This window comes from Streptomyces radicis, from assembly GCF_003626575.1.
Taxonomy (GTDB): Bacteria; Actinomycetota; Actinomycetes; order Streptomycetales; family Streptomycetaceae; genus Streptomyces; species Streptomyces radicis.
In genome coordinates, this window is sequence record NZ_RBDY01000043.1 from 1 (window position 1) to 50,504 (window position 50,504).

At 73.7% G+C, this 50,504-nt stretch carries 44 protein-coding genes and 2 pseudogenes; 20 read left to right on the forward strand and 26 right to left on the reverse strand.

Annotation, left to right across the window (positions count from 1 at the left end):
* Positions 1–211: pseudogene (locus D7318_RS33155) on the forward strand (hypothetical protein); the annotation flags it as partial.
* A 95-nt stretch (positions 212–306) separates the two neighbouring features.
* Complete coding sequence (locus D7318_RS30305) at positions 307–1,146, forward strand: universal stress protein (RefSeq protein ID WP_120700457.1); 840 nt, start codon at positions 307–309, stop codon at positions 1,144–1,146.
* Positions 1,147–1,160: 14 nt separating this feature from the next.
* Here D7318_RS30305 and D7318_RS30310 read toward each other — a convergent pair whose 3' ends face one another.
* Both D7318_RS30310 and D7318_RS30315 read right to left on the reverse strand, forming a co-directional pair.
* The gene (locus tag D7318_RS30310; RefSeq protein ID WP_230424251.1) at positions 1,161–1,799 is read right to left on the reverse strand and encodes a hypothetical protein; all 639 of its coding nucleotides are present in this window, start codon (positions 1,797–1,799) and stop codon (positions 1,161–1,163) included.
* Positions 1,800–1,807: 8 nt separating this feature from the next.
* On the reverse strand, positions 1,808–2,209 hold the full coding sequence (locus tag D7318_RS30315) for a hypothetical protein (protein WP_147437884.1): 402 nt from the start codon (positions 2,207–2,209) through the stop codon (positions 1,808–1,810).
* A 327-nt stretch (positions 2,210–2,536) separates the two neighbouring features.
* Between D7318_RS30315 and D7318_RS30325 the strand changes: the two genes are divergently transcribed.
* From D7318_RS30325 to D7318_RS30335, 3 genes are read left to right on the forward strand one after another with little or no spacing between them, the layout of a single operon-like run.
* Positions 2,537–3,370 carry a helix-turn-helix domain-containing protein gene (locus tag D7318_RS30325; protein WP_120700460.1) on the forward strand — a complete coding sequence of 278 codons (834 nt, stop codon included), beginning with the start codon at positions 2,537–2,539 and terminating at the stop codon, positions 3,368–3,370.
* Positions 3,357–3,554: a DUF397 domain-containing protein gene (locus D7318_RS30330; RefSeq protein ID WP_120700461.1), complete on the forward strand. Its 198-nt coding sequence runs from the start codon at positions 3,357–3,359 to the stop codon at positions 3,552–3,554. The genes D7318_RS30325 and D7318_RS30330 overlap by 14 nt, the downstream gene beginning before the upstream one ends.
* Positions 3,551–3,730, forward strand: coding sequence for a DUF397 domain-containing protein (locus D7318_RS30335; RefSeq protein ID WP_120700462.1), 180 nt, complete (start codon positions 3,551–3,553; stop codon positions 3,728–3,730). Before D7318_RS30330 ends, D7318_RS30335 begins: the two co-directional genes overlap by 4 nt.
* Before the next feature lie 429 nt (positions 3,731–4,159).
* Here D7318_RS30335 and D7318_RS30345 read toward each other — a convergent pair whose 3' ends face one another.
* From D7318_RS30345 to D7318_RS30360, 4 genes are read right to left on the reverse strand one after another with little or no spacing between them, the layout of a single operon-like run.
* The gene (locus D7318_RS30345) at positions 4,160–5,323 is read right to left on the reverse strand and encodes a cysteine desulfurase family protein (protein ID WP_120700464.1); all 1,164 of its coding nucleotides are present in this window, start codon (positions 5,321–5,323) and stop codon (positions 4,160–4,162) included.
* Entirely contained in the window at positions 5,320–6,264 is a 945-nt protein-coding gene (locus tag D7318_RS30350) for a hypothetical protein (RefSeq protein WP_120700465.1), read from the reverse strand. The genes D7318_RS30345 and D7318_RS30350 overlap by 4 nt, the downstream gene beginning before the upstream one ends.
* 24 nt (positions 6,265–6,288) lie before the next feature.
* On the reverse strand, positions 6,289–6,909 hold the full coding sequence (locus tag D7318_RS30355) for a hypothetical protein (protein ID WP_230424252.1): 621 nt from the start codon (positions 6,907–6,909) through the stop codon (positions 6,289–6,291).
* 5 nt (positions 6,910–6,914) lie between these two features.
* Positions 6,915–7,472 carry a dCTP deaminase gene (locus tag D7318_RS30360; protein ID WP_120700467.1) on the reverse strand — a complete coding sequence of 186 codons (558 nt, stop codon included), beginning with the start codon at positions 7,470–7,472 and terminating at the stop codon, positions 6,915–6,917.
* A 208-nt stretch (positions 7,473–7,680) separates the two neighbouring features.
* On the opposite strand from D7318_RS30360, the gene D7318_RS30365 reads away from it, so the two are divergent.
* Positions 7,681–8,751, forward strand: coding sequence for a LysR family transcriptional regulator (locus D7318_RS30365; RefSeq protein ID WP_230424253.1), 1,071 nt, complete (start codon positions 7,681–7,683; stop codon positions 8,749–8,751).
* A 15-nt stretch (positions 8,752–8,766) separates the two neighbouring features.
* The gene (locus D7318_RS30370; RefSeq protein WP_120700468.1) at positions 8,767–10,104 is read left to right on the forward strand and encodes a methyltransferase domain-containing protein; all 1,338 of its coding nucleotides are present in this window, start codon (positions 8,767–8,769) and stop codon (positions 10,102–10,104) included.
* A gap of 132 nt (positions 10,105–10,236) precedes the next feature.
* On the opposite strand, the gene D7318_RS30375 is transcribed toward D7318_RS30370, so the two are convergent.
* Positions 10,237–10,563, reverse strand: coding sequence for a nucleoside triphosphate pyrophosphohydrolase (locus D7318_RS30375; RefSeq protein WP_120700469.1), 327 nt, complete (start codon positions 10,561–10,563; stop codon positions 10,237–10,239).
* 210 nt (positions 10,564–10,773) lie between these two features.
* Between D7318_RS30375 and D7318_RS33160 the strand changes: the two genes are divergently transcribed.
* Complete coding sequence (locus D7318_RS33160; RefSeq protein WP_183091674.1) at positions 10,774–11,223, forward strand: hypothetical protein; 450 nt, start codon at positions 10,774–10,776, stop codon at positions 11,221–11,223.
* A complete protein-coding gene (gene amcA / locus D7318_RS30390; RefSeq protein WP_120745069.1) occupies positions 11,220–12,062 on the forward strand; it encodes a multiple cyclophane-containing RiPP AmcA in 843 nt (280 codons plus the stop codon). The genes D7318_RS33160 and amcA overlap by 4 nt, the downstream gene beginning before the upstream one ends.
* A gap of 99 nt (positions 12,063–12,161) precedes the next feature.
* Here amcA and D7318_RS30395 read toward each other — a convergent pair whose 3' ends face one another.
* The gene (locus D7318_RS30395) at positions 12,162–12,485 is read right to left on the reverse strand and encodes a DUF4333 domain-containing protein (RefSeq protein WP_120700472.1); all 324 of its coding nucleotides are present in this window, start codon (positions 12,483–12,485) and stop codon (positions 12,162–12,164) included.
* 437 nt (positions 12,486–12,922) lie between these two features.
* On the opposite strand from D7318_RS30395, the gene D7318_RS30400 reads away from it, so the two are divergent.
* From D7318_RS30400 to D7318_RS30410, 3 genes are all read left to right on the forward strand, one after another.
* A complete protein-coding gene (locus tag D7318_RS30400) occupies positions 12,923–14,242 on the forward strand; it encodes a hypothetical protein (RefSeq protein ID WP_220729883.1) in 1,320 nt (439 codons plus the stop codon).
* A 103-nt stretch (positions 14,243–14,345) separates the two neighbouring features.
* A complete protein-coding gene (locus tag D7318_RS30405) occupies positions 14,346–16,505 on the forward strand; it encodes a tetratricopeptide repeat protein (RefSeq protein WP_120700473.1) in 2,160 nt (719 codons plus the stop codon).
* 2 nt (positions 16,506–16,507) lie between these two features.
* Positions 16,508–17,005 (forward strand): flavin reductase family protein, encoded by a 498-nt coding sequence (locus D7318_RS30410; protein WP_120700474.1) that lies wholly within the window; start codon positions 16,508–16,510, stop codon positions 17,003–17,005.
* A 162-nt stretch (positions 17,006–17,167) separates the two neighbouring features.
* On the opposite strand, the gene D7318_RS30420 is transcribed toward D7318_RS30410, so the two are convergent.
* Positions 17,168–17,977, reverse strand: coding sequence for an AfsR/SARP family transcriptional regulator (locus tag D7318_RS30420; protein WP_183091673.1), 810 nt, complete (start codon positions 17,975–17,977; stop codon positions 17,168–17,170).
* Between the two features lie 997 nt (positions 17,978–18,974).
* On the reverse strand, positions 18,975–19,544 hold the full coding sequence (locus D7318_RS30425; RefSeq protein ID WP_120700476.1) for a TetR/AcrR family transcriptional regulator: 570 nt from the start codon (positions 19,542–19,544) through the stop codon (positions 18,975–18,977).
* 72 nt (positions 19,545–19,616) lie between these two features.
* Here D7318_RS30425 and D7318_RS30430 point away from each other — a divergent pair, with 72 nt between their 5' ends.
* Complete coding sequence (locus tag D7318_RS30430; protein WP_120700495.1) at positions 19,617–22,052, forward strand: PEP/pyruvate-binding domain-containing protein; 2,436 nt, start codon at positions 19,617–19,619, stop codon at positions 22,050–22,052.
* Between the two features lie 270 nt (positions 22,053–22,322).
* Complete coding sequence (locus tag D7318_RS30435) at positions 22,323–23,123, forward strand: SGNH/GDSL hydrolase family protein (RefSeq protein ID WP_230424255.1); 801 nt, start codon at positions 22,323–22,325, stop codon at positions 23,121–23,123.
* 70 nt (positions 23,124–23,193) lie between these two features.
* Here the strand turns inward: D7318_RS30435 and D7318_RS30440 are convergent, their stop codons facing one another.
* From D7318_RS30440 to D7318_RS30470, 7 genes are all read right to left on the reverse strand, one after another.
* Positions 23,194–25,077, reverse strand: coding sequence for an ABC transporter ATP-binding protein (locus tag D7318_RS30440; protein ID WP_120700477.1), 1,884 nt, complete (start codon positions 25,075–25,077; stop codon positions 23,194–23,196).
* Positions 25,078–25,150: 73 nt separating this feature from the next.
* Positions 25,151–26,338, reverse strand: a complete 1,188-nt coding sequence (locus D7318_RS30445) for a glycosyltransferase (protein WP_120700478.1) — start codon at positions 26,336–26,338, stop codon at positions 25,151–25,153.
* Positions 26,335–27,144 carry an alpha/beta fold hydrolase gene (locus D7318_RS30450; RefSeq protein WP_120700479.1) on the reverse strand — a complete coding sequence of 270 codons (810 nt, stop codon included), beginning with the start codon at positions 27,142–27,144 and terminating at the stop codon, positions 26,335–26,337. The genes D7318_RS30445 and D7318_RS30450 overlap by 4 nt, the downstream gene beginning before the upstream one ends.
* Before the next feature lie 5 nt (positions 27,145–27,149).
* Complete coding sequence (locus D7318_RS30455; protein WP_120700480.1) at positions 27,150–27,479, reverse strand: acyl carrier protein; 330 nt, start codon at positions 27,477–27,479, stop codon at positions 27,150–27,152.
* Positions 27,476–32,053, reverse strand: a complete 4,578-nt coding sequence (locus tag D7318_RS30460) for a type I polyketide synthase (protein WP_120700497.1) — start codon at positions 32,051–32,053, stop codon at positions 27,476–27,478. The genes D7318_RS30455 and D7318_RS30460 overlap by 4 nt, the downstream gene beginning before the upstream one ends.
* A 5-nt stretch (positions 32,054–32,058) precedes the next feature.
* Positions 32,059–39,234 (reverse strand): type I polyketide synthase, encoded by a 7,176-nt coding sequence (locus tag D7318_RS30465; RefSeq protein WP_120700481.1) that lies wholly within the window; start codon positions 39,232–39,234, stop codon positions 32,059–32,061.
* Between the two features lie 321 nt (positions 39,235–39,555).
* Positions 39,556–39,972, reverse strand: coding sequence for a DUF4395 domain-containing protein (locus tag D7318_RS30470; protein ID WP_120700482.1), 417 nt, complete (start codon positions 39,970–39,972; stop codon positions 39,556–39,558).
* A gap of 82 nt (positions 39,973–40,054) precedes the next feature.
* Between D7318_RS30470 and D7318_RS30475 the strand changes: the two genes are divergently transcribed.
* The gene (locus D7318_RS30475) at positions 40,055–40,468 is read left to right on the forward strand and encodes a TlpA family protein disulfide reductase (protein WP_120700498.1); all 414 of its coding nucleotides are present in this window, start codon (positions 40,055–40,057) and stop codon (positions 40,466–40,468) included.
* A gap of 32 nt (positions 40,469–40,500) precedes the next feature.
* Here the strand turns inward: D7318_RS30475 and D7318_RS34380 are convergent, their stop codons facing one another.
* Genes D7318_RS34380 through D7318_RS30490 form a run of 3 tightly spaced genes read right to left on the reverse strand, consistent with a single transcriptional unit; the run spans position 40,501 to position 42,951 of the window.
* Complete coding sequence (locus D7318_RS34380; RefSeq protein ID WP_120700483.1) at positions 40,501–41,238, reverse strand: Atu4866 domain-containing protein; 738 nt, start codon at positions 41,236–41,238, stop codon at positions 40,501–40,503.
* Positions 41,239–41,266: 28 nt separating this feature from the next.
* Positions 41,267–42,634 carry an amidohydrolase family protein gene (locus D7318_RS30485; RefSeq protein WP_329604657.1) on the reverse strand — a complete coding sequence of 456 codons (1,368 nt, stop codon included), beginning with the start codon at positions 42,632–42,634 and terminating at the stop codon, positions 41,267–41,269.
* 20 nt (positions 42,635–42,654) lie between these two features.
* Entirely contained in the window at positions 42,655–42,951 is a 297-nt protein-coding gene (locus tag D7318_RS30490) for an Atu4866 domain-containing protein (protein ID WP_120700484.1), read from the reverse strand.
* A 128-nt stretch (positions 42,952–43,079) separates the two neighbouring features.
* On the opposite strand from D7318_RS30490, the gene D7318_RS30495 reads away from it, so the two are divergent.
* Complete coding sequence (locus D7318_RS30495; protein WP_183091672.1) at positions 43,080–43,880, forward strand: helix-turn-helix domain-containing protein; 801 nt, start codon at positions 43,080–43,082, stop codon at positions 43,878–43,880.
* 33 nt (positions 43,881–43,913) lie between these two features.
* On the opposite strand, the gene D7318_RS30500 is transcribed toward D7318_RS30495, so the two are convergent.
* From D7318_RS30500 to D7318_RS30515, 4 genes are all read right to left on the reverse strand, one after another.
* The gene (locus D7318_RS30500) at positions 43,914–44,327 is read right to left on the reverse strand and encodes a (R)-mandelonitrile lyase (protein WP_120700485.1); all 414 of its coding nucleotides are present in this window, start codon (positions 44,325–44,327) and stop codon (positions 43,914–43,916) included.
* A 51-nt stretch (positions 44,328–44,378) separates the two neighbouring features.
* The gene (locus D7318_RS30505; protein WP_120700486.1) at positions 44,379–45,146 is read right to left on the reverse strand and encodes a glucose 1-dehydrogenase; all 768 of its coding nucleotides are present in this window, start codon (positions 45,144–45,146) and stop codon (positions 44,379–44,381) included.
* Between the two features lie 25 nt (positions 45,147–45,171).
* The gene (locus D7318_RS30510; protein ID WP_120700487.1) at positions 45,172–45,519 is read right to left on the reverse strand and encodes a cyclophilin-like fold protein; all 348 of its coding nucleotides are present in this window, start codon (positions 45,517–45,519) and stop codon (positions 45,172–45,174) included.
* 96 nt (positions 45,520–45,615) lie between these two features.
* Positions 45,616–46,632 (reverse strand): zinc-dependent alcohol dehydrogenase family protein, encoded by a 1,017-nt coding sequence (locus tag D7318_RS30515; RefSeq protein ID WP_120700488.1) that lies wholly within the window; start codon positions 46,630–46,632, stop codon positions 45,616–45,618.
* 175 nt (positions 46,633–46,807) lie between these two features.
* Between D7318_RS30515 and D7318_RS30520 the strand changes: the two genes are divergently transcribed.
* The 4 genes from D7318_RS30520 to D7318_RS30535 all read left to right on the forward strand — a co-directional run bounded on the left by D7318_RS30520 (position 46,808) and on the right by D7318_RS30535 (position 49,618).
* The gene (locus D7318_RS30520) at positions 46,808–47,713 is read left to right on the forward strand and encodes a helix-turn-helix transcriptional regulator (protein ID WP_120700489.1); all 906 of its coding nucleotides are present in this window, start codon (positions 46,808–46,810) and stop codon (positions 47,711–47,713) included.
* A 98-nt stretch (positions 47,714–47,811) separates the two neighbouring features.
* Positions 47,812–48,591 (forward strand): type I methionyl aminopeptidase, encoded by a 780-nt coding sequence (gene map / locus D7318_RS30525; RefSeq protein WP_120700490.1) that lies wholly within the window; start codon positions 47,812–47,814, stop codon positions 48,589–48,591.
* A 67-nt stretch (positions 48,592–48,658) separates the two neighbouring features.
* A complete protein-coding gene (locus D7318_RS30530; protein WP_120700491.1) occupies positions 48,659–49,171 on the forward strand; it encodes a glutathione peroxidase in 513 nt (170 codons plus the stop codon).
* Positions 49,172–49,459: 288 nt separating this feature from the next.
* Positions 49,460–49,618, forward strand: coding sequence for a hypothetical protein (locus tag D7318_RS30535; protein WP_220729887.1), 159 nt, complete (start codon positions 49,460–49,462; stop codon positions 49,616–49,618).
* Positions 49,619–49,646: 28 nt separating this feature from the next.
* Here the strand turns inward: D7318_RS30535 and D7318_RS30540 are convergent, their stop codons facing one another.
* Positions 49,647–49,925 (reverse strand): hypothetical protein, encoded by a 279-nt coding sequence (locus D7318_RS30540; RefSeq protein WP_120700501.1) that lies wholly within the window; start codon positions 49,923–49,925, stop codon positions 49,647–49,649.
* Between the two features lie 334 nt (positions 49,926–50,259).
* A pseudogene (locus tag D7318_RS34385) lies at positions 50,260–50,376 on the reverse strand (short-chain dehydrogenase); the annotation flags it as partial.
* Positions 50,377–50,504 lie beyond the last annotated feature (128 nt).

Consider the following 50,504-nt stretch of genomic DNA (forward strand, 5'->3'; position numbering starts at 1 on the left):
GATGGCCCTCATGTGGGCCGCCGAATGGCCCCTCGCCCAGCACCTCTCCGACGGCACACCCAGCATGTCCGCCAACCCCTTCATGGACTCCCACCTCGTCTACGCCCTCGCCCTCATCACCCTCGCCGCCCTCCACGCCGACCGCACCTGGGGCCTGGCCCACCTCTGGCAACGCCTCCCCCTCATCCGCACCACCCCCTGGCTCCACTGACCCCCAACCCCCGCCCGGGACGCCCACCACCGGCGCCCCGGGCCCGTCCTGAGAGCCCCAGAGAGACCCCGAAAGACCCAGAGAGAAGAGGGGACATGATCCCGACCGTGACCGTCGGCCTCGACACCTCGAAGCGGAGCCTCAACGCCGCCGACTGGGCCGCCGCCGAGGCCGAGCGCCGCGGGCTTCCGCTCCGGCTCATCCACATCAAGGAGGCCAGGCCGCACGCCTGGCCCGACCCCGCCGCGGGCCTCGCCGACGAGGTGGCCGAACGCCTGCGGGCCCGCCACCCGGGGCTCGCGATCCGCACGGACGACCGTTACGGACAGCCCTCGACGGTGCTGTCCACCGCCGCCGCCGAGTCCGCCCTGCTGGTCCTGGGCTCGCGCGGCCTCGGCGGCATGACGGGACTGCTCCTCGGCTCCGTGTCCCGCGCGACCGTGGCCCGCACCACCAGGCCCGTCGTCCTGGTGCGGACGAGGGACGAGGCGGCGGACGGCAGGCGCGCCGGTGAGGTGGTCCTCGGCCTCGACCTGAGCCGCCCGTGCGACGCCCTCATCTCCTTCGCGTTCGAGGCCGCCGCGCACCACGCGACCACGCTGCGCGTCGTCCACGTCTGGCAGCCGCCCACCCTGCACGCCTACAGCCCCGAGGAGGCGGCCCCCGACCGGCGCGCGGACCTGGGCGCGCGCCGGGCGCGCACGCTGAACGAGGCGTTGCGCCCCTGGCGCGCCCGGCACCCCGGCGTCGAGGTCACCGAGGAGGTGCTCATCGGCCATCCGACCCACCACCTGGTGCGGGCGGCGGCCGGTGCGGCGCTCCTGGTCGTGGGCCGCCGCACCCGCGAGGCCGCCCTCGGCCCCCGCATCGGCCCCGTCACCCACGCCGCGCTCCACCACTCCCCCGCGCCCGTCGCGGTCGTGCCGCACGACTGAACGCGGGGCGCCACTCATTCCCTCCTCTCCTCTTTCTCGACGGTGCAGCGGGTGAGCTCGATGACCAGCTGGGCGGCAAGGAACCACCTCGCGTCCGGGTGGCCGTAGGGGAGGTGATGGTCCTCCGGGTGCGGGACGATGCCGTCGCTGTCCGGGTCGGGGGTGAAGAACCCCCCGAACACCCCCCACGTACGCGGCTTGCGCGAGCGGATCAGCAACGGATCGGTCAGATGCGGACAGTGCCGAACCGCCAGCGCCGCACACGGACGACACACCGGCGGCTTCGTCGACAACAGCCCCTCCACGTCCCCGAAGTCCGCGACCTCGGCGCGCTGCACCAGGAACAGCCACCCCCGCGACGTCCGGTCGGCCGGACCACCGCACACCTGACACAGCCGCTCCAACATCGTCCGCCGCTGACGGGCCGGGTGCAGCGCCCTGAAGTCCGGCCTCCCCGCGCCGGGTTCGGCGTCCATCCGCGTCCACAGCACCCCATGCCGGTCGCGGTCACCCGGCACCTCGTCGCGATATCCCAGCCCGTTCCCGCCGGGCCGCACGGCCAACGCCACGGCCACGCGGGTGCTTTCACCCGTCCACGCGGCGGCGTACGGCACGGGCAGGGCCTTCGGCCCCCAAGTGATCGTCTCGGTCATGGTGTGGGTCATGGTGTGGGTCGATGTACCTTCCCCGTCAGTGAGAGCACCTCGCCCAGCCGGACGGGGCGCAGATCGGTCAGCCAGTGGGACCACTCCCGGCGCGGATCGAGAACGCCCCGCATCCGCACCGACTGCGGGCTCTCGCGCCGCGTCACCACGCCCACCAGGCCGGTGTCCTGGCTGGCGAGCAACGTTCCCGGGCTGGGCTCGTAGACCAGCGCGGCGAGCCGGTGGGCGACGAACGCCGCGACGTCGACGGACAGGTCGAGCGTCACGCTGATCCGTCCTTCGGTCGTCTCCATCACCTGCACCCGGTGCGATTCAAGTGCCCGCACGGCGAGTTGACCGCGCAGCCGGTCCCGCTCGCGCAACGCCCGCTCCACGAGCGGCGGTTCAGCGGCGAACACGACCGCCGCCGGTCAACACCCGGGTCAGCGCGCGGGCCGTCTCGGGCCTGATCCGGCCCAACTCGACCAGGGGTGCGTCAGGGACGCACTCGTGAATCCGCAGAATGGGCAACGCGATTCCGTGGACCTCCAACGCGGCCTTCAATTCGAACAGTGCTCTTTCCGCATCCCGACGGGGCGAGTCCATCAGGGGAACCTCCTTGAGTCGCTTGTCGCGAGGAGCCCAAGAGAACCAGATTGAAGGCCGTTTTCGTGGGTATGCCGGGCAGCAAGAAAAGCTCAGACCCCGGCAGTTGAGGGTCTTCGAACACAGAAGCGCAGGTAGCCGTGGCAGGTACCGACTCGGTCCCCAATGACATTTCCGATCTTGAATATTTCGGCGGTGAGGTGAAGAGAGCCCGCCTCGGACGCAAGCTCACGCAGGCCAAGTTCGCGGAGGGCACGGGCTATACCCAGGGGCATGTCTCGAATGTCGAGTCGGGACGCAAGATCCCCTCCGCCGAATTCGCACGCCGATGCGACCATGTGCTGGGCACCGAGGGGATTTTCGAGCGACTACGCGAACGGCTCCTCGAACGCGGCCACCCCAGCTGGTTCCTGCCGTTCGTCAAGCAGGAGTCAACGGCGGTGGAGATCCTGATCTACTCCTTGACAGTGCTCCCCGGCCTGCTTCAGACCCCCGACTACGCCCGTGCCGTCTTCGAGGCATACGACCCATGGGCGGACCCGTCGGTCATCTCCGGCCAAGTCACCACCCGTATGCGGCGCAAGAAGGTCCTGTCGCGGGAGGCACCCCCGGTGGTGTGGGCGGTCATCCATGAGTCGGCACTGCGCATGCAGATGGGCGGCCCGGAAATCATGCGCGAGCAGTACCAACAGCTGGGTAAGCTGCTCACGTTGCCCAAGGTGACGGTCCAGGTGCTCCCCTTCCGGGTGGGAGCGCCGCCGAGCACCGAACCGCTCGAATTGTTGCGTCAGGCCGACGGACGCCTCACGCTGTACGCGGACACCATCATGGGCGGCCAGATGTCCGAGGACAAGGAACGCGTAGACTCCGCGGTGCAGACGTACGAGCGGCTGAGGGCGGACGCGCTGGGACCGCGTGAGTCGGCTGCGTTCATCGCGAAGATCGCTGAGGAAGACTCTCATGACCACCCCTGACCCGCACCACCACGCGTGGCGCAAGTCCTCCTACTCATCCGGCAACGGCGGCAGTTGCTTGGAGACCCGCCCCGAGAGGCACCACGGCATAGCCGTCCGCGACTCCAAGGAACACGGCGCGGGCCCGATCCTCACGATCAGCCACGACGCATGGCGCGCGTTCATCGACATGGCCACCTCATGACCACCACCTGGCACAAGTCCTCCCACTCCTCCGGCAACGGCGGCAACTGCCTTGAAACCCGCGCCGAAAGCCACCACGCTGTTGCGGTCCGCGACTCCAAGGAACGCGACACCGGCCCGATCCTCACGATCAGCCACGACGCATGGCGCGCGTTCATCAGCATGACGAAGCTCTGACCCTGCGGCGGGCCACCACCCCCACCCCAGGTGCCCGCCGCACCCTTCACCCCTGCCCTGAGCTCAGCCAGCGCGCCGGTACATATCCACCGCTTGCACGAGGGCGGTTCTGGACCCACGTGAACGCCTACGGCCGGTTCGAACTGGACGTGAACAGCGGCCTGGAGCTGGACCTGACCGCGCGGGCTGGCGCGGTGCCCGGCCCGCGCACCCCCGAGGGTCAGACCGCACCACCCCCGCGTGACCGAACGAGGGAACGCCGAAGGGCGCCCCGGGCGGCGGCCGGGGTCCGTCACCACCCCTGTCCACCGCCGCGGGACGCCCTCGCCGTTGAGGCTGCCGCTGCTATCGGGCCAGCCACAGGTTTAGGCCGCCCCGGCGGGCCCTGGGGGGATCCTTCCGCGGGGGTGGCCCGGTTCGAGTGGCGGGTCAGGCCGCGTTGGCGGGCGCCGGCACCAGGGTGTGTGCGGTGCGGGTGATGAGGTCGGCGGCCTGGTCGACGTCGGTGTCCGTGGTGGTGCGGCCGATGCTGAGCCGGAGGGTCGCGCGGGCCTGGTCGCGGGTGAGTCCGATCGCGGTGAGGACGTGGGAAGGTTCGCCGCTTCCGGTGTTGCAGGCCGAGCCGGTGGAGGCGGCGATGCCAGGGACGCGGTCGAGGAGGTCGGTGGCCTCGATGCCGGGGAGGGTGAGGCTGAGGTTCCCGGGCAGTCGCCGGTGCGGGTGACCGTTGACGGTGGCGCCGGGGATCGCGGCCAAGAGGCGGTCTTGAAGCCGGTCGCGCAGGGCCCGGATGCGGGGCGGGGGCGGGACGGCGTCGGTGGTGATGAGGTGGGCGGCGGCGCCGAAGCCGACGATCGCGGGGACGTTGGGGGTGCCGGCCCGCAGCCCACGTTCTTGTCCGCCGCCGGTCTGCTGGGCGGTGATGCGCAGGCCGCCGCGGATGTAGAGGGCGCCGATGCCCTTGGGGCCGTGGAGTTTGTGAGCGGACAAAGAGGCGAGGTCGACGCCGAGTTCGGCGACGTCGAGGAGTCCGCAGCCGACGCTCTGGGCGGCGTCGGTGTGCAGGACGATGCCTCGCGGGGCGGTGATCTCGGCGATGGCCGCGAGTCGCTGCAGGGTACCGATCTCGTTGTTGGCGTGCATCACCGAGACCAGCACGGTGTTCGGGGTGAGGACGGCGGCGACATCGGCGGGGTGGACGCGGCCGTGCGCGTCGACGCCGACGCGGGTGAGGGTGTAGCCGTGGTGGTCGACGAGCCGCTGGCAGGCGGCGAGGACGGCCTTGTGCTCGATCGCGGTGGTGACGATGTGCCCGCCGTGCGGGCGGGCGGCCAGGGCGGCGCCGACGATCGCGAGGTGGTCGGCCTCGGTGGCACCGGAGGTGAAGACGATCTCCAGCTCGTTCTTGGCGCCGACCAGGTCGGCGACCTGCTCGCGGGCGGTGCGGATCGCCCTCGCGGCGGTGCGTCCGCAGGTGTGCGGGCTGGAGGGGTTGCCGTACTCACTGGTGAAGAACGGCAGCATCGCCTCCAGGACGCGCTCGTCGAGCGGGGTGGTGGCCTGGTGGTCGAGGTAGATCGGTGGGGTGTTCATGCGGCCCGCTCCTCGTCTCGGGCGGCGGCCGGTGCCGTCGCGGCGTACTTGCGTTCGCCGTCGACCAGGTCCCAGTAGATGGTGCGGGGCTCGTCGAAGACGGAGAACGCGGTGGCCAGGCAGTGCCAGTTCCGGTTCGGTTGGGCCGCGGCGAGGAAGAAGGCGTCCTCGAACAGCCGGCGGGCGCGTTTGGCCAGGGCCTCGCGGGTCGGCTGCGGGGCGAACAGGTGCAGGAATCCGCGCTCACGCAGCCATGCCTCGGCGTGCTCGGCGCCGACGGTGCCGTCCAGGTGGCCGCCGTCGGTGAGGGTCTGGGTGGCCAGCCGCTCAACCCGGCGGTGCCGTCGGGCGTCCTCGCCGCCGGGGCAGCGGTCGCCGGTGATGTTCCATTCGTTCCAGCGGGGCGGCTGGTAGTGGTCCCAGTCGATGTCGTCGAGGTGGGCGGTGACCTGCGGCGGGATCTGGCCGCGGGTCAGGTCCGCGACGTCGTAGCCGGGCCCGAGGGCCTCCAGTGTGAGCGAGCCCGGCCGCCTGGGGCCGGGCCGGTCCATGCGGATCAGGACAGTGAGGCGGTTGGTGAAGCGGTTGGTGGGCTCGGCCAGGATGACGGCCCGCCCGTCGGCCAGGAGCCCGGCCGTGCGGGACGGGATCTCCTCGACGGGGAAGGTGTTGCCGCCGCGGTAGTACTGCTTCTTCTCCACTCCTCCGTCGGAGCGGATCATCAGTTTCTCGGTGCCGGTGGCGGCGGCCAGGACGTGGGCGGCGGTGCGGAGGGCGGCCGTGCTGTGGCCGGGCTCGATGAGGCAGGCGTTGAGGACGGGCAGTTGCAGCGAGTGCAGCAGGGCCATGGTCTGCCACTTCGGCCAGCGCCGGTCCTTGGCCGCGGCGGTCAGTTCGTCGGCGGTGAGTGCGTGTAACGGGCGGGGCAGGGATATCGCCATCGCGCCGTTTCCCCCTTACCTTCGTCAGGCGGCGTCCGCGAGGTGCAGGTCGGCGGACAGTTCGGCGAACGTGCGCTCGCGGTTCTCGGTGAAGGGGTGGTCGCGCCAGTCAAAGAAGTCGCCGATGCCGAGCTCGTCGGCGCAGACGCGGCGTACGAACTGGCGGGTGAAGCCGACCGAGGGCCAGTAGTAGTGCTCGCCGGGCCGCGCGGAGAGGTAGAGGTAGGAGCCGTCCGCGGCGGCCGGGAGGGCCGCCATGGAGGTGAGCCGCAGGCCGGGCCCGCCGGTCTTCTGATAGGCGGCGGTGATCGCGTCCGGGTCGGGGACGGGGATCAGGTGCAGGTGGCAGTGGCTGCAGCAGGAGGCGCCCAGTTCGCAGTCGCGCGGGCCGTGTTCGGCCAGGATGACGGGCCCGTAGCGGGCCTGGATGAGCGTGCGCATCTGTTCCGTCTCCGCCGCGACCCGCTCCAGATCGGCCGGGGTGACGTCGGCGGCGGCGTCCATGTGCTCAAGCGGCATGAACAGGCAGTAGCCCGGGGCCAGGGCGCCGATGGTGGGCAGCAGCACCCAGCCGCCGACGGTCTCGGTGATGATCCGGGTCGTGCTCTCGCGTGCGGTGAACTCGGTGCAGAACTGGCAGTCCATCAGGGTCACCTCCGGATCGGGCCGACGGGGAACTCGTCGGCGTATCGGCTTTTCAGGTCGGCCTCGCGGCCGTAGAAGGGGTGGGACGCGACGTCGTCGCTGCGGGGCCCGTCCAGGGAGAAGACGAGCAGGCGGGCCAGCGGCATGCCGTGGTGCAGCCGCAGGACGGCGGGGCCGGTGTTCACGAGCTCCAGCGTCAGGTGCCCGTTCCAGCCGGGCAGGACGAACGGGCTGGTGACGTGGACGGCCAGGCCGACGCGGGCCAGGTGGCTCAGCCCGCCGATCATGCCCATCAGCCCGGCCCCGAGCCGCAGCGGCTCCTCGACCGCGCCCAGCAGCATCTCGCCGGGCATCAGCTCGTGGGTCTTCCACTCGGTGACCGGCTCGCCGTAGAGGTCGTCGATGCTGGACTGGTCGGCCAGGTCGATCACCAGCGTGCCGGGGGCCGCGAGTGGCTGCAGCGGCGAGCCGAGCGTCAACAGCAGCCCGTCGCCGCGGAGTTGGCCGGGCCATTCCATGGCGCCCTGACTGATCAGCCAGGTGATCAACTCGGCTGAGAGCATGGCTCACCCCCGGGGATGTAGGCAGCGCTGTGGGCATCGCCTTTCGGATCGAAGGCGGCTGCTGAAATGTTCCCCGGGATAGTCCGCGATATCCATATGCCCGATAGGGCATTTAAAGGTTTTCTCGGGGTGAAATGCGGAGAAGTTCAGTTCTGCTGGCCGTACGGACAGTGCAAGCTGGTTGAGGCCGCGTCAGGGAGGGGGCGTGATGGTGCCGTCGTTGCCGTCCGGGCCGTTGAAGGTGCCGGGCCCAGAGGGGTTCCGCGGCGATCTGCTGGCGTGTTCCCCGGACTTGCTGGACCTGACCTGGGACCAGATGCGGACGCTGATCGTCGTCCGTGAGTCGGGGACCGCGCTGGCCGCGGCGAAGGTCCTCGGGCGTGAGCAGTCCAGCGTCCAGAAGCAGCTCGACATCCTTAACCGCAACTTCCAGGCCCTCACCGGTGAGTTGCTGGTGGTCAAGCAGGGACGGGGCCGGGACTTCCTGTTCACCCCGACCGGGCTGGAGGTCGTCGAGCGGGCCAGGGCCACCTTCGCCGACTGGCTGCAGGGCATCGCCGACTCCCGCCGCCGGCTCGGCTCGACGCTGACCGTGGGGACGACCGAGTTCACCCTCGGCTTCCTGGGCCGGGTGTGGGAGCGTGTCGCCCCGCAGCTGCTTGAGCGGGAGGTCGAGCTGAAGGTCGTGCATGTGCGGACCCGCGACTTCTGGAAACGCCTGGACTCCAACCAGGTCGACCTGCTGTGCGGCGGGCTGGCGGCCGAGGCCGCCGCCGAGCGGGTCGCCCCCGAGTACGACTTCCTCGAATGGCATCGCGAGGGCCTGGCCCTGCTGACGAACCTGCCGGTGCGCGAGCTCGCCGCCAGGACCGTCGGCGTCGACCGGCTGCGGACGCTGCCGCTGGTCATCCCCTCCCGCGGGGTGATAACCGACTTCGTCGAGCGCTGGTATGGCCCCGACTTCCGCTCGCAGCTGCAGATCGCCGCCGAGATCGACGACATCTATTACGGACTCGCCCTGCTGCGGTCCCGCATGACCTATGGGTGCATGCTGTGTGCCCGCTCCATCGGCGAGGCCGCCGTCGACGGGCGCCTGCCCACCAGCGAAGACTTCCGGCTCATCGGCTTCGCCGACGACTTCGACCCCATGCTCCAGCTGATCTCCGGTGTCTTCGCCCGCAAGGGCGAACGCGAGATGTATGACGCCTCCCACCCTCTGAACATCCTGTGGGACGCCTTCCGTGACGAGGCCGCCTCCGGCAGGCCCCTGCCCCTGTGACCTTAAGGACCCCTCGTGCTGCTGGCCTCGGTCAACCTCAACAAGCGTCTCGGCGCCGCAGGCGCCCGCTCGCACCTCGCCGCCTGGCTGCGTGAGCACGGCGTCAAGGCCGTGCTCGCCCAGGAGCCGTTCAAGCCCACCGACCCGACACCGCCCGCCCTCGGCGGCTTCACCTTCGCCGGCGGCGACGGACACCTGGCCGCCTGGACCAGCGAAGACCTCGCCCCGCCCGCCGTGTCCTCACCCAGGACGTGGGTCCAGCGGATCGAGCTGGAGTGGCTTCTCGTCCTCCAGGTGCATCTCGACGCCTATGCCGGCGCCTCCCGGGCCTCCCAGCTGGCCGAACTCGCCGCGATGGCCGCCGCCGAGGACGGCCGCCCGCTGCTTATCAGCGGGGACTTCAACCTCGCCCCCCGCCCCGAGGACGGCCTTTTCGGCGAGGAGACCAGCACCTTCACCACCGACGCCGAACGGCAGACGCTCAGGCAGCTGATGCAGAGGGCGGGCCTGGTCGACACCACCGCCGAGACGGCGCCCGCCTTCACCTTCGAGCGGGTCTTCTCCGGCAAGCCCAGCCGCTTCCGCTGCGACCTCGCCCTGCTCAGCGACCACCTGACCGCGACGACCACCGTCACCCCCGACGCGAGCGTGCGAAGTGGCCCGAAGGCGTTCACCGACCACTCCGCGCTGCTGATCGACCTGCCCGTCACCGGCCAGGCGGCCGAGCCGGACGACGTGCTCTTCGCGCTGAGCGAGCTCACCGGCCAGGGCTCCGCCGCCCCGGCCCCAAGGGAGTATCAGCCCCATAAGACCGCGATGAGCCGCCAGGGCCCCTCTCCGGCCTCCCGGGCCGTGACCGAGCACCTGACCGGCCCCCTCGGCGTTCAAAGCGTCCTGGACCACGGCTGCGGCCGCGGCGCTGACGTCGCCCACTACCGCTCGGCGGGCCTGGATGCCGAAGGGTTCGACCCTCACGACGACTTCGGCTGGCCCCGCCCCGAGCGGACCGGCTTCGACCTGGTCACCTCGATGTTCGTCCTCAACGTGCTGCCCGACCCCTGGCAGCGGATCCAGGCCCTCAAGGACGCGGCGTCCTTCGCCCGCCCCGGCGGCCATGTCGTCGTGGTCACCCGCTCGCCGGAGGAGATCACCAAGGCCGCCGCGGACGGCAGCTGGACCGCCCACCACGACGGCTTCTGGTCCAGCCAGAGCAAGGGGACCTTCCAGCGTGGCATCGACCCGGGTGAGATCACCGCCCTCGCCCGCCGGGCCGGGCTCGCCCCCGCCGCCGGTGCCCCTGTGCTGCCGCTGCCCGGGGTCTGTCATGCCGTCCTGGCCAATCCCCGGACGTGAATCGCGTACCGCCCAACGTCCCCAGTCGCCCGCATCCTGGTGCACGAAGCCGCGTACCAACCAACGTCCCCGGTCGCGTACGTAGTTGTGCACGAAGTCGGGTACTGACTCGTCGCCGAGGACGGCCTGCGGTCAGCGGTTGCCCGTCCAGACGATCCGGTCGGCGAAGCCGCCCCGCTCACCCGCCTTGGCCTCACGGATCTTCTCCAGCTGATCCGCGTCGACCCCCAGGTCCGCGGCGAGCGCGCGCACGACCTCCAGCACGTCCGCGAGTTCCTCCGGCGCCGAGTCCTCATCCGCCTCAAGGAACTCGGCGACCTCCTCGCCGAGCTTGTCCCGCAGCCGGCGGCGGTATTCCTCCCGGCCCGCGGTGTAGGTGACCGGCTCGGCGCCGTCCTCCCGGATGATCTGCGGAATCCGGTCCCGCACCAACTTGCCGTGCCTGCTGTAGGGCTCCACCCGTGCTCTCCCGCACCTGTCTTCGTGAGGCGGTCACCGGACGCCGCCCCTTCATGCCGCCGCAGCCTAGAGAAGTCGCCTCACCACTCGCCATGCGAACCGCCAATCCCACCCGTGTTGAACAGAACGTGCCGCGTTTCAGAAGAGCACCCGGCTTCGCATAAGCGGGGCATAAGGCCGGGGCGGGCCCGCTGAGCAAGCGCCGGGCCCGTGCGCGATGACACCCAGCTCGTACCGGTCGGGGTCGGCGGCGGTGGACCGCACCGTGCGGTTGTCGAGGACGGTCATCAACAACAGGTCGAGGTGCTCGTTCGATTCATCCCCCGCCAGCGTCATCCCGGACCAGGTATCGACGCGCGGCGTGTGGAGAGCCGTGCGCAGGGCCTCGACGTCGGGTTCCGGATGGCCGTCCAGGCGCAGGCCGACATCCTCGACGGCGCGCACCGCCTGAAATACGTCCGCGACTTCCTCGTCGGCCTGGAGAACTGCCAGACCCAGTGCGCGTTCTTCGACTTCTGCCGCGGTGCCCAGGCCGCCAACCGCTACTTCGAGAACGGCAGCCTCACCACCACCGAGACCAACTACTGCCGGGTCTCCCGGCAAGCCCTGGTCACAGCCTTGTCCACCCTCGCGACCACAGAGAAGGAACCAGCGGCATGACGCCCCTTGACGCCGTAGCCACATCCGACGCGCCCGTCGTGATGAACTTGATCTCCACCCACACCACCCCGGCCCACGCGATCACCGCGGCGGCGTGGAACAACCAGCCCACGTGGGACAACTGGCCGAAGAACCCCGCACCCTTCGACAACCGCCCTACCTGGGACAACTGGAACAAGAAGAAGCGACCCCACCGCCGACGGCGCACTCGCCCACACGGGCCGCCGACGGCGCCGCACAGGCCCGCCTCGTTGATAGGCATCCCGATGGGAACCCGCACGATCCGCCGCACGAGCGTCACCCTGCCCTCGCTGGACGAGCCCGGCCTGTACCTGGCCAACGTGACCTCGCTCGAAGGCGGCCGCGGCCGGGTCGCGGAATTCCACTACGGCGACGCCGACCTGCGCGGGCTCGACCTGGCCGACACACACCTCATCGACGGGCGCATCACCGGACTCAGCACCCAGCAGGTCCGGCTGACCCGACTCCGCGTCGACTCCGTGGAGTTCACCGGCTGCGAGCTGTCCGCCCTGCGCTGGTCCGACAGCAAGGTCACCCGCGCCGTCTTCCGCGACTGCAAGCTGATGGGCGCCATGCTCGAGGACGTCACCCTCGACAACGTCGTGTTCGAGAGCTGCAAGCTCGACTACAGCACCCTCACCCGCGTCAGGGCCGCCGGGCCCGTGATCTTCTCCCGCTGCTCTCTGCGCGAGACCACGCTCACCGCGACCGACCTGAGCGGGGTCCTGTTCGATGAGCGACCGGTGCGACATCGCACCGGTTCGGCCGGGCCGACGGCGCGGCCCCGGCGTCGTGGGCCCACTCGCCGATCGCGGTGAACCCACGCGCCCCGGCGGGCGCCAGGTCCTCCACGTCCTCGTGGCCGAGCTCATCCGCGAGCTCATCGCATCCCGTATCCCGCCAGGCCGACACCGGGCTCACTCCATGGGCTCGTCGTCGACCTCGATGTCCCACCGGGCGTCGTTCCCGTCGACCGAGGTCACCGTGACGGTCGCACCGTACGTCGCGCCGGTCCCCGTGACCTCGCAGCGGATGGTGGCCCCCACTTCCGCCGGGAGGTCCTCATCGCAGGCGACGTCGATGTTCCCGCCGTACTGCTCCTCCAGAACCTCGGACGATTGCTCGCCGACCTCGTCCCTGTCGACGGCGGGATCCTCGCTCGAGCAGCCCGTGGCGAGGAGCAGCGACAACACCCCCAGAGCCGTTCCCGTGACCGCTCGGTTCCGCCGCACCTGCCGCATCGCGGCCTCCTCATGTGTTCTTGACTACGTGGCGCATGAAGGTACGCGGGGAACCACCCACCGGTTCCCGGATGTGTGAACAGAGATGACATTGGGACACGTGTGCCCACCGGTGACCGGGACGGCCGCACACCCGACGCCCCCCAACGCGCGCCCCAACGCCCCCGCAGCGCAAGGGATTTGGCGCCGCTCTGGGGGAACTCTGGAGCCCCCGTGGAGCGTACGGAGTGCCCGATCGCTCCGACGACTCCCGAGGAGGTGCAGAGATGAAGAAGATCGTTATCCGCAAGGCTGGCCCCGTCCGCCTGACCACGGCCGCGTGCAGCACGTACCCGGCGAACTGACCCCGGGTCGACCGATCGCCGTCCGGCTCGCCCAGGGCCGGACGGCGGCATCCAGGGAGAGAGACTCAGCGAGAGAGCGAAAGGCGGCATGCGGTGTCCGAGCAGCCCGACACCACCGGCGGACCGCCCGGCGCGCCCGAGCTCGCCGACCCGCCGGACGACCTGGCCCCACCCGTCGACCTGGCCCCACCGGTCGACCCGGACCCGCCGGTCGACCTGCACCGGCCGGTGCTGATGCACCCGTTGGTCTACCTGGAGGACGGCGACGGCGTCACGGTGGGCAGGACCGACACCGACTCCTACGCCATCCTCCCGCCCGACGGCGCGCAGTTGGTGCGCTGGCTCGCGGAGGGCGCCACCCCGGCCGAGGCGGCCGAGCGCTATCTGCGGCGTTACGGCGAGAGCGTCGACATCGGCGACATGGTGGGCGCGTTACGGGAGTTGGGCTTCACCCGCGACGCGGACGAACGGGTCGCCGCGCCGCCCCCGATCCGCTGGCAACGGCTGGGGCGCGCGATGTTCTCGCCGGTGGCCTGGCTCTGCTACGCGGCCCTCGTGGCCTGGGCCTGCGCCGTGCTGGTCCGCTCCCCCGAGCGCGTGCCCGAGGCGAGCGACCTGATCTTCAGCGACTACTACTCCGTCGTCAACGTGACCCTGCTGCTCGTGGTCATCCCGCTGATCGCGTTCCACGAGAGCTTCCACGCCCTGGCGGGGCGGCGCCTCGGCATCCGCTCGACGGTGTCGCTGAGCCACCGCTTCTACTTCCTCGTCGTGGAGACCGCGCTCGACGGGCTGGTCACGGTCCCCCGGCGCAGACGGTATCTGCCCATCCTGGCCGGGATGTTGGCCGATGTCCTCGCCCTCGCCACGCTGGTCCTGCTGGCCGACGCGCTGTGGGGCGCGGGCGCCGAGCCGTCGTTCGCGGCCCAGGTGTGCCTCGGCATAGCGTTCGCCACGTTCACGCGGCTGCTGTGGCAGTTCTTCTTCTACATCCGCACCGACATCTATGTGCTCATCACCACCGTCGTCGGCTGCGTCGACCTGCACGGCGCCGCCATGCGCGTCCTGCGGAACCGCTTCTGGCGGCTGCTGCGCCGACGGCACCGGCTCGTCGACGAGAGCACGCTGCACCCGACCGACCGCCGGATCGCCCGCTGGTACGCGTGGCTCGTCCTGGTCGGCTACGCCCTGAGCGTGGCCACCACGGTGTTCGCGCTGGCCCCGGTGTTCATCGAGATGGTCGCGGGCTCGGTGGACCGTTTCCTCGACAGCGGCGACGCCGACCCGCTGCGGCTGCTCGACTCCGTCGTCTTCCTGGGCCTGACCGCCGTCCAGTTCGTGCTGCCCGCCCGGATCGCCCTGCGCGAGCGGGCCGCCAGGCGCGCGAGCCGACTCGAGCACGTCATCGCCTGAGCCACCGGAACCACCCGCGAACCACCCGAACCACCCGAACCGCCTGAACCACCCGAACCGCCTGAACGAGGGCCTGGACAGGGCCGCGAAAGGAGAGGGCGCCATGCGCAGTCACCACTGGATCGCCGCGGCGCGTCCCGCGGAACGCGACACCCTTCGGGCGGGGCTCGACCTGCCCCCGCCGCTGGCGCGGGTCAGCGCGCACCGGAGCCTGCGCGGCCCGTACACCGCCGCGGGCACCCTGCTGCGCGCCGTCGCCGCCGACGCGCTGCGCCTGCGCCCCGATCTCGGCCCCCGGCACCGCATCGAACTCCAGGAGGCCGCACCGGAGTTGGTGACCCTGGTGCCCAAGGTCACCTGGGCGGCCACCAGCAGCGAGCAGGGCGTCGCCCCCGTCGCCCGCTATCCCGCGAGGCAGCACTCGCTGCGCATCGCGCACGGCCTGACCGACTTCCTCACCGCCTACCTCGACGCGCTGGGCGGCGGGCCGCGCACGCTGGTGGTCGACGCGGTGGACCACGCCGACCCGACCGACCGCGAGTTCCTTGCCGTCCTGCTGCGCCGGATGCCCGCCGAGCGGCTGACCCTCGTGCTCACCACGCGGGGCGAGCTGCCGGGCGACCCGCCGGGGCCCGTCGACGCGTCGCTCTCCGAGGCGGTGGCCACCCACTGCGTTGCGCTCACGGGAACGGCCCCCGCCGAGCCCGCGGAAGCCGCCGCGCCGGGGACGGACAACGCACCGGGGACGGACGCCGCACCCGGGGCGGCCGCCGCGGCGGCCGCCCGCGCGCACGTCGCCGCCGACGGCACCGACGAGGACGCCGCCCGCGCCCGCGCGTACGCGGCGCTCGACCCGGCGGCGCGCGCCGCCCTGCACGACGCGCGCGCCGCCGAACTGGCCGACGCGGCCGACGCGGAGCCGTCCCTGCGCATGGGCGCCCTGCTGCACCACCTGGTGAACGGCGGCGACCCGGGCGGCGCGGGCGTCGAGGCCGTGCGGCACGCCCAGACCCGGTGCAAGCAGCTGGGCCTCTACCAATCGGCCATCCTCTACGGCGAGTTGGGGCTGCGCCTGGTGGACCACGCCGAACGCCCCGACGCCTGGTGGGAGATCATCAGGGACACGGCGGTCGCGCTGGCCGCGGCCGGGCGCGCCGAGGAGTCCGAGGCGCTCCAGGACCGGGCGCGCCGCACGAGCCTCGACCCGGTCGTGCACATGAAGCTCGCGTACGAGACCGCGATGCTCTACGCCCGCCACTTCGCGAGCGACCGGCGCGACCCCGACCGGGCGCGCGCCTGGGTGAACCAGGCCATCGCGTTCGCCGACCAGCTGCCTGACCCGGGTGAGCGCACGTTCTACTCGGTGTTCAACCGCAACGGGCTCGCCCTGATCGAGACCCGCGTCGGCCGCGTCGACGAGGCGCTGCGGCTGCTCGACGAGGGCATCGAACGGCTCGACAAGGAGCTGCACCTGGGCGAACGCACGTGGCACCGCACGGGGTTGCGCTACAACCGCGCGCAGGTCAACGCCATGAGCGGGCGCCTCGACGCCGCCCTCGCCGACTACGCCGAGGTGATGGCGTCGGAGAACGACTTCGCCGACCACTACTTCAACCGCGGGACGATCCTGCGGCGGATGGGCCGGGTCGAGGAGGCGCTCGCCGACTACCAGGAGGCGCTGCGGCTGGAGCCGCCGTTCCCCGAGGCGTACTACAACTGCGGGGACGCGCGCCTCGAACTCGGTGACGTACAGGGGGCGTTGGCCGACTTCGAGCGCGTTCTCGAGCTTGACCCCTCGCACCTGGACGCCCGGCTGAACCAGGCGAGCCTGCTGGCCGACCTGGGCGAGGGCGAGGCGGCGCTGCGCAGCGTCGCCGAAGGGCTCGCGGGCGCGCCCGACGACGCGCACCTGCTGTCGCTGCGGGGGCGGCTGCTGGCCGAGGCGGGCGATCACGAGGGGGCGAGGGCGGCGCTCGACGCGGCGGTCCACCACGACCCCGGGCTCGCGGAGGCGTGGGGCGTGCGGGCGGTCCTGGCGTTCGAGGCGGGCGACCTGGCCGGGGCGACGGCGGACTTCGACCGGGCGCTGACCCTGGGCGACCTGCCCGAACTCCGTTACAACCGCGGCCTGGTGCACGAGGCGGCGGGCCGCTTCGGCGAGGCGGCGGCCGACTTCGCCGCCGTCCTCGCCGTCACCGACGACGCCGACGCCCGCGCCCACTACGACGACTGTCGGCGCGCGACCGAGCGCGCCGGGGTGTAACGGTGTCAACCGGCGTCACCGCGGCGTCGGCCTCGGCGTTCACGGAGGCGATGGCCCGGCTGGCCTCGGGCGTCGCCGTGGTCTCGGCCCGCCGCCCCGACGGCGCGCCCTGCGGCCTGCTGGTCTCCTCACTGTGCTCCTACAGCGCCAGGCCGCCCTCCGTGCTGGTGTCGGTCGCCCGCGACTCGCGGTCCTGCCAGGTCCTGGCGGACGGCGCGGAGTTCGGCGTGCACCTGCTCGGCCGCGGCGACGCGGCGCTGGCCGCCGTCTTCGCCGGGCGGGGCGAGGACAAGTTCGCCGAGGCGGCGTGGAGTTGGGACGGCGCGGTGCCCCGGCTCGCCGGGACGTGCGCCTACCTCAGGTGCGCGCCAGGCGCCGCGTTCGGGCACGGGGACCACGTCGTGGTGATCGGGGAGGTCGTGCGCTGCGACCTCGGCGGGGATGACCCGCTCGTCTACTACCGGCGGAGCCTGGGGTGGCGGCTGGCCGGGGAGCCATGAACGGACCCGCGGTCCGTCAGGTGGGGGTGGCCCGTCAGGTGGGGGTGGCCCGTCAGGTGGGGGTGGCCCGTCAGGTGGGGGTGGCCCGTCAGGTGGGGGTGGCCCGTCAGGTGGGGGTGGCCCGTCAGGTGGGGGTGGCCCGTCAGGTGGGGGTGGCGCCCATCAGGTGGGGGTGGCCCGGCAGCGCGGGTGCCGGGCCGTGACGAGGTACTGGTCGTGCAGGGCGGCCCGTTGGGCCGCGCGCAGCGCGGGCCCGGGCTCGACGCCGATCTCGCCGACGATGAGGCGGCGCGCCGAGGCGTAGGCGGCGAGCGCCTCGGCCCTGCGCCCCGCCTGGCACAGGGCGAGCACCAGCTGCTCGTGGAACGTCTCCTGGAGCGGGTGCCTGACGCACTGCTCCTTCAACTCGCCGATGACCAGCGGCCCATGGCCCTGGCACAGCGCCGTCTCGTAGGACTCGCGCTCCACGGCGAGGCGTTCCTCGGCGAGCCGCGTGATGGAGGGCGCCAGCATGCCGACCGTTCCGAGATCGCTCAACGGGCGCCCCCGGCACAGCGAGAGCGCCCGCCGGAACGCGAGCCCCGCCTGCCCGCAGTGACCTTCGCCGACCAGCCGCCGCCCCGTGGAGGCCAGCGTCCTGAACCGTTCGAGGTCCAACTCGCCAGGCCGCACCCGCAGTCGGTAGCCCGCCAGCTCGGTGCTGAGCCGCGGATGGCTGCGGGCGTCGCGGTGGGCGGCGCTGTGCGCGGGGTCGAGCGCCCGCCTGAGCCCCGACACATACATCTGGAGCGTGGCGACGGCGGACCGCGGCGGGCGCGAGCTCCACAGCTCATCGATCAACTGGCCCACGGAGACGGGCCTGTTGGCGGAGAGCAGCAGAACGGCGAGCAGCACCCTGCGTTTGAGCGCGCTGGGTGTGCAGGGGCGCCCGTCGCGGACGACGCCCAACGGGCCGAGAACCTGGAACCGCAACGTGCGCGGTCCACGGCTCGCGGGAGCCGGGGAGGCGGCCACCCGGCGTCACCTGACCCGGGGGACGCTCGGCGAACACTCGGGGAACGCTAAGGGTTTTTTTGAACATGGCGTGACGCACATACCGATCTCCTCCATGTGACTCGCGTAGATAACCACCAAGCATCCACACATCCCCCGCACCGGGTGAGCCGGGATCCGGTCAAAGGGGAGGGCTGGCCGCCCGGGCGACCGAGGAGGCGGCACGGCGTGCGCGGACGCGGGCACGGCACGCGCGGCCAACTCCCTTGTCAAGGCCGCTGGTTCACATCGCCGCAATGCGGCGATGGCCAAAAGTAGCCCGCGGCGGACGCCGCGGGTGCCGCGGCGCGAGCCGCAGTCGGCGCGGCCGGGGGCCGCACAGTACGCGCCGCGCCGCAGGCTACGTGTGCCTGCGGCAGGGCGAGGACACCCCACATGTGCCGCAGCACCAGCCGCGGCGGGACCCCGGCCGGGGGCGCGGCGGCGCGAGCCGCGATCGGCGCGACCGAGGCCACAGCGCCGCATGGCACGCGGTGCGGGCCACGCTCGCCAGCCCGGCGGGCACGGCCGGATGCGCGGCCCATCGAGCCGCGCGCACCAACCACGGCGGCACACGGCCAAGGCCGCACCGCGCGGGCCACGCGCGCCGACCACGGTGGCGCACAAAGGTTGCCCACGACACCAGCCACGTTCACCAACCGCAGCGGGCACGGTCGATGGCGCGCGGCACGCCTGGCGCGGCGCGTGGCACCTGGCGCGACGGCGCGGGGTCGGGGCCACGCCGCATCGGATGCGGCGCGAGCCGCGTTCACCAGCGGCGGCGGGCACGGCCAGATGGGCGGCCCATCGTGCCGCGCGCACCGACCACGGCGGCACACGGCCGAGGCCGCAGCGCCGCACACGCCGCGGCGCGAGCCGCCCGCACCAGCGGCAGGTGCGCGGCCGCGTCGTGCGGCGAACCCCGCGGAGCGCCGATTCAGTCGAAGATCAGGGCGAGGTGGCTGTCGAGCGCGGCGATCGCCGCCTCCTCGGTGAGCTGCCGGGACAGCACCTGGATGCCGAGGCCGTCGACGAGCGCGAGGAGACCGGCCGCCGCGCGTTCGGGGTCGATGCCGTCCGCCCCTGACGCCCGCAGCTGGTCGGCGAGGAACTCCCGCATCCCCGCGGCGGATTCGCGCAGCCCCGAGGCGATCGACGGCTTCACCGCGGCGTACGCGAGGAAGGCGAGCACGACGTGGTTCTCCAGCCTGCGCGTCTCGTCGAGCGGCAGCACCTCGCACAGCAGGCCGCGGACGAGCTCGCGCGGCGTCGCCGACGCGACCGCGCCGTCGGATCGTTCGCGGATCCGGTCCATGACCATGCCGAGGGCGAACGCCATCATCTCGTCCTTGGTGCGGAAATAGTGCTGCACCATCCCGGTCGAGACCCCCGCCTCGGCCGCCACATGCCGCAGGCTCACCTCTTCGAGGCCGCGCGCGGCGGCGAGCCGCATGAGCGCGTCGGCGAGCAGCTCCCTGCGTGCGCGGTGATCGACCTTGCGGGGCATGCGGGCCACTTTACATTGCGATTGTATTATCCTCGGAAACATTGCGACCGTATTGGGAAAGGGGTGGTCGGCATGACCGTGCTCGGGCTGGCGGCGGTGGATCCGGGGCGGCGCGACCTGGTGGGCGGGAAGGCCGCCGGGCTCGCCGCGTTGATCAGGCGGGGCGAGCGCGTGCCGGACGGCTTCTGCGTCACGACCGAGGCGCACCGCCGCGGCGAGGTGCCACGGGCCGAGGTGCTCGCGGCGTACGACGAGCTCGGCGGCGGGCCCGTCGCGGTCCGTTCGAGCGCCACGGCCGAGGACCTGCCGGACGCGAGCTTCGCGGGCCAGCAGGACACCTGGCTCGGGGTCGAGGGCCCCGACGAGCTGCTCGACGCGATCCGGGCCTGCTGGGACTCGTTGCACACCGAGCGCGCGATCGCCTACCGCGAGGCCGCGGGGGTCGCGCACGACGCCGTGCGCATGGCGGTCGTCGTCCAGCGGATGGTGAACGCCTCGGTCGCGGGCGTGCTGTTCACCGCCAACCCCCTCACGGGCTCGCGCGCCGAGACCGTCGTCGACGCCGCCCCCGGCCTCGGCACGGCGGTCGTCGACGGGACCGCGGCGGCCGACCACTACGTGCTCGACGGCGCGGATCCGCCGGAGCGCGGCTGCCTCACCCCGGCCAGGCTGAGGGAGCTGCGCGAGGTCGGCGAGCGCCTCGCGGACCGGCTCGGCGCGCCGCAGGACGTCGAGTGGGCCTATGACCGCGAAGGAACGCTGTGGCTGCTGCAATCGCGGCCGATCACCACGCTGTTCCCCGCGCCGCCCGAGAGCGGGAGGCCGGGCACCCGGCTGTATGTCGAGTTCGGCCATGTCCAGGGCATGCTCCGCCCCGCGACGCCCATGGGCATGGCGACGCTGAGGTCGATGCTCGCGGACATGCTCGCCTCGTTCGGCCTCACGGTCGAGATCGTCGACATCGGCGGGCGGCTCTACGGCGACCTGACCGACGCGATGCGCGACCCGTCGACCCGGCGGCGTCTGGTGCGGCTCATGGCGGTGGACTTCGGGCCCCGCGCCCAGGCGGTGGTCGAGCACCTGCTGAACGACCCGCGCTTCGCCCCGGAGCGGCGTGGTGCCCGTCGGCGCGGGGCGGCGGCGCTGACGACGGGGCCAAGGGCGGTGGCCGGGATCCTCCGCGCGGTGGCCAGGCCAGCGGCGGCGCGGGCCCGGGTGTTCGGCGAGATCGAACGCCTTCGGCGGCGGCCGCTCCCCGAGCGCGCCCCCGGCACGGCCGCCGAGCTGCTCGACCTGGTCGAGGAGACCGGGCGGTCCGACGCGGGCCTCGACGCGATCATCTGGCCCGTGGTCAGCGGGCTCGTGGTCGCCGCGGCGCTGCCGCCCCTGCTGCGGGGCATCGCGAGCGACGACGAGATCCGCACCGTGCTCGGCGGGATGCCGCACAACGTCACGATCGAGATGGACCTCGCGCTCTGGCGGGTGGCCCGGCGCGCCGCGCCCCACCGCGAGACCCTGCTGCACACGCCGCCCGACCGGCTCGCCGCCGCCCATCTCGCGGGCGAGCTCCCGGACTTCGGGCTCGGCGCGTTCCTCGACTCCTATGGCGTCAGGTCGGCCGCCGAGGTCGATGTCGGCGTGCCGCGCTGGTCGGAGGACCCGACGCCGGTGTTCGCGGCGCTCGCGGGCTACCTGCGGGTCACCGATCCCGAGCAGGCTCCCGACGCGCGGTTCGAGCGCGCCGCGGCGAGGGCCGAGGCGATGCTCGCCGAGCTCGCCCCGCGGGCCCGCCGCGCCCGCCCGGTGCGCGGTCGGCTCGCGGCTTTTCTCCTGGGCAGGGCACGGGAGTTGACCGGGCTGCGCGAGGCGGGGAAGTTCGCGGGTCTCCACCCGCTGCGCGACCGGCGCCTTCGCCTGCTGCTCATCGGCGCCGAGCTGAAGGAGAAGGGGCTCCTCCAACGCGCCGACGACGTCATGTTCCTCACGCTCCCCGAGCTGCGCGCCGCGGTGGAGCGCGGCGACGACCCGCGCGCGACGGTGGCGGGGCGGCGGGCGGAGTACGCGAGGGAGCTGCGGCGCCGGACCGTTCCCGTCGCGCTGCTCTCCGACGGCACCGACGTGGAGACGCTGCTGCCCGCTCGGGCGTCGGAGGGGCCCACGCTCACCGGCATGGGCGCGGCGCCAGGGCGGGCCACGGGGCGCGCCCGCGTGGTCCTCGACCCGGCCACCGCGTCGATCGAGCCGGGCGAGATCCTTGTCGCGCCGACGACCGACCCGGGCTGGACTCCGCTGTTCCTCACCGCGGGCGGGCTCGTCAGCGAGACCGGCGCGGTGATGGCGCACGGCCCCACCGTGGCGCGGGAGTACGGCATCCCCGCCGTGATCTGCGTGCCCGGCGCCACCGAACGCGTCGTGACCGGCCAGCTGATCACCGTCGACGGGGCCGCGGGGACGGTCACGATCGAACGGCCCGCCGCGGGGGCGGCCTCGGCGCCCGGGGCCCGATGAATTCCCCGGACGCCGGTTCCCGCGTTTCTCCGGCGTTTTCCGAGGCGTTTTCTCGCGCGGGCACGACGGAAATACACTCCGCGCGGTCGCACCTTTTCGGGGCAGCGCGGGCCGCCCTCCCAACTCCCTTTCCCGGCCTGTTCATTAACCGAGATTTCATGCGACTCCGGGTATTCAGGGCCCGGTTGAAGTGATATTTCTAGGGCGTCTTATTCCCCCACTTCTGGAGTAGGTTAAGTGACCCGCTCGATACGTTCACCAAGAACGCTGGTGGCCACCGCCCTTCTGGCGTTGGTCGCCACGCTCACGCTCGCCCCGCCGGCGCAGGCCGCGGACTCCGGGGCCCAGGCGGCAGGGAAGTATGTCGCCCTCGGCGACTCGTACACGACCGCCCCCGGCACCGGTACATACGACGACCCCGACGCCGAGTGCCGCCGTGGGCCGCTGACGTACCCGCGCCTGTGGGCCGCCGCGCACCCGTCGGTGAGCTTCGTCGAGGCCGCGTGCAGCGGCGCCACCACCGCGGAGCTCCTGGCCAGCCAGGTGCCGCAGATCACCCCGGACACCACGCTGGTCACCATCCAGGTGGGCGGCAACGACGTCGGCTTCGTCGACGTGCTGACCAACTGCATCCTGACCATCGACGACCAGGACTGCCTTGACGGCGTCGCGCTCGCCGAGCAGGCGGCCCACGCGGCCCTCTCCCCGGCGTTGGCGCAGACCTACGCCGCGGTGCGGGCGGCCGCGCCCTCCGCCCAGGTGGTCGTGGTCGGCTATCCGCGGCTCTACACCATCGGCGGGAACTGCGGGATTCTCGGGCTCAGCGACCGGGAGCGGACGGCGTTGAACGGCGCCGCCGACACCCTGGCGACCGTCATGTCGCAGCGCGCGGCCGAGGCCGGGTTCCAATTCCTGGACGCCAGGCCCGTGTTCGACCCGCACACGCTCTGCTCGGGGAACAGCGAGTGGGTGACCAGCCTTGAGTGGAGCGATCTCAACGAGTCGTACCACCCGAACCAGGCGGGCCACCGCGACGGGTACCTGCCCGCGCTGACCGCGCTCACCGGCTGATCCGGGGCCGTTCCCCCCACGCACGGCGCCCGGGGGCATCCGCGCGACGCGGATGCCCCCGGGCGTTCCGCTATGCGGCGCCGCCCGGCGCGTCATCGCCGACGAGGAGCTGGGAGGTGGCGAGTTCGCGGTACAGGCCGTCGGCCTCGACCAGCTCACGGTGGTCGCCGGTGCCGCGGACGCGGCCGTGTTCGAGCACCACGATCTGGTCCGCGTCGGTCACCGTGGACAGCCGGTGGGCGATCAGCAGGACGGTGCAGCGCCGCGACGCCTGGTCGACGGCCTCCCGCAGCGCCTGCTCGTTACGCGCGTCAAGCTGGGCCGTCGCCTCGTCGAGCAGCAGCACGTCGGGGCGGCGCAGCAGGGCCCTGGCGATGGCGAGGCGCTGCCGTTCGCCGCCCGAGAGGGCGTCGCCGCGGTTCCCGACCTGGGTGGCGAGCCCTTCGGGCAGCCGGTCCACGAGGGTGTCGAGCCGGGTCAGCCGCAGCGTCTCGGCGATCTCGTCCGCGGTGACGTCGGGGGCGGCGTAGCGGAGGTTGTCCTCGATCGTGCCCGCGAGCACCGGGGCGTCCTGCTCGACATAGGCGATGCGGCGGCGCACCTCGGCCCGGCCCAGCGTGGCGATGTCCGTGCCGCCCAGCAGGATGCGCCCCGCGGTGGGCTCGTAGAAGCGCTGGAGCAGCGCGAACGACGTGCTCTTGCCGCCGCCCGAGAGCCCGACGAGCGCGGTGCGCGTGCCCCCTGGCACCGTCCAGGAGACGCCGCTGAGGGCGGGGCCGCGGCCCGGGTAGGAGAACCGGACGCCGTCGAACTCGACGCTGGGCGGGGCGCCTTGGGCGCCTTGGGCGCCCGCAGGGGCCGCGGCCCCGGCGTGGTCCACGATTTCGGCCGGGTCGACGTCCTCCTCGATCGGCATGTTCCTGACCTGCTCGATCCTGCCGACCGCGCCGAGGCCCTGCTGGAGGAGGGCGAGCCCGGCGACCAGCGAGGCGATCGGGCTCGCCAGGTAGAAGACATAGAGCAGGAACGCGATCAGCGCGGGGGTGCCGAGGTCGCCCGAGGCGACCAGGGCGCCGCCGACGCCGAGCACGGCGAGGAACGCCGCCTGGATCGACACCCCGGACAGGACCCGCACCCAGGCGCCGTAGCGGGCGCCGAGCAGCCCGGCCAGGTACGCCTCGCCGATGGCCTCGTCGGCCGTCGCGGTCTCCCTGGCCTCGGCGCCGTTGGCCTTCACCGTGCGGGCGGCGCCGAGGGCCCGGTCGAGGGCGGCGCCGACCGCGCCGACCGACTCCTGGGCGCGGGCGACCGCCTGGCGGATGCGGGGCAGCACCAGCAGCATCACGGCGGCGACGGAGAGCAGCACGGCGAGGGTGACCGCGAGCAGCCCGACGTGCACAAGGCCCATCAGGAGCAGCGCGCCGCCGATGGTGAGCGCGCCGCTCGCCACGTTGACCAGGCCCTCGGTCGCGGCGTTCTGGAGCAGGGTGCTGTCGGAGGTGACGCGGGCGATCAGGTCGCCGGGGGGCCGCCGGTCGAGCTCGGACACGCGCAGCCTGATGAGGCGGAACACCAGGTCGCGGCGGACCTGGCGGACCACGCGCTCCGCGGTGCGCTGCTGCCACCAGGACTGGAGCCCGGTGAGGGCCGCGCCCGCCACGACGAGCGCGGCGAGCCACACGACGGGGCCGAGGGCGCTCTCGCCGTCGCCGAGCGCCTCGAGGACGCGCTGGGCGACCAGCGGCTGCACCAGGCCCGAGCCGCTGGCGGCGAGCGCGAGCAGCAGGGTGAGGATCAGAACGGCGCGGTGCGGTCGGGCGTAGCCCAACAGGACGCGCAGCGGCGCCCGTTGAGGCGCGGCCCGGTCGGGCACCGGCTCGGGGGGCGGCCCTTCGGCCAAGGGCGCGGACGGGGCGGGGGGCGTCGCCGTGGGGGTCTCGGAGGCCGTTGTCATGTGGGGGTTCCCGACGTCGGGGGCGGTGACGGGCGGTCAGGCGGGCGCTCGGGCAGGCGCTCCCGCACCATGCTCAGGCGGGGGTGGACACGGGCCGCGGCGCGGTGGCGACCGCGGTCAGCAGGTCGGCGGCGGCCCGTGCGCCGCCCAGGGCCCTGAACGAGCGGCCGACCGCGTCGGCGGCGGCCCGGTGGCCCCCATCGGGGTCGAGCACGGCCTCGATCGCGGCGGTGAGCCTGGCGGCGTCCACCCGCCCGAACCGCACCCGCACGCCCGCGCCCGCGGCGACGACCTGGCCCGCCACAAGGGGCTGGTCGTCGCGTATGGGGGCCAGGACGAGCGGGACGCCGTGCCACAGCGACTCGCACACGGTGTTGTGGCCGCCATGGCAGACGACCGCGTCAACGCCCCTGGCCAGCAGCTCGAGTTGGGGAACGTGCGAGCGGACGAGCACCCCGGGCGGCGGGTCGGTGAGCACGCCGCCGGGGTCGACGACGATGCCGAACACCCGGTCGCCAAGACCGGCGAGCGCGTCGGCGGCCACCGCGAGAAAGCGCGCCCCGGCGTCGGCGTTGGCCGTGCCGAGCGTCACCAGCACGGTGCGGCGGCCCGGGTCGAGGCGGTCGTAGGGGAAGTCGGAGGCGCTGGGCCGCGGCGCGATCGAGGGCCCGACCAGGCACAGCCCGGGGTGGCGCTCGGCCGCGTCGCCCACGAGTTCGGGCCCGGTGAACGCGAGGATCCCGTGCGGCGAGAACCGCGGGTCGCCCGTGGCGTCCGGGTCGCCGTGCCTGGCCCGCAGCTCGTCGAGCAGGCCTGAGAGCCAGGCGGCCACCTTGGGCATCCCGGCCAGCGGGTCCACCACCTCGGCCGAGGTGCTGGCCGAGGTGACATACGGGATGCCGTGGCGCTCGGCGACCAACGCCCCGGCAAGGGCGTGCTGGTCGGTGACCACCACATCGGGCTCGAACGCCCCGATCGCCGCCTCGACGCCGGGCGCCATCACCTCGGCGAGCGGCAGGAACACCTCCTCCCACAGGAAGCGGAACGCGGCGGGCCCCGTCAGCTCCGGGGGCCGCTTCAGCTCGGCGCTCGGGACCGCGCAGTCGAACACGGTGGCGTCCTGGCCGACCAGCGCGGCGAGTTGGCCCTCGTGCCCGGCCCACGCCACCCGGTGGCCGCGGCGGGCCAGCTCGCCCACGACGCCCACCAGGGGGTTGATGTGGCCGACCAGCGGGGGGACGACGAAGAGGAAACGGGTCACCGTTCGGCCCCGGCGAGGCTGTGCTCCCGCACCCAGCCGAGCAGCAGCTCGCGGGTCTCGTCGGTGCGCTCGACCAGCACCGAGTGGCCCTGCTCGGGCAGCACCACGGTGCGGCAGCGGGGCAGCTTGGCCTCGAAGTCGGGCACCTGGGCCGCGAGCCCCGACTCGTCGCCGAAGATGGCGAGCACCGGGCACGTCAGCCCGCTCAGGTCGTCGTCGATGACGCGGCTCGCCGGGATGTCCTCGGCGAGCGTGGTGGTCTGGAGGATCCTGCTGGCGCCGCGCGAGAGGCGGGCGGTGTGGGCGCCGTGGTGCGCCGCGATCCAGCCGATCGCCTCCTCCCTGGCGAGCTGGCGCTTGGCGTCGGACAGCCCGTCGGCCATGTGCCGGGTCCACAGCGCGACGGGCGGCTCGGCCTCGATCATGGCGACGGTGGCGACCCGCTCGGGGTGCCACGCGGCCAGGCCCGCGGCGATGCTGCCGCCGAAGGAGTTGCCGACGACATGGACGGGGCGGCGCTCGTCGAGCCCGTCGAGCAGCCCGACCAGGTCGTCGACGAACGCCTCGATGTGGTAGCCGCCGCGCGGCCGTTCGCTGCGGCCGTGCCCGCGCAGGTCGTACATGACCACGTCGATGCCCGCCGCCGCGAAGGCGGGGCCGAGCGTGAAGTAGTAGCTGGCCAGCGAGTCGGTGAGCAGGCCGTGCACGAAGACCACCACGGGCGGCTCGCCGCCCTCGTCGGGGCGGGTCCGCGCGGGCAGCGTCTGGGCGTGGGTGGTGATGGCCCCGGTGGGGATCATGGCCATGGTGATCAGCTCCGCTCGGTGGCGCGCAGCGACGCCACCACGTGGTCGACGAGCTGGCCGATGGTCAGCTCGATGATCTCGTCAAGCTCCAGGTCGGCGATGAAGTCGGCGAAGTTGACGCGGTCGCCGTAGCGCTCGCGCAGGGCGCCGGAGAGCGTCACCAGGTCGATGCTCTCCAGCTCAAGATCGCCGTGGAACGTGGTCTCCCGCCCTATCTCGGCCGCGTCGAGGCCGTACTCCTCGAGCAGCGTCAGCAGCATGCCGGTGAGGTCGGCGAGTACCGCGTCGGCGTCGGCCGCGGGCGGGCTGATCTCTGCGGTGATCTCCGTGGTCATCCTTCTTCTCCTGTCGTCTCGTCCCCCGCCGTCCACGCGACCACGTAGGCGCGCTCGGGCAGTCCCGGTGGGTTGGTGACCCGCGACACCCTGACGTCGTGGGCCTGGTCGCCCACCGTCACCAGCAGGCGGTCGGGCTCGGCCGCGCGCACCCTGAACGCGTCGGGGCGGCCGCCGAGGCCGGTGCCCCTGGCCTTGGCGACGGCCTCCTTGGCGGCCCAGAACCGGGTGAACCACTCGGCCGCGGAGCCCGGCGTCGCGGCCGAGAGCTCATCGAGCAGCGCACGTTCCTCGGGGCCGCAGGCGGCCTCGACGGCCGATCGCGGGCGTTCGGTGATCTCCTCGATGTCGATGCCGCACGGGCCGCGCCTTGCGATGGCCGCGCCCGCCTCACGGCTGTGCGCGAGGGACACCGTCAACGCCCCGATCTCGCGGCCGTGTTCGCCGCGCAGCACGGGGCGCCCCGCGTCGTCGTTGCCGACCACGATCTCGGCCGGGTAGATGGGCCCTTCGCCCTCGGACCAGAGCAGGTCGCGGGCGGCGTCCTTGGCGGCGATCCGGCCGAGCAGCCACTGGCGGCGGCGCAGCGGGGGCAGGGCGGTGTAGGCGGCGCGCTCGGCGCCGCCGAGGACGTTGCGCATCAGCAGCTCGCGCGTGGCCAGGTCGGGCCAGCGCTCGTGGACGAGCGCCCAGCCGTCGGGGTCGCGCGTGGAGAGCGTGTGCCGGTCGGGGAAGCGGTCGACGGCGCGGATTCCGGGGTCGGTGTCGAAGCGGCGGTCGCGCCACCCGGTGATCTCCGCCCATACGCGGCCCTCGTGCGTGAGCTGCATGTCGGCGCTGAGGGCGCCGTCGGTCAGCTCGGTGATCCTGATGTGGCAGGCCAGGCGCTCCCCTGCGGCGGGCTCGGGGCCGTGGAAGCGGATCTCGCTCATGCCCACGGGGAAGACGGTGGTGCGCTCGGTGCGGCTCGCCATGATCCAGTAGCCGAGGAGCTGGCCGACGTTGTCGAGCAGGGCCCCCGGGGCGCCGGGGGCGGTGATGACGCCCCTGACGTGGCGTTCGCCGATCGCGGTGAGCGCGGTGACGCCCTGGAAGCGGGGGCCGTGGAACATCCAGCGCTCGTCGTAGAGCTGCCGGGCGGCCAGCTCGGGAACGCGCTCTCCCGCCGGGTCGAACGGCCAGGGCGCGGGCGCCTCGGGGTAGCCGGGGGCCAGCGAGACCTCGGCCCGTGAGGCGCCTTCGAGGGAGACCTCGACGCGGTCGGGGCCCAGGTGTCTGACGGTGACCGGCACGTCGTGCGCCGGGATCGCCTCGATCCACTTCAGCAGCCTGACCTCGTGCACCGCCACCGCGCGACGCCCAGGGGTGGCGCGTTCGGCCAGGTCCATGAGGTGGGTGAGCACGGTGGTGGCGGGCACCACGGGCCAGCGGTCGGCGTCGTCGGGCCAGTCGGGGCGCTGCCGGAAGAAGCAGTGGTCGAGCAGGTAGGGCATGGTCGCCACGTCGATCCGCAGGCTGGGCGGCACGGCGGGCGGCGCGGGCTCGGGCGCCCTGGCGGGCGCGGGGGGCGGCAGGGGGACGCCGGGCGGCACGGGCACGGCGGGGACGGCCGTCGCGCCCGTGACGGCGGTCGCCGCGCGGGGCGCGCTCGGGGCGTTGATGAGGTCGACGGCGGTGGTCGCCGTCTCGTGCAGGAGCGCGGCCAGCTCGGCGGCCACCGGGAACCTGGCGCCCACCCGGCCGAGTTGGTCGAGCGCCCCGGTGCCGTTCCCCGGCGCGGGGCGGGCGAAGGCCAGCGCGGACCTGGCCCGCTCGGGCAGCGACACCAGGGCGCCGCCGAGGTCGAGTCGCACGGTGGGCACGGGCCTGGCCACGGGGGCGGGGGCCGTCGCGGTGGTTGCGCCGGGGCGTTCGCGCGCGGTGAGCAGGGGCGTCACATCGGGCGACGCGCCGTTGGCCCACAGCGCGGTGGCCACCCTGCGCAGTTGCGCCAGGCTGTCGCGGACGCCCGCGTGCGCGGAGACCACGAGCCGGTCACGGCCCGAGAGGGTGTCGTCGACGAGCGAGCCGAGCTGGCCCGCGCCCAGCTGGATGAACGCGCGGAATCCCGCGTCGTGCATCGCGTTGATCAACTCCCTGAACCGCACCGGCTCCAGCAGGTGCCGGACGAAGAGCTCCCGCACCTCGGCGGGGCGGGTGGGGAAGGGCGCGGCGATGGTGGCCGACCAGACGGGGGTGGTCGGCACATGCAGCGTGTAGCGCTCGGCGGCCTTCCTGATCGGGTCGAGGTAGGGCGCGAGCATCGGGGTGTGGAAGCCCGAGCTGAACGGCAGGATCTGCCCGATCACGCCCCGCGCGCGCAGCCGCAGCACGATCTCTTCGACGGCGTCCTCGGGGCCGCAGATCATCGACTGGTTGGGCGCGTTGTCGTGGGAGAGCACCACGTCGTCGCGGCCCGCGAGTTCGGCGGTGACGCGCTCGGCGGGCATGCCGAGCACGGCGAACGCGGCGCCGGGCACGCGCAGCGCGTCCGGGTCGAACTCCGCGAGGAACGCGTCCACTTCGGCCGCGCTGTGGATGCCGCCCGCGGCCATCGCGGTCCACTCGCCGACGCTGTGCCCGGCGACCGCGTCGGGCCGGACGCCGAGTCGGCGCAGCGCGGTGTCGAGCAGCCTGCCGAGCTGGAAGACGGCGGCGCCGTGGCGGCCGACGTCGCCCACGCGGGCGTCGCCCTCCAGCGACCGGTCGAGCCCGAACGCGGCGGCCAGCTCGGCGACGCGCGGGGTGAACTCGGCCTCGAGGCCTGGGAAGACGAACGCGGTGAGCCCGCCCGCGTCGCCGAGTTGGGGCCTGGGGCTGAACCACACGTCGCTACGGCCCTGCCAGGGCGCGCCCTTGGCGACGGCCCTGCGGGCGAGCGCGAGGCGGCGGGCGGTGGGGTCGACGATGCCGAGGCGGACCGGGGGCGCGTCGGGGCGCCGCTCGTCGAGGCCGACGGCGAGCAACGCGGAGTCGTCGGCGGCGAGTTGGGCCTCCAGCTCCTCGGGGGTGCGGGCGGCGAGCCGCAGGACGCGCTCGGGCTCGGAAACGGTGACCTTCGCGGTGCCTGACGCGGCGGGGTGCGCGCCGTTCACCGGGAGGGCCGCGGTGAACGACGGTGCGGAGGCGGGCCGTTCGAGCACCACATGGGCGTTGATGCCGCCGAAGCCGAACGCGTTGACGCCCGCCCTGCGGGGGGCGCCGGTCTCGGGGGCGGCCCATGGCCTGGCCTCGGCCAGGGGCGCGAACCGCGTGTCGGCGAGCGCCGGATGCGGGTCGTCGCAGTGCAGGGTCGGCGGCAGCACCTCGTGGTGGAGCGCGAGGGCCGCCTTGACAAGCCCGGCGATCCCGGCCGCGGGCATGGTGTGGCCGATCATCGACTTCACCGAGCCGATGGCGGCGGGCTCCCCGGCGCGGGGCCCGAACACCTCGGCCAGGGTGGTGAGTTCGGCCCGGTCACCGGCGGGGGTCGCGGTGCCGTGGGCCTCGATCAGGCCGATGGCGTCCTCGGCGCGCGGGTCGAGGCCAGCGGCCTGCCACGCCTGCCGCACGGCGCGCACCTGCCCGCCGGGGTCGGGGTTGAACAGGCTGGCGGAGCGCCCGTCGCTCGCCACCCCGGTGCCGGTGACCACGGCGTAGACGCGGTCACCGTCCCGCTCGGCGTCCGCGAGCCGCTTGAGCACCGCGACGCCCGTGCCCTCGCCGATCAGCACGCCGTCCGCGTCGCGGTGCAGCGGCCTGATGCGCTGGGTCGGGGAGAGCGCGCCGAGCTGGTTGAAGACGCTCCACAGCGTGATGTCGTGGCAGTGGTGCACGCCGCCCGCCAGCATCATGTCGCAGCGCCCGGCGGCGAGTTCGCGCACCGCGTGGTCCACGGCCACGAGCGAGGACGCGCACGCCGCGTCCACGGTGTAGGCGGGGCCGCGCAGGTCGAGCCGGTTGGCGAGGCGGGAAGCGGCCAGGTTGGGCACCAGGCCGATGGCGTTCTCGGGGCGCTCGGGCCCGAGTTGGTCGGCGAACGCCGCCCGCACCTGTTCGAGCCGCTCCCCGTCGAGCTCGGGCATCAGCTCGCGCAGGGTGCGCACCACCTGGTTGGCGGTGCGGACCCGCTGGTCGAGGCGGACCAGTCCTGGGGTGAGGTAGCCGCCGCGGCCGAGAACGACGCCGACGCGCTCCCGGTCGTCGGGCAGCGTCCCGCCGCCCCCCGCGTCCTCGATGGCCTGGTGGGCCACCTGGAGCGCGATGAGCTGGTCGGGCTCGGCCCCTGGCACCGAGGTCGGCATGATGCCGAACCGTGTGAGGTCGAACTCCGCGTCGCCGTCGACGAATCCGCCGCGGCGGCAGTACACCCGGTCGGCGCGCGGCGGCCCCGAGGGCGCGTAGAACTCCTCGTCCCAGCGCCCCGCGGGCACGTCGCTGATCGCGTCGACGCCGGTGCGGATGTTGTGCCAGTAGGTGTCGAGGTCGCGGGCGCCCGGCAGGAAGACGGCCATGCCGACGATGGCGACCGGCGAGCCCGCGGTCACCGTGGTCATCGCGGTCACCACCCCGAGGCGGCGAGGACGACGGCGTGCGCGTCGTGCGCTCCCCAGGCCAGCTCCCGCAGCAGGCTCAACGGGCCCTCCTCCGGGTCGATCAGCTTGATCCCGCGGGCGGCGTAGGAGCGCATCAGCTCGGGTGTCACCATGCCGCCGTTGGTCTCGGCCGCGGCCCAGGGGCCCCAGTGCACGGTCAGTCCACGGCGCTCCGGGGTCGACCAGCGGCGGCCCAGCTCCTCGAGGGCGTCGTTCGCGGCGGCGTAGTCGGACTGGCCGCGGTTGCCGAGCGCGCCCGCGATGCTGCCGAACAGCACGGCGAACCGCGGCCCTTCGGGCAGCTCGTCCACGGCGTCGAGCAGCACCCTGGCGCCCTCGGCCTTGGTGGCGAAGACCCGGCGGAACGACTCGGGCGCCTTCTCGGCGATCAGCTTGTCCTCGATCACCCCGGCCGCGTAGACGACGCCGTCGAGGCGGCCGTGCCGGGCGTGGACGTCCTTGACCGCGGCGCGGACCGCCTCGGCGTCCAGCACGTCGACGGAGTGGTAACGGGCCGTGGCGCCAAGGGCGTTGAGGCGCTCCAGGGTGCCGCGCACCTCGCGCCCCGCGAGCACGGCCGAGGCCGAGCGCTCGATCGTGGCGGGCGAGGTCAGCCCGGCGGCGAGGAACGCGGAGCGCAGCGCGGCCCGCGTGGTGGCCGCGGCGATGGCGGGCTCCTCGTCGGCCTCGGGCTCGGGGGTGCGGCCGACCAGCTCGATGCGGCAGCGGGCGGCCGAGGCCACGGTGGCGGCGAACCTGGCGGTGATGCCGCGGGCGCCGCCGACCAGCAGCAGCACCGCGTCGCGGTCGAGCCCCGCGGCGGCCGCCTCGGCGGCGCCGTCCCCCGCGGGGCCCGCGCCGGTGGCGGCCAGCGGGCCCAGGTCGCTGCGGACCAGGCGCGGGGCGCGGCGGGTCGCGCCGTCGGTCAGCACGACGGGCTCGTCGCCCGGTGTGCCGAGCTCGGTGAGGACCGCCGCGGCGACCGCGTCGGGCGTGGCCTCTGCGGGGACCTCGAGCACGCCCGCGCGCGCGTCGGGGTACTCGCGGGCGACGCTGCGGAAGAAGCCGCGCAGCCCGGTGGCGGCGCCCGCGGTGCGGCGCTCGACGGCGAGCAGCCGGGTGGGCGCGGCGGCGAGCAGGTCCTTCAGGGCGGGGAACGCGTCGGGCAGCGGGGCGCGTTCGCCCTGGGCGTCGGCGTCGTCGGCCGCCTCGGTGGCCCCGGTGGCCAGCCAGATCACGGTGTCGGCGGGCCGCTCGGGCAGGCGGTCGATGGGGGCGGCGGCGACGGTGGCGCCCGCGCCGGTGAGGCGTTCGGACACGGTGTCGGCGAGGGGTCCTTCGCCGATGAGCAGCACGGCGGTGCCCGTGGCGAGCGGCGCGGGGGCCTCGGTCAGCTCCTCGTCGGCGAAGACGAGCCGCTGCGGGGGCACGACCAGGGCCTCGGGCGCGGGCTCTGCGGCTCCGGCGGCGGGGGCGGGGGCGGGCGGCGTGGGCGCGGCGGCGGTGGGCGTTCCGCCGAGGCGCGCGGTCACCAGCTCGGCGATGTTCGCGGCGGTACGCGCGGCGCTCAACTCCTCCACATCCGCACCCGCATCCACCGACAAACCCAAACGCCGCGCCAACTCCCCAGCAATCTCCGCCCGCTTGATCGAATCCACACTCAAGTCGGCCTCAAGATCCAGATCCGGCTCGATCATCTCCACCGGATAGCCCGTCCGCTCCGCCAACACCCCACGCACCACATCAAGGACGGGAACGTCGCTCGACGGCGAAGGCGACGACGAAGGCGAAGCGGCGGGCGCGGCGGTGGTGGCCGTTCCGCCCAGGCGCCCGGCGACCAGCTCGGCGATGCTCGCGGCGGTACGCGCCGCACTCAACTCCTCCACATCCGCACCCGCATCCACCGACAAACCCAAACGCCGCGCCAACTCCCCAGCAATCTCCGCCCGCTTGATCGAATCCACACTCAGATCGGCCTCGAGATCCAGATCCGGCTCGATCATCTCCACCGGATAGCCCGTCCGCTCCGCCAACACCCCACGCACCACATCGAGCACGGAGACGTCGGTGGGCGGCGCCGGGGCGGGCGCGGGAGCCAGGGCGGGCGCGGGCGCGGGGGCGGCGGTCACGGCGACGGGTGCCGCGGACAGCGCGGGCGCGGCGGCGACATGGGCCACCGGGGCCACGGGCGCGGAGAGCGCGACATCGGTGGCGCCCAGGTAGCGCAGCAGCACGTCGCGCTGCGCGGTCACCATGTCCCTGCTGCTGCGCAGGAATTCGGCGATCAGGGCGTCGGGGCCCGAGGCACCCGCGCCGTTGTGGGGGGACTGCTGGGACACGATCAACTCCCTGACGAGACGAGGGGGACTCAGGGCTCCTGGCTGGAGGGTGCCGTCCGCGCGGCGCACGAGGTGGCCGTCCACGGTCCAGCCGGGGCGGCGCGCGGGGGCGGCCTCGGGGTCGCCCGTGGGGCGGCCGCGGAAGAGCGCCCCGGCCCGCATGTCCACTCCGGCGACGGCGAGTTGGGCGAGCGCGGTGAGGAAGGCGGGCAGGCCCGCGTCCCGGCCCGCGCCGAGCGCGACGGTGCGGTGCGGGCGGTCGCCGAGCACCTTCTTGACGAGCCCGCTGAGCGTCCTTCCAGGCCCGACCTCGGCGAACACCCGGGCGCCCGCCGCGTACATGGCCTCGATCTGCTCGGTGAACCTGACGGGGGCCGCGATGCCGTCGGCCAGCCCGCGGCGCACGGCGTCCGCGTCGGCCGGGTAGGGCTCGGCGGTGCGGTTGGCCCACACCTGGACCGCGGGCGCCCGCACGGGCAGCGTGGCGAGATCGGCCGCGAACGCCTCACCCGCGCCCGCGACCACGGGGCTGTGGAACGCGCAGGCGACCTGGAGGGGCTTGGCGGAGCACCCGGCCTCCTTCAGCCGCTCGACGGCCGCGGCGACGCGTTCGGTGGGGCCCGAGATGACCGTCTGGCGTGGGCCGTTGTGGTTGGCGGTGACCACGTCGCCGTCAAGACCGGCGGCCCGCAGCACCTCATCGATCCGCTCGGGCGTGTCGTTGATCGCGGCCATCGCGCCCGGGTCGCCCTCGCGCACCTGGTCCACGATGGCGGCGCCGCGGGCGGCGCTCGCGGCCAGCACCGCGCCAGGGGACAGCGCCCCGGCGACGCCGAGGGCGACCAGCTCGCCATAGCTGTGGCCCGCCGTCATGTCGGGCCGGATCCCGACGGAGGCGAGCAGCTCGGCGGCGGCCAACTCAACGATGCCCAATGCGGGTTGGGCGACGGCGGTGTCCGTGAGCCGGGCCGCCTGCTCGGCCCCGGCGCCCGGGTCGAACGCGGCGGGCGGGTAGAGGGCGTCGGCCCACCTGGCGCCGAGCTGGAGATGGCGTTGGACCTCGGGGAAGGCCACGAGCAGCTCGGCGAGCATGCCGGGGCGCTGGCTGCCCTGCCCGGGGAAGAGGAACGCCAGCGCGCCATCGGCGACTTCGGCGTTGACCGGGTCGCCGTCGGCGGCGAAGAGTCCTTCCTTCGGGGCGTGTTCACCATCGGCGGCGCGGCGCAGCAGCCCCGGCAGGTCGGCCGTCGACGTGGCGACGAGCGCGATGCGCACCGGCTCCCCGCGCAGGGCGGCGAGGTCGGAGTGGCGCGCCACGTGACGCGCGTAGTCCCGAAGCGGGTGATCGCCCCCGCGTTCCACGAGGCCGAGCAGGGCCCCGGCCGCGCGCCGGGCCGCCGCGGCGTCCCTGCCCCTGAAGGTGAACAGCTCGGCGGGCCACTCCTGGAGGGCCTGTGCGGATGGTGCGCTGGTGTACGCGCGTAGCACGACGTGAAAGTTGGTGCCGCCGAATCCGAAGGCGCTGACCCCCGCGACGCGTTGCTCGGCGGGCGCGGCCCAGGGCCGGGCGGCGGTGTGGAACGCGAACGGGCTGCGCTCGGGGTCCCACGCCTTGTTCGGCCTGGAGAGGTGCAGCGTGGGCGGCTTGACGCCGTGGTGGACCGCGAGGACCGCCTTGATGAGCCCGGCGAGGCCGGCGGCGCACTTGGTGTGCCCGATCTGCGACTTGACCGAGCCGATCGCGCACGACCCCGGCGCGGCGCCCGCCTCGTCGAACACCTCGGTGATGGTGGCGAGTTCGGTGCGGTCGCCGACGACCGTGCCGGTGCCGTGCGCCTCGACAAGGCCCACGTCGGCGGGCGAGATCCCGGCGTTGCGGTAGGCGCGGGTGAGGGCGGCGCGCTGGCCCTCGGGGCGGGGCGCGGTCAGGCCGAGGGCGCGCCCGTCGCTCGCGCTGCCGACGCCGTCGATCACGGCGTAGATCCGGTCGCCGTCCCGCTCGGCGTCGGCCAGCCGCTTGAGCGCGACGCACGCGACGCCCTCGCCCAGCGCGATGCCGTCGGCGCTCTCGTCGAACGTGGCGGAGCGGCCCGAGGGCGAGAGGGCGTGGACGGAGGAGAACAGCAGGTAGTCGTTGATGCCGTTGTGCAGGTCGGCGCCGCCGCACAGGACCAGGTCGCTCGTGCCGCTCGTCAGCTCCTTGCAGGCCGCGTCGACCGCGGTCAGGGACGAGGCGCAGGCGGCGTCCACGGTGTAGTTGGCGCCGCCGAGGTTGAGGCGGTTGGCGACGCGGCCCGCGATGACGTTGGCCAGCATGCCGGGGAAGGAGTCCTCGGTGAGCCTGGGCAGCTGCGTCTCCAGGGCCTCGGGCAGCTCGCCGACGTAGGCGGGCAGCACGGTGCGCAGCACGCTGGCGTTGGACAGGTCGCTGCCCGCCTCGGCGCCGAAGATCACGGAGGTGCGGCGGTGGTCGGTCCCTGGCCCGGCGTATCCGGCGTCGGCCAGGGCGCGGTGGGCTGCCTCGAGGGCGAGGAGCTGCACCGGCTCGATGCTGCCGAGGGAGGCGGGCGGTATGCCGTAGGCCAGCGGGTCGAACGGTATCCGCGGCAGGAAGCCGCCCCAGCGGGACGGGGTGCGCTCGCCGTCGCCGTCGGGCGCGTAGTAGAGCGCGGGGTCCCAGCGCTCGGTGGGCACCTCGGTGACGCAGTCCTTGCCCGCCACCACGTTGGACCAGAACGCCGCCAGGTCGGGGGCCCCTGGGAACATGCAGGCCATGCCGACGACGGCGATCCGCAGCGGCTCGGGCGCGGGCTCGTGCTCCGGCGCGCCGAGGCCGAGCGCGTCGCGCAGCTCGGCGGCGCGGTCGCGCAGCAGGGCGGCGGCGCCTTCGGCGACGGAGGCGTGCAGCGCGCCCAGGGTCGTCACGTCGGAGCGCAGCACGACGACCTCGCCGGCCATGAACATGCCCTCGGCGGCCTGGCGTCGCTCGTCCACCGCGCGCAGCTCGTCGCCGACGCGTTCGATGCCCTTGCTGGCCAGCCGCAGCCGACCGACGTTGAAGCGTTCGAGCCGCTCCCACGCCTCGCGGTCGGGCACGCCATCGGCGCGCAGCCGCTCCTTGAGCGCGGCGAAGTCGTCGCTGAACGGGCTGCGCGCGCAGCGGGTGGCATGCCCTGGGGCGGTCTCGAGGAGGTCGGTCTCCTCGGCCTCGGCGATCCGCCGCTGGAACCCCGGCGTGATGGCGCCCGCGCGGACGGCCTCCTCGGTGAACAGGTAGGCGGTGCCCATGAGGACGCCGGTCGAGCAGCCCGCCCGGGTCAACGGGGCGGCGAGCGCCGCGGTCATCGCGGCCGAGCGCTCGTCGTGCACGCCGCCCGCGAAGAGCACGGCGACATCGGGGGCCGCGGCGGCGTTCTCGGCGATGAAGTCGAGCAGGACGGCGGTCTGGGCCTCCCACAGCGGGAAGCTGTTGCGCGGCCCGACGTGGCCGCCGCACTCGGCGCCCTCGAAGATGAACTTCCGCGCCCCGGCGTCCAGGAACTGCCGCAGCAGCCCGGGCGACGGCACGTGCAGGAACGTCGCGATGCCCTCGGCCTCGAGGGCGGCGGCCTGGGCGGGGCGGCCGCCCGCGACGATGGCGTGGGTGGGGCGGATCCGGCGCACGACGTCGAGCTGGGCGTTGCGGATGTCCTCGTCGGCGAACCCCAGGATCCCCACGCCCCACGGCGCGTCGCCGAGCGCGTCCCTGGTGGCCTCGAGGAGGGCCGCGGTCCGCTCGGCGTCGGAGAGGGCCAGGGCGAGGAACGGCAGCCCCCCGGCGCCCGCGACCTCGGCGGCGAACGCGGGCTGGTCGCTGACCCGGGTCATCGGGCCCTGGGCGACGGCGAGTCGGGTGCCCAGGACGCGGGCCATGGGCGAGCCGGGGTCGAGGGGCGCGGCGGCCGCGTCGTCGGCGACGGCCTCCCGCAGCGCGGCGTCGAGGCCGCGGACCACCTCGGCGACGCTCGACCAGCGCCGGGCGAACGCGGCGGCGAGGAACGCGTCCTGCCCCACCGGGAGGAGCTGCGCGCGTAGATCCGGGCCGACCATGGCTTCGAACGAGGCGCGGTCGACGGGGAGTTCGGGCGCCCCTGGACCGCGGCGGCGCAGCACCCGCAGCCCGTGGTGGCGCACCGTCTCGGAGCCGTCGAGCCCCGCCAGGGTCTCGGCGACCTCGAGCGGCGCCTCGGCCTCGGGGAGCAGGGCGAGCTGCGTGTCGAGGACGACGCCCGCCGCGCCGCCGACCACGGCGGCCACCGCGGTGTGCGGGCCGATGCCGCCGCAGGCCCAGACCGGGACGGTGACGTCGGGGTCGGCGATGACCCGCTGGAGCAGCACGAAGGTGCTCAACTCGCCCGATCGGCCACCGCACTCCGTGCCGCGCACGATCAGCCCGGCGGCGCCTTCGGCGACCGCGCGGCGCGCCGCTTCGGGCTCGGTGACCTCGACGAGCACGCGCCGCCCGGGGAACGCGGCGGGCGAGGCGTCGGGGTCGGCGAGCAGCACCGTCTCGGCGAGGGCGGGCAGCTCGGCGTCCGCCACCTCGGCGCCGGGGCGGAGGCGGACACCGAACGGCCGCGCCGCCCAGCGCGCGGTCAGCTCGAGCGCCTCGGCCGCCGCGCCGGGGTCGCCGACGGGCAGTTCGAGCACCCCGAGGGCGCCGGCGCGGGCCGCCGCTGCGGTGAGCCGTGGGGAGGGGCGGTGCAGCGGGTTGACGGCGATGAGCGCACCGACGAGGCCGGGAGGTGAGGGGTGAGGGGACATGCCTGGCTGTGGCATCCGCATGGGGGCTCTCGACTCCAGGTGTCGTGTGGGGGCAGACGACGGCAGTAAACGTGGATGGTTCGAGTACGGTCAACACACTGCCGACAAGCCGTCGTTGCTCAGTGTGAGCCTTGCGCGCATCACCGCTGACCAGCCAAATCGCCCTCACGCCGCGTCGATCAGCGGCTTCTCCGCCCCTTCACGGCGTGACAACACTGTGGAGACGTCCATGTCATGCCCATGTAACTCTCTGCATCGGAGAGTAAGCGCTGACTGTGGGCAAGATCACACTACGCGCTTCTCCGCCCATGCGCGGTGAGTTCAGCCGGAAAGGGGTGCGGCGCGGCGCAGCAGGAGGTAGAGCTGGCAGCCGAGGCAGTAGCCGAACGCCGCGTTGAGGAACGCCGCCGCGAGCGCGCACCCGGTGGCCGCCACCGCGAGCCACGACGCGCCCGCGAGGTGGCCGACGAGCCCGAGCAGCGCGAAGCCGAGGCCGACGCCCTGGGCGAAGCGCGGCGGCCCGGGCGGCTCGAGCTCCGTGGGCGGCCCGAGCCTGGGGCGCACGACGGCACGGAACAGCAGGCCGTAGGGCGACCGCCCGACCCCGAGGAGCGCGCCCGCCGCGAAGCACAGCGCCTGCCAGGCGAGCGGCGCGGCGCTCCCGGTGACGAGCGCGGCGGCCAGCACGACGGTGGTGACGGCGGCGCCGAAGCGCGGGCCCCTGGTGTCGAGTTCCATGGGTCCAAGCATCCAACGGAACGGCCGCGGCGGACCCGGGGGAATACTTTGCAGTCTTGTGAACGCTGTTGCCCGGGTGAGCGTGACGGGCCTTGTGGTGTGCGCGGCGGTGCTGGCCGCCGCGACGGTGTTCGGGCTGCTCGACCGCCGCGCCCGCGGCCGTCTCAAGAGGGCTCGGACCCCGGACGAACGGCGGCTCGGCGCCGACGAGTTGGGCGGCGCGCTGGGCGGGCGGGCCACGTTCGTGCAGTTCTCGAGCGCCCACTGCGCGCCGTGCCGCGCCACGCGCCGGGTGCTCGCCGAGGTGGCGGGGGCGGTGGACGGCGTGGGTCACATCGAGCTGGACGCCGAGCAACGCCTCGACCTCGTCCGCGAGTTGAACGTCGTGCGCACGCCCACGGTGCTGCTGCTCGACCCGGCGGGCCGCGTCGTCCGCCGGGCCGTGGGGCAGCCGCGCAAGGAGGAGTTGCTCGCCGCGCTCGCCGATGTCCCCTGACCCGGGGGCGGTTGACCGAGGGGCGGTGTTCCTCAGGCCCGTCGCATCACATAGCCCGCGTGCCGCAGCGTGTCGCCATCGAACGTGCCGAACGCCCAGAAGCCCAGGTCGTCCAGGTAGTCGATGCGGTCGCCCTCGATCCGGTAGGTGCCGTCGAAGGCGTGCGGACGGCCGCCCCGGGTCTCGGTGTACCGCCCTTCCGCCGTCAACTCCTGGATCAGAAAGCCCGTTTCGTCGATCCATCGGCCCACGCGCCCCTGCGCGTCCGGGCCCGCGCCCTCGTCGAGGCCCGGCACCGACGCCGGGCCCGCGTCCGTGAGCCAGCGGCCGTTCCACAGGACCGGCGCGCCGTCCACCACGAGGGCCAGCACGGCGGGCGAGAGCGCCACGAGGTCGGCGGCGGCGCTCCCGAGGTCCGCGTCGGCGCGCGCGATGACGGCGAACGTGGCGGGCTGCCCGGGCGCGAGCGAGCCACGGGCGGCGGAGCGTGAGGCGTGGCGGCCCGCCAGGGTCACCGCGTCGATGGTCGCGGGAACGATCGTCGCCCCCGAGCAGTCGATCACCACCGCGTCGTCGTCCTCGGCCGCGGTGATGATGCCGGGGCCCACGCCCACGACGACGTCCCCGCCCAGGAGGAGGTCGCCGCGGGGGAAGCCGCCGATCAACGGGTCGGCGGTGTGCAGGGTCGCGTGTGCGAAGAGGAGCGGGCGGTGGCCCGCGCCGCGGACGCGGTCCAGGGTGGCTGTGCCGCGGAGTTCCGCGAGGGTCATGGTCGGCGTTCCTGTCCTGTCGGGTCCCTCAACGGGACGCGTGCATACGGTGGTTGATCGCGTCGCGGGAGCGCAGGACGTCCCGGCGCAGGGCGTCGACGTCGACGCCGACGAGCCGCCCGTTCCACTTCATGAACGCGCCGCCCACGAGGACGGCGCGGATGTTCCTGGCGTCCGCGCCGAGGACGAGCGTGGCGACGGGGTCGTTGAGCGGCATGGTGTTGACGTCCTCGGCCGCGACGATCAGGAGGTCGGCCGCGAGCCCTGGCACCACGCGCCCGGTCACGTCGCCGAGCCCGATGGCCGCGGCGCCCCGCGCGGTGGCGAGGTCGAGCACGTCGGCCGTGGACAGGCGCGGCGCCACCTCGCCCTCGCCGTGTGCGGCGGCGACGGCCCGCATCCGCTGGATGGCGTGCAGCGCCCGCATCTGCGTGAACATGTCGGAGGCGAGCGCCACTTCGACGTCGATGCTGAGGCCCGGCCTGAGGCCGACGGCGAGCGCCTCGTCGATCGCGGGCACCGCGGTCGCCAGGCCGATCTGCGCGTCCGACGTCGGGGCGAGCGCGACCCCGACCCCGGCGTCGCCCATGGCCCGCCACGCCTCAGGCGTGAGATCGGTGCAGTGGATCAGCGTGAGCCGGTCGTCGAGCAGCTTCGCGCGTTCCCAGCCGAGAACGGCCTCGGACGACGAGGGCCCGAGCACCGCGTCGACGCTCACCCCCACGTCCAGGTCGGCCGCGACCGCCGCGAGACGGGGCCCGTAGGCCAGGTCGGGTCCCGCGACCTCGTCGGTGGCGAGCGCGCCGAGCCGGAAGCCGATCAGCCCGCGGGCCGCCCCCGCGTAGCGCCCGACGAGGCGGGCGAGGTCGCCGGGCCACTGGCGGTCCCACTCCCCGAAGTGCGGGCCCATCGCCGCGTGGACACCCCGGATGCCCGTGTCGATCAACGCCTCGATCGCGCGCTCGGAGTGCGCGGCGGACCGGGAGTTGTGCGAGAAGTCGAGCATCGTCGTGATCCCCGCGTCGAGCGCGGTGAGCGCCGCGAGCCGGGTGCCGACATACATGTCCTCGGGCGCGTAGTGGGGCGCGAGCCCGGCGAGGGTCGTCTCCAGATAGCCCGCGAGGTCGTCCACGTCGGCGATGGAACGGCGGAACTGCGTCTGCCACGCGTGCCGGTGCGTGTCGACGAACCCCGGGGCGACGACGCAGCCGCGCACATCCACGCGGGCGGCGCGGGCGACGCGGTCACCGAGCTCGGCCCGTTCCGCCAGGCCGGGGCCCACGGCGGCGATCGTGTCGCCTTCGACCAGCACGTCCCCCGCGACGACGGAGCGCCGCTCGTCCATCGTGACCACCGTGCCGCCCGTGAGCAGCAGGCCGTGCTCCGTGGGCGGCACGCGGGGGTCAAGGGTGTCCCTCACCGCGCCTCGCCGCCCTCGCCGCCCTCGTCGCGGCGGCGCATCACCATTCCGGCGTGGTGGAGGACGCCGTCGCGGAAGTCACCGTCGGCGGTGAACCCGGTGTCGTCGAGATACGTGATGTGGTCGCCGTCCACCCAGTAGCGCCCCGTGTACGCGCTCTCCCGGTCGCCGCGCGCCTCGTCGTACCGCCCGGCGGGCAGCAGCCGGTGGCGGACGTGGCGGTCGGCCGTCTCCCACAGGCCGTGGTAGGGGTGGTCGTCGGTCGGTGGGCGGTCCGGGTCGATCCCGTGCATGGTGCTCCTCTCTTCCGCCTCTTCCGCCGTCGAGCATCGGCCGCGCGCCCGCCGCGAGGGAGTCCGGGATCTTCCTGGGTGTGGCGCTGCCAGGCTCGGCCGCGGGCCGCCGCACGTAACCTGGACACATGGCCGACCACGCGCTGGCGGAGTTCCTCGTCGCGAAGCGGGCAGCGCTGCCGCCCGAGGCGTTCCCGTTGCCCACCAGGGGCGCCCGCCGCGTTCCCGGGCTGCGGCGCGACGAGGTGGCCCAGATGTCGGGGATCAGCGTCGACTACTACACGCGCCTGGAGCAGGGCAGGGAACGGCACCCGTCGCCCGCCGTGATCTCCGGTCTCGCCAGGGCGCTGTCCCTCACCCCCGACGAGAGCGCGCACCTGCACCTCCTGTGCGGGGTGGTGCCGAAGGAGCGGCCCGCGCCCGAGCGCGGCCTCGGGGACGTGCTGCCGCGCATGCTCGACTCATGGCCGCGCACCCCGGCGTTCGTCCTGGATCCGCTGCTCGACATCGTGGCCCTCAACTCCCTGGCGCGGGCGCTGTTCTCGGCCTTCGCACACACCAGGAACCTCGCCGAGATGACCTTTCTCGACGAGGCGGGCAAGGCGTTCCACGCCGACTGGGACCGCGCGGCGGCGTCCTGTGTCGCCGCGCTGCGGGCGACGCGGCACCTCGGGGACCGGGCCAGGCTGGCCGAGCTGCTGGCCACGCTGGGCGAGGACGCGCGCTTCGCCGCGCTCTGGGCCCGTTACGACGTGGAGCCCAAGACGCGCGAGCGCAAGGTCCTCGTCCATGACGAGGTGGGCGAGCTGGCGCTCGACTTCCAGACGTTCGCGATCGGCGGCTCGCCGGGCCACGAGCTGGTCGCCTACCAGGCCGAGCCGGGCAGCGAGAGCGAACGCCGCCTGCTCGCGCTGCGCCGGACGCGCTGACCGGCGAGCGCGTCACTCAGGGGCCATCGGCGGTCAACGGCTGCTGACGCGGGGGCCGTTGTACTGCTGGTCGGCCACGGGCTCGGCCCAGACGGTCTCGGGGGCGTCGTCGCCGGTGCCTTCCCACAGGGCGATGTGTTCCATGAAGCGGTCGGGGGCGGCGCCGTGCCAGTGGTCCTCGTCGGGCGGGCAGCTCACGGTCTCGCCGGGGTGGGCCTCGAAGACGGTGCCGTCGCGGACGCCGATCAGCGCGATCCCCGAGACCACGTGGAGGGTCTGGCCCACCGCGTGGGAGTGCCAGTGGGTACGGGCGCCGGGTGAGAAGCGCACCAGGTTGGCCCGCATCCGTGAGGGTTCGAGGCCCGCGACGATGACGTCCCACCACACGTCCCCGGTGAACCGGTCGGCCGGTGCCTTGCTGGTGGGCGGGCGCTCGACGAACTCCATCGGTGTGCCTCTCCTTGCTGTTCGAGGGTGGTCAACGCTGTTCGAGGGGGGTCAACGGGCGACGTAGCCGCCGTCGACGGGCAGGGCGACGCCGATGACGAAGCTGGCGCCCGAGCTGCACAGCCACAGGACGGCCTGGGCGATCTCGTCGGCCGTGCCGAGCCGGTTGACGGGCTGGTTCGCCTCGGCCTCGGCGCGGTCGAGCTCTCCCTTGGCGATCATGTCGCCGACCATGGGGGTGTCGATCGTGCCGGGGCAGACGGCGTTGACGCGGATGCCGCGGGGGGCGTATTCCAGGGCGGCGCTGCTGGTCAGGCCGATCACGCCGTGCTTGGCGGCGTGGTAGGAGGCGCGGCCCGGGATGCCGACCAGACCGCCGAGGGAGGAGCAGTTGACGATGGCCCCGCTGCCCTGGGCGCGCATGTGGCGCAGCTCGTACTTCATGGACGCCCAGACGCCGCGCAGGTTGACGGCGTTGACCCTGTCGAACATCTCGGCGCCCTCATCGGCGGCGTCGGCGGGCGGGATCTGGATGCCCGCGTTGTTGTAGGCCATGTCCAGGCGCCCGAAGGTCTCCACCGTGCGGTCGACGGCGGCGGCGACCTGGTCCTCGTCCGTGACGTCACAGACCAGGGCCAGGGCCCGGTGGCCCGCGTCGGTGAGGTCCTTCGCGGCCGCGTCCACGGCGGCTTCGTCGATGTCAGCCATGGCGACCGCGGCGCCCGAGGCGGCGAAGGCCCGGGCGGTGGCCAGGCCCATGCCGGAGCTGGCGCCGGTGACAAGGGCGACCTGGCCGGTGAAGTCATATGTGGGGTTCATGAACGTCCTTGGTACGAGGGGTGGTTCAGGAGGCGGCCTCGATGGTGATCCGCCCGGCCCCGGCCAGCCGGTCGGGGGCGGCGTCGATGTGGCCCAGGACGAGAAGGTCAGCGGAGGCGGAGGGCCCGTCCCGGTGGAAGAGGGCGAGGTTGCCCCAGGGCACGTAGTAGGCGATGTCGCCGACCCTGGCCGCGACAGGTGCGGGGGCGCCTTCGGTGGTGAGCTCGCGCGGCGGGTAGCCGATCCGTTCCGTTCCGTCGAAGTCCCTCAGCTCCAGGGTGAGCGGGAGCAGGGTGGCCAGGTCGCGGGCCGCGGGGCTGTCGTTCACATCCGCCTCGACAGCTCGGCCGTCGAGGGTGACACGGATGTCCATGGGGGTGTTCCTGTCGGAGCTGGGCGGGACGCTGGGCTCCGGTGTCTCCGGCCGCCCCACCGATGAGAACGGCGCGGAGGGCGGAGGGCACGCGGGTCAGGGCCTGAGGAGGGTCTTGATGGCGCGGCGTTCGTCCATCGCCAGGTAGCCCTCGGCGACCTGGTCGAGGGGCAGGGCGAGGTCGAAGACCCGGCCCGGGGCTATCCGGCCCGACAGGACGCGGTCGATCAGATCGGGCAGGTAGCGGCGCACGGGGGCGGGGCCGCCGCGCAGGCCGACATGGGAGAAGAACAGCTCCTGGCCGTCGACGGCGACGCCGTGGGGGACGCCGACGAAGCCGACGTCGCCGCCGGGGCGGGCGGAGCGCAGGGCCTGCCGCATGGCCTGGGCGGTGCCGACGCACTCGAGCACGCTGTCGGCGCCGATGCCGTCGGTGAGGTCCTTGATCCGGGCGACGCCCTCGTCGCCGCGTTCGGTGACGATGTCGGTGGCGCCGAACGCGCGGGCCAGCCTCTGGCGGGGCTCGTGGCGGCTCATGACGATGATCCGCCCGGCTCCCCTCTCCTTGGCGGCGATCACCGCGCACAGACCGACGGCGCCGTCGCCGACGACCACCGCGGTGGAGCCGGGCCTCACCTCGGCGGCGTCGGCGGCCCACCAGCCGGTGCCCATGACGTCGGAGACGGCCAGCAGGCTCGGCCAGAGCTCCTCGCCCGGCACGTCGTCGGTGGCGACCAGGGTGCCCTGGGCGTTCGGGATGCGGATGTACTCCGCCTGGCATGTGCTCATGAACGCGCGGTGCAGGCAGTTGGACGGGAATCCGTTGCGGCAGTTCACGCACGTGTTGTCCGAGGTGGCGAACGAGCCCACGACGAACTGCCCCGGCCTGACCGCGGTGACCTCGCCGCCGACCTCCTCCACGAAACCGACGTACTCGTGCCCCATCGGATGCGGTTCGCCGGTCGGCTCCACACCGCGGTACGGCCACAGGTCGGAGCCGCACACACACGTCACGGCCGTGCGGATGATCGCGTCGGTGGGGTGGACGATCTTCGGGTCCTCCAGGGTGTCGAAGCGGATGTCACGGGGGGCGTGGATCACTGCGCCGCGCATGAGGGGGATTCCTTTACGTGCCGGGGTCGTGCCGGGGTCGTGCCGGGGTCGCGGTACCAGCGGAGAGCACCACATCAGCCAGGTAACCCGCTCCCGGCGCGCGCATCGAGTCACCGTCAAGGGGTGTACGGGCAGTACACCCGTGCGGCCGCGCGCGGGACGTACCGTCGAAGGTGTGGACAACCGAGCAGAGGTCCGCGAGTTCCTCACCTCGCGGCGAGCGAAGATCAGCCCCGAGCGGGCGGGCCTGCCATCCGGCAGCCGCCGTCGCGTGCCGGGGCTGCGCAGGAGCGAGGTCGCCGCCCTCGCCGACATGAGCGTGGAGTACTACGCCAAGCTGGAACGCGGGAACCTCGCCGGGGTCTCCCCCGGCGTTCTCGAAGCCGTCGCCCGCGCCCTCAGGCTCGACGACGCCGAGCGCGCCCATCTGCTGCGCCTGGCCCAGGCTGCCGACGGCTCCGACGCCCTCACCCGGCCACGACGCCGCACCGGCCGACCGTGGGCCGCGCACCGCGGTCTCCAGTGGGCCCTTGACGCCATCACCGCGGGCCCGGCGTTCGTCCGCAACGGCCGCATGGACCTGCTCGCCGCCAACCGGCTCGCCCGCGCCTTCTACGCCGACGTCCACGCGGCCCCGGGCAACCAGGCGAACCTGGCCCGGTTCACCTTCCTCGATCCGGCCTCCCGGCGCTTCTATCCCGAGTGGGACCAGGCCGCCGACATCTCCGTCGCGATCCTGCGCACCGAGGCGGGCCGCGACCCCCACGACAAGGACCTCCACGACCTCGTCGGCGAACTCTCCACCCGCAGCGACGCCTTCCGCACCCGCTGGGGCGCCCACAACGTCCGCCACCACGGCACCGGCACCAAACGCTTTCACCACCGGGCCGTCGGCGACCTCACCCTCGCCTACGAGGGCCTCGAGATGACCGCGGAGCCCGGCCTCACGCTCACCATCTACACCGCCGAGCCCGGCTCCCCTTCCGAAGAAGGCCTGCGCCTCCTCGCTTCCTTGGCCGCCACCCAGGAGGCACAGGCGACCACGCGGGAGGCGGCGCGGACGACGCCGGGCGGCGAGTGACCCGGTGGCGGGGTGAGCGGCGACCCGCCACGCCCTCCAATTCTCATACCGATACAGTATGGCCGGTATAGTTATTGGCCGCATGCGAAGGGCGCCCCATGATCGAGATCCTCACCCCCACCCTGCTCGACCGCGCGAAGGACACGGGCGCCCTGGTCGCCGACATCCTCCGGACGTTGAAGGGCCGCAGCACGGTCGGCACGAACCTCCTCGACATCGACCGATGGGCCAAGTCCCTGATCGTCGAGGCGGGAGCGCTGTCCTGCTACGTCGACTACGCGCCGTCGTTCGGACGCGGCCCGTTCGGCCACTACATCTGCACGGCCGTCAACGACGCCGTGCTCCACGGCAGGCCCCACGACCGCACGCTCGCCGACGGCGATCTGCTGACCCTCGACCTCGCCGTCTCGCGCGGCGGGGTCGCCGCGGACGCCGCCATCAGCTTCATCGTGGGCGACGCGAAGCCCGGCGAGAGCGTCGCGATGATCAGCGCGACCGAGCGCGCGCTGGCCGCGGGGATCGCCGCGGCCGGGCCGGGGGCCCGCGTCGGCGACATCTCCCACGCCATCGGCACGGTCCTCGGCGAGGCCGGGTACGCGGTCAACACCGAGTTCGGCGGCCATGGCATCGGATCGACGATGCACCAGGACCCGCACGTCCCCAACACCGGGAGGCCGGGCCGCGGATACCAGCTGCGCCCCGGGCTGCTGCTGGCGCTCGAGCCATGGGTCATGGCGGACACCGCCACGCTGGTCACCGATGCCGACGGGTGGACGCTCCGCAGCGCGACGGGCTGCCGGACGGCACACAGCGAGCACACGATCGCCATCACCGAGGACGGAGCCGAGGTCCTCACCGCGCCGGTCGGGGACGCGTAGGCGCGCCCGGTCGGCGGCTCGCGTGACACGCTGTGCCCACGAACCGGCGAAAGGGAGACATCACATCATGGCGAGCCTGTACGACACCCCCCTGCGCACGCTCGACGGCGAGGACATCTCGCTCGGCGACTTCCGCGACACGGCGCTCCTGGTGGTGAACGTGGCGTCGCGCTGCGGGCTGACCCCGCAGTACGCGGGTCTCGAGCGGCTCCAGAAGCAGTTCGGCGAGCGCGGCTTCAGCGTCCTCGGCTTCCCGTGCAACCAGTTCGCCGGGCAGGAGCCGGGCTCGTCCGACGAGATCAGGACGTTCTGCTCCGCGACCTACGGCGTGACGTTCCCGATGTTCGAGCGGATCGAGGTCAACGGCCCGGGGCGGCACCCGCTCTACGCCGAGCTGACGCGCACGCCGGACGGCTCGGGGGAGGCGGGTGACGTCCAGTGGAACTTCGAGAAGTTCCTGGTGTCCCCCGAGGGCGAGGTCGTGGGCAGGTTCAGGCCGCGCACCGAGCCGGAGGACGAGGAGCTCGTGGCGGCGATCGAGGCGCGGCTGCCCCTGCGGGGGGCCGGGAACGGCGCCTGAGGACCGACACCCTTCCTGACGCGGGGGCACACTCCGTTGCCCGCGGAGTGTGCCCCCGCTCGTCGCTCAACCCCCGGCACACCGTGGAGCGCAAGGAGCCCTGGACGGCGGAGGGAGAGGACCGATGACGGCCGTGGAGTACGCGCTCGGCGGGGCGTGGGTGCGCGAGCACGAGATCACCGTGCCGCTGGTGTGGAACGCCCCCGACCAGCGCGAACCGACCGTGTTCGCCTGAGAGTTCGTCGACCCCGAGCGGCGGGGCGAGGCGCCGCCGTCTACCACGACGACATGTATGTGGACGCGGGCCCGCAACTCGCCACGGCCGAGCGGCTCGGCAACGCCCAGGTGTGGGTGACCAACGAGTACGAGCACGACGGGATCACGAGCGGCCGGGTGCTGACCCGGCTGCTCGACCTGGTGCGCGACCGAGGAGGGGAACGACGATGACCCCGTGCCCGCGCCGCTGGGGCGTGTGTCACCCGGCGGGTTCGATGCGGAGGACGGCGGCGGCGTCGACGACCTCGACGACCTCGAGGCTCATGACGTCGTTCACGGTCGCGACGGTACCGACGCCGCAGTTCAGCCCGACACCGCCGCCGCCGTCCGACGACGCGCTGCCGCCGCCGGAGCAGCCCGCGACGCTGAAGCCCGACCCGGTCAGCGGCGCGACCATCTCGACCGTGTCGCCGGTGACCGCCATCACCTCGATCGGCCCGAGGCCGTACGCCTGCGGCACGGTCACGACGTCCCCCACGGCGACCTCGATCTCGCACGTCCCGTCGGCGCACGGCCCGGTCGGCGAGGGCGACGGCGTGGCCTCCTCTGTGGGCGTGGCCGCGGGGTCGGACGCGGGGGCCTCTGAGCCCGACCCACCGGCCGCGTCCTCGGCGGTGGACCCGTCCTTGGAATCCGAGGAACCCGAGGAACCCGAGGAATCCTCGGAACCCTCGGAGTCCGAGGAGCACGCCGTGAGAGCGGCGAACAGGACAGCGGCGACAACGGCGACAACGGCGGCGGATGGCGACCTACGCATCATGGTCGCCATCGAACCACGCCACGTCCGGGACCCCTCCCTGTCGCACCCGCGGCGGGATCATGGCGGCGAGCCGCTCGACGACCCCGGGGGAGGCCGCCTCCCACGCGCTGATCATCTCGGTCAACGTGCCGCCTGGGGCGACGGCGTTGACGCGGATGCCCTCGGGGCCTTAGGGCCTGTCTGACAATCCCCGGCGGGCTCGCGACGACTGGCATCCCGCCTGGCTGCGTTGCCGAATCGCGCGAGTACGGCCAAGTACGAGCTGCGATCCGGCGCCTTGCCAGGCGGGCGCCATCC

What these genes read in the sequence shown, in the direction of transcription:
- D7318_RS30305 (WP_120700457.1), top strand. Translation starts at nt 307, where the DNA reads ATGATCCCGACCGTGACCGTCGGCCTCGACACCTCGAAGCGGAGCCTC.
- D7318_RS30310 (WP_230424251.1), bottom strand. Translation starts at nt 1,799, where the DNA reads ATGACCGAGACGATCACTTGGGGGCCGAAGGCCCTGCCCGTGCCGTAC.
- D7318_RS30330 (WP_120700461.1), top strand. Translation starts at nt 3,357, where the DNA reads ATGACCACCCCTGACCCGCACCACCACGCGTGGCGCAAGTCCTCCTAC.
- D7318_RS30335 (WP_120700462.1), top strand. Translation starts at nt 3,551, where the DNA reads ATGACCACCACCTGGCACAAGTCCTCCCACTCCTCCGGCAACGGCGGC.
- D7318_RS30345 (WP_120700464.1), bottom strand. Translation starts at nt 5,323, where the DNA reads ATGAACACCCCACCGATCTACCTCGACCACCAGGCCACCACCCCGCTC.
- D7318_RS30350 (WP_120700465.1), bottom strand. Translation starts at nt 6,264, where the DNA reads ATGGCGATATCCCTGCCCCGCCCGTTACACGCACTCACCGCCGACGAA.
- D7318_RS30355 (WP_230424252.1), bottom strand. Translation starts at nt 6,909, where the DNA reads ATGGACTGCCAGTTCTGCACCGAGTTCACCGCACGCGAGAGCACGACC.
- D7318_RS30360 (WP_120700467.1), bottom strand. Translation starts at nt 7,472, where the DNA reads ATGCTCTCAGCCGAGTTGATCACCTGGCTGATCAGTCAGGGCGCCATG.
- D7318_RS30365 (WP_230424253.1), top strand. Translation starts at nt 7,681, where the DNA reads ATGGTGCCGTCGTTGCCGTCCGGGCCGTTGAAGGTGCCGGGCCCAGAG.
- amcA (WP_120745069.1), top strand. Translation starts at nt 11,220, where the DNA reads ATGACGCCCCTTGACGCCGTAGCCACATCCGACGCGCCCGTCGTGATG.
- D7318_RS30395 (WP_120700472.1), bottom strand. Translation starts at nt 12,485, where the DNA reads ATGCGGCAGGTGCGGCGGAACCGAGCGGTCACGGGAACGGCTCTGGGG.
- D7318_RS30405 (WP_120700473.1), top strand. Translation starts at nt 14,346, where the DNA reads ATGCGCAGTCACCACTGGATCGCCGCGGCGCGTCCCGCGGAACGCGAC.
- D7318_RS30425 (WP_120700476.1), bottom strand. Translation starts at nt 19,544, where the DNA reads ATGCCCCGCAAGGTCGATCACCGCGCACGCAGGGAGCTGCTCGCCGAC.
- D7318_RS30430 (WP_120700495.1), top strand. Translation starts at nt 19,617, where the DNA reads ATGACCGTGCTCGGGCTGGCGGCGGTGGATCCGGGGCGGCGCGACCTG.
- D7318_RS30440 (WP_120700477.1), bottom strand. Translation starts at nt 25,077, where the DNA reads ATGACAACGGCCTCCGAGACCCCCACGGCGACGCCCCCCGCCCCGTCC.
- D7318_RS30450 (WP_120700479.1), bottom strand. Translation starts at nt 27,144, where the DNA reads ATGGCCATGATCCCCACCGGGGCCATCACCACCCACGCCCAGACGCTG.
- D7318_RS30455 (WP_120700480.1), bottom strand. Translation starts at nt 27,479, where the DNA reads ATGACCACGGAGATCACCGCAGAGATCAGCCCGCCCGCGGCCGACGCC.
- D7318_RS30460 (WP_120700497.1), bottom strand. Translation starts at nt 32,053, where the DNA reads ATGACCACGGTGACCGCGGGCTCGCCGGTCGCCATCGTCGGCATGGCC.
- D7318_RS30465 (WP_120700481.1), bottom strand. Translation starts at nt 39,234, where the DNA reads ATGTCCCCTCACCCCTCACCTCCCGGCCTCGTCGGTGCGCTCATCGCC.
- D7318_RS30470 (WP_120700482.1), bottom strand. Translation starts at nt 39,972, where the DNA reads ATGGAACTCGACACCAGGGGCCCGCGCTTCGGCGCCGCCGTCACCACC.
- D7318_RS34380 (WP_120700483.1), bottom strand. Translation starts at nt 41,238, where the DNA reads ATGACCCTCGCGGAACTCCGCGGCACAGCCACCCTGGACCGCGTCCGC.
- D7318_RS30490 (WP_120700484.1), bottom strand. Translation starts at nt 42,951, where the DNA reads ATGCACGGGATCGACCCGGACCGCCCACCGACCGACGACCACCCCTAC.
- D7318_RS30495 (WP_183091672.1), top strand. Translation starts at nt 43,080, where the DNA reads ATGGCCGACCACGCGCTGGCGGAGTTCCTCGTCGCGAAGCGGGCAGCG.
- D7318_RS30500 (WP_120700485.1), bottom strand. Translation starts at nt 44,327, where the DNA reads ATGGAGTTCGTCGAGCGCCCGCCCACCAGCAAGGCACCGGCCGACCGG.
- D7318_RS30505 (WP_120700486.1), bottom strand. Translation starts at nt 45,146, where the DNA reads ATGAACCCCACATATGACTTCACCGGCCAGGTCGCCCTTGTCACCGGC.
- D7318_RS30510 (WP_120700487.1), bottom strand. Translation starts at nt 45,519, where the DNA reads ATGGACATCCGTGTCACCCTCGACGGCCGAGCTGTCGAGGCGGATGTG.
- D7318_RS30515 (WP_120700488.1), bottom strand. Translation starts at nt 46,632, where the DNA reads ATGCGCGGCGCAGTGATCCACGCCCCCCGTGACATCCGCTTCGACACC.
- map (WP_120700490.1), top strand. Translation starts at nt 47,812, where the DNA reads ATGATCGAGATCCTCACCCCCACCCTGCTCGACCGCGCGAAGGACACG.
- D7318_RS30530 (WP_120700491.1), top strand. Translation starts at nt 48,659, where the DNA reads ATGGCGAGCCTGTACGACACCCCCCTGCGCACGCTCGACGGCGAGGAC.
- D7318_RS30535 (WP_220729887.1), top strand. Translation starts at nt 49,460, where the DNA reads ATGTATGTGGACGCGGGCCCGCAACTCGCCACGGCCGAGCGGCTCGGC.